Here is a 57671-nt window from a genome sequence, read left to right as displayed (position 1 = left end):
TGGTTTCCGGCGGTGTGCTGGCGACAGTGCTGCTCGTGTGGGCTTTTGCTGTCGTGGTGCTGGTGCTGTGGGCGCGTTCGCACGACACACTTCCGGGTCTGCGTCAGCGTGTGCAGCTCGAGCCGGCTTCTCGGTCTTCCTCGGCTGATGTGTCTAGTTCTGGATCTCCATCACCGGCTTCGGTTGATGTCGGGGCTGGGGATACTTCTGGAGGCGTCAAAGTGGGCGCAGAAAACGGTGTCCACATGGGCGAAGCGGGGGTTCGCTAAGTATCCGAGCATGCCCCGGCTTGCACTAGCCAGACTGGTCGGTCTAATGTTGCCTGCAATACTGCATAGACCGTCCGGTCTATAAAAATTAGCAACTAATTCGTTCAGGGCTGATCCAAACAACTCTGATTCGGTCAACGAGAACAAAACGAAAGTGATTCGGTAGATTCCCCATGAGCTCTCCTACGAAAACCGCCGAGCGTCCAGCTTCCGCAGCGGCTACCCGACGTAAGAAGCGCGCACCGAAGCCACAGGGGCAGTGGCTTATCGACGGCCGCGAGCCACTTAACGACGACGAGCGCATTAAGAAAGAAGATGCTGGCATCGCCGTTAAGCAGCGTGTTATCGACATCTACTCCAAGCAGGGGTTTGACTCCATCCCCGCGGAGGACCTAGCGCCTCGCTTTAAGTGGATTGGCCTCTACACCCAGCGCAAGCAGGGGCTTAGCGGTGAGCACACCGGCGTGAAGACCAACGCCGAGCTGCAGGACAAGTACTTTATGCTCCGCGTCCGCCTCGACGGTGGCCAGACCACCACCGAGGGCATTCGCACCATCGGCGAGATTTCCCGCGACTTCGCCCGCGACACTGCGGACTTCTCCGACCGCCAGAACGTCCAGCTGCACTGGATTCGCGTCGAAGATATGCCGGAGATCTGGGACCGCCTTGAGCGAGTTGGTCTCGACACCAACTTTGGCTGCGGCGACGTTCCCCGCGTTATTCTAGGCAGCCCGGTTGCCGGTGTTGCGGCCGATGAAATTGTCGACGGCACCAACGCCATCCGCCGCATCAAGGAGGAGTACCTCTCCGGCGACGAGTTCTCCAACCTACCGCGTAAGTTTAAGTCGGCAGTTTCCGGTTCCCCGCGTCTCGATGTCACCCACGAGGTCCAGGACGTTGCCTTCGTCGGTGTCAATCATCCAGAGCACGGCCCCGGTTTCGACGTTTGGGTCGGTGGTGGTCTCTCCACCAACCCGATGCTCGCCCAGCGTCTCGGCGCCTGGATCCCAGAGGACGAGGTTCCCGAGGTATGGGCGGGCGTGTGCCGCATCTTCCGGGACTACGGCTACCGTCGCCTGCGCAATCGTGCGCGTCTGAAGTTCCTCGTTGCCGAATGGGGCGCGGAGAAGTTCCGCCAGGTACTCGAAGACGACTACCTCAACCGCAAGCTTATCGACGGCCCCGCACCCGAACCTTTCGAGGGCGACCGGGACCACATCGGCGTGCACAAGCAGGCCGACGGTCTCAACTACGTCGGTGTTAAGCCCGCTGTTGGCCGTGTTCCGGGCTCTGACCTGGTCAAGCTCGCCGACATCGCCGAGCGCCACGGTGTTTCCCGCGTCCGCACCACCGTGATGAAGGAGCTCATTCTCCTCGACGTCGCCGACGACCAGGTCGACTCCCTGCTCGCAGAACTCGACGAAATTGGCCTGTCTGCCAAGCCTTCTGCTTTCCGACGGGGCATCCTGGCCTGCACCGGCCTAGAGTTCTGCAAGCTCGCACTTGTCACCACGCGCCAGCGCGCAATTGATTTGGTGGGCGACTTGGAGGAACGCCTCGGTGACCTCGACGTCCCAATCACCATTGCGCTCAATGGCTGCCCGAATGCCTGCGCCCGCACGCAGATTGCCGACATCGGACTCAAGGGGCAGATTGTCACCGACGACGAGGGCAACCGTGTCGAGGGTTTCCAGGTTCACCTCGGTGGTTCGCTGGGGCTCGATGCCAACTTCGGCCGCAAGGTTCGCGGACACAAGGTCACCTCGGCAGAACTGGGTGACTACATCGAGCGCGTCGTCAATCACTTCAAGGAGCAGCGCCACGAGGGTGAACAGTTCCGCGAGTGGATTGTCCGCGCTGATGAGGAGGACCTGAAGTGAGTGAATCTCCCAATGGGGTTCGGTCGCAGGGGCCGTCGTCAAGCGAAAAAGACGAGACGCCAGCGCGACTGGGAATCGGTGGCCGAAGCGCACACCCCAATCCGAACCGGGGTGCGGTGATGCATTGCCCTTACTGCGGCGGTGATGATCTGTGGCCCGACCTGGAAACCGATTACGCCTGGCAATGCCGCGAATGCTGCCGGGTATTCACAGTGAAACTGCACGGACATATCGATAGAAAGGTGGCGTCATGAGCACGGGACTGAAAACCGCTGAGGTCATTAAGACTCAGGAGGCGCTCGCGCGTGAAGACGCGCTGGACAACCCGGAAACTGCTCGCCGTCTGATTGAGCTCGCACTGGAGTGGGGCTCCAAGCTGGAGACCGCCACTGCTGGGGAAGTACTGGAATGGGGTGCGGAGCACCTGCACACGCCACTGGCTGTGACCCTGTCGATGCAGGACACAGTGTTGGCGGAACTGGCTGCTCGGCACGCGCCGGAGGCAGATCTGATTTTCCTGGATACCGGTTACCACTTCCCGGAGACCCTCGACGTGGCAGAGCAGGTCGCACAGCGTTACGACAACCGACTGCTGTCGATTGAGCCGAAGCGCACCCGCGCCGAGCAGGACGCCGAAGAGGGCGTTGATCTGTACAAGACCGACCCGACGCGATGCTGCGCATTGCGGAAGGTCGAGCCGCTGTCTGCCGTGAAGCGCCCCTACGAGGGCTGGGTCACAGGTCTGAAGCGCGTCGACGCGCCGACCCGCGCACACACGCCGGTACTGGAGATCGACAAGACTGGTCGCATCAAGCTCAACCCGCTGGCCACCTGGACAGATGAGGATGTTGCCCAGTACATCGAGGACAATGACCTCATTGTTCATCCGCTGACGCAACAGGGGTTCCCGTCGATTGGCTGCGCGACATGCACCGCGCGAGTGGCAGAGGGCGCGGATCCGCGCTCGGGTCGCTGGGAGGGCTCCGAGAAGACTGAGTGCGGATTGCACCTCTAGTTCGAGCGGCTAGCAGACAGCTACTTGCCGCCAGCCACTAGTCGCCCGCCGATAACCGATATCAGCTAAAACAGCGCAGTTACAACAGCCAACACAGCCCCAACAGAAAGAACCCCCATGACTAGCTCAACCACCGTTTCCGTACAAAACCGCCTCGACCCGCGGCTTGCCGAGCTGGAAGCCGAGGCCATCGACATTATTCGCCAGACCGCCGGTCAGTTCGACCGTCCGGCACTACTTTTCTCCGGCGGAAAGGATTCCGTCGTCGTGCTCGAGCTGGCCAAGCGCGCCTTCGCACCGGCGGGTATCCCGCTGGAGCTGCTCCACGTCGACACCGGCCACAACTTCCCCGAAGTTATTGAATTCCGCGACAAGATTGCCGCTCAGCCGGGCATCAAGCTGCACGTAGCCAAGGTCCAAGACTGGATCGACAGCGGCGTGCTCACCGAGCGTGCCGACGGCACCCGCAACCCCTTGCAGACAGTGCCGCTGGTGGAGACCATTGCCAACCGTGGTTACGATGCCGTTCTCGGTGGCGCCCGCCGCGATGAGGAGAAGGCCCGCGCAAAGGAGCGCGTGTTCTCCGTCCGCGACTGCTTCGGCGGTTGGGATCCACGCCGTCAGCGCCCTGAGCTGTGGGGGCTCTACAACGGTCGCCACGCCGCCGGAGAGAACGTCCGCGTTTTCCCGATCTCGAACTGGACCGAGGCCGACGTCTGGGCCTACATCGAAGCCCGTGACATCGAACTGCCGCCCATCTACTTCTCCCATGAGCGTGAGGTGTTCAACCGCGGCGGTATGTGGCTGGCACCGGGCGAGTGGGGTGGACCCCGCGACGGCGAGACCCTCGAGGTTCGCACTGTCCGCTACCGCACTGTCGGTGACATGAGCTGCACCGGCGCTGTCGAATCGACTGCCACCACTATTGCCGAGGTCATGGAGGAACTTCGCACATCCAAGCTCACCGAGCGCGGCGCTACCCGCGCAGATGACAAGTTGTCCGAATCCTCCATGGAAGACCGTAAGAAGGAAGGTTACTTCTGATGAGCCAGCCAAATTCCCCAGCTACCCTGATTTCCGCTGACCGCGCCACTCGCGCTCGTCGCACTCTTCGCCTGTGCACCGCTGGCTCCGTCGACGACGGTAAGTCCACCTTCGTCGGTCGCCTGCTGCACGACACGAAGAATATCCTCGCTGACCAGTACGAGGCCGTCGTCGCCTCCTCACAGGCGCGCGGTCAGGAAAACCCTGACCTGTCGCTGCTGGTCGACGGTCTGCGGGCCGAGCGCGAGCAGGGCATCACCATCGACGTCGCCTACCGCTACTTCGCCACCGACGTCCGCTCGTTCATCCTCGCCGACTGTCCTGGTCACGAGCAGTACACCCGAAACACCATCACTGGTATGTCCACCGCCGAGGCCGTCGTTTTGCTTATCGACGCGCGCAACGGCGTCGTGACGCAGACCAAGCGTCACGCAACGGTGGCCGGTCTGCTGGGTGTTCGCCACGTAATCTTTGCTGTCAACAAGATTGACTTGCTGGACTACAGCGAAGAGGCCTTCCGCAAGATTGAGTCGGATGTGGCAGCACTAGCAGAGCGCCTGGGTCTGCAGAACACCTTCGTTGTTCCAGTGTCGGCTCTGGTCGGCGACAACATTGTCGATTCTTCTGAGCACACTCCGTGGTACGAGGGTCCGACCGTGCTGGAGCTGCTGGAAAACCTCAACATCGGTGCCGACCTGGAAACCGATGCCGAGGCTGACCTGCGCCTGCCCATCGACTATGTCATTCGCGATCACGCCACTGAATACCGTGGTTACGCCGGCCGTATCGCCGCAGGTAGCGTGCGTGTGGGCGATGTTGTCTCCGTAGACGCCAACCGTCAGGCTACGGTCACGAAGATCACTGTGGCAGCTGAGGATGTCACTGAGGCCGTGGCCGGCCAGTCGGCGGCCATCAGCCTGGATGCCGAGTTCGACCTCGCCCGTGGCGACCTCATCAGTGGCACGCGCCCGGAAGACGTGCGCCGTTTCTCCGCCGTGGCCGTCCACCTTGCAGACAAGCCGTTGGCAGTCGGTCGCGTCGTAGAGGTGCGCTACGGTGCCGCGCTGGTGCGTGGTCGTATCGCTTCCGTCGATGCGCTCATCGACATCGAAACCGGTGAGCCCACCGGTGTAGCTGATCAGCTTGCAGTCAACGACGTCGCTGAGATCACCGTCGAGGTCGCACAGCCGCTGCCGGTCGATGCCTACCGCGTCGGTGGTCGTGTCGGTGCGTTCCTGCTCATCGAGCCGGGCACCGGTGACACCCTCACCGCAGGCCTCGTGCGTGGCGCTGCCCAGTAGAGCTGCCAGGTAGAGAAACCAGAACGCACAGCTAGCGAGCCTGAGGAGACCATCGATGACCGCACTGATTCTGCTTGCGCACGGTTCGCGGCACCCCGAGACCAAACCGGTGCTCGAAGACGTGGTCGCGCTCGTGCGCGAGAAGATGCCGCTCACCCGCCTGGATGCGCCCTCTCAGATTCGCTTCGCCTGGCTGGACCTCGACGAGCCCTCGCTGGATACCGTATGTGCCGAGCTCGCCGCTGCCGGCGAGACTCAGGCGCTGGCTGTACCGCTGCTGTTCACCGATGCGTTCCACTCGCGAGTCGACGTTCCCGAGCAGGTTCGACTCTGCGATCGGCATGGTGTTGACATCACAGTGGCTGAAGGTCTCGGGCTTGGCGACGGCACGAAGCGCGCCGTCGTAAAGCGAATCATCGAAGCGGCGAAGAATGCATCTTTTTCCTGGCCGGTCGATGCGCTGGTGATGGGGGTCGGCTCCTCTGATGAGGATGCCAATGCGGCGGTGCACCAGTTTGCGGAAAAACTTGGCGGGATGCTGCCGGGACATGTGAGTGCGGCATTCGTGGTCGGGCCTGAGAAAATCAAGGGAGCCGATGCTGTGGCCGCGGCACAGGAGCGTGCGGCCAAGCGCGGTCGCGGACTCGTAGTGGTGCCGCTGTTTACCGCGCCGGGCCTATTGTGGGATCGAGTCATCGAGGCGGGCGCTGCCGACGGTGCTGGTCAGGTGGCTTTTGGTGAGCCATTGGCCGAGCTGTTGGCGCCGATTGTGTGCTGCCGCTGGGACTCGCGCGCCGCGTACACGGACGTGAAGGTAGTGGCGTAGCCGACGCTTTTTATCCGTCCTAGTTACTCGCCGTTACTCGCCCTTGGAGTGGGTGACCATCTCATCCCACTCGACATACTTCTTGCGTTCGCGGCCCTCGGCCTCGCCAGCGGCGCGTTCCGCAGCATCGAGCTTGTGCCAGCCCTCCCAGTCCAGGTAGTCGATGCCTTTGGACTCCAGCAGCTCGTTGATAGCGGACAACTCCGGCTTCGACGGGTTGAATTTCTTGCCCTCTGCGGCATCGGCCAGCAGATTGGCCACGGCCTCGTTGGCATCGCCCTTGGTATTACCAATCAGGCCGACCGGTCCGCGGCGAACCCAACCGGTGGTGTAGAGGCCAGTGATAGCCTCAGCTGCTTCATCCTCGGTGTTGTTGGATTCGATGACTCGACCACCGACGTTGGAAATGACATTCTTCACGTTGTCGAACGGGATACCCGGCAGCGCATCAGAGCGGTAGCCCACGGCGGAGTAGACAGCGCCGACCTTCCAGTCGGTGGTCTCGCCGGTCGGCCGCAGCCCGCCAGCACCGTCGTATTCCATGCGCTGAGTGCGCAAGCCTGTCACATGCTGCTGGCCGTCGGTACCCTCCTCGCTGAGGATTTCCACTGGCGACTCGAAGAAGTGAATGTAGAGCTTGTGCGGTGCGTTCTTCGGCTCACGGATGGCGTAGTTCTCCAGGATGGTGCAGACCTGGTCGGTGATCTTGGAGTTGCGACGCATAATCTCGGATGCGGAGTCGTAATCAATATCGCGCGGATCGACAACGACCTCGACGTTCGGTGAGTAGTCGAGCTCCTTGAGCTCCAGCGGGGTGAACTTGGCCTGTGCCGGGCCGCGGCGGCCGAAGACGTGGACTTCCTTGGCCTTATTTGTCTTCAGAACCTCGTAGACATTGTCCGGGATTTCTGTGACGTGCAGTTCCTCACCGGTCTTCGCCAGGATTCGGGAGACATCCAGCGCGACGTTGCCGACTCCGACGACGGCCACGGACTCCGCCGAGAGATCCCAGGTGCGCTCAAAGAGTGGATTGCCGTCGTAGAAGCCCACGAATTCGCCTGCGCCGAAGTGCTCCGGCAGGTCCGCTCCCGGCGTTGGCAGTGCGCGGTCGCCGACGGCACCGGTGGCGAAGATGACGGCGTCGTAATGCTCCTTTAATTCGTCGAGTGTGATGTCCTTGCCGAACTCAACGTTGGAAAATAGGCGCAGCTCCGGCTTTTCCATCACGCGGTGCAAGGCCATGATGATGCCCTTGATGCGTGGGTGGTCGGGGGCGACGCCGTAGCGGATTAGACCGAATGGAGCCGGCATCTTTTCAAACAGATCGACTTCCACGTCAGTACTGGATTTCATCAGTGCATCGGAAGCATAAACACCGGCCGGGCCAGAGCCAATTACGGCAACGCGGAGCGGGCGATTCATGAAGTGTGTCCTTCTTTCTCTAATGCTTTACGACGGCCACGAGGCCGCGGCGTAAGTAGCTGCCAGCGGTGACCTCGTGGGGGAAAGGAGTTATTGGTGAGCTATCGGTTTATTCGACATTCCCAATGGTAGCGCCCCCAATCGTAGCGATAACTTACGAAAAATCGAGAGGCGAGCATCACATCATCGGTGAGATGCTTTTGAAGGCATACAAAACTAAATGTGACCTTAGTCACGTCTAATGTGGGAATTTGGGCTAGTTCACTAGAAAAACCGCATAAAACCCGCGATTATGCGGGAAAATTGTTGGAATCTGCGGGGAAAAGTGTGGCTACCAGGGGTAACCAAAGAGGTTTGAGTCCGCCGTGAGATGTAAGGTGACTCACAATAAGATGAAAATAATGATTTGGGACTCAGCGGGATTAGATTCAGCAGGATTAGAAGCTCAGCATGATCTTGAGCCTCCGGCAGTCCAACGGCTCGAGCCAAGTCAACGTTTAAATAAGTCAACGATTAAGCGCAGTGCGAGAAAGGAACGTCGGTGAGCGATAAGAACGCCCAAGCGTCCACCAACAACTCCGCAGTCCTGATTACTTCAGTGGACCGCGCAGACAATCTGCAAGATGTCATTACGGCATTGTCTGAGGCACTGGGTGGGGCACGTTGCCTCCACACTGTCGGTGGGGCGCACGGCGCCACCGTGGATCAGGTTGTTGTGGATCCGGAATTCGCGCTTGACACCATCGTCAGTGCTGTTGAGGCTGACCGCGCTGCTAACGAGGGGGCGGCTGTTCTGACCGGCTCCGGCAACCTCGATTTTGACTTCCGCATTGCCACCGTCGCCGGCGCCGGTGTCATCGTTGTCGCTGGCGGCGAGGGCTGCCACACAGAGGCCGCAAAGGCTCGCGTTCGTTTGGCTCTCAGCAGTGCAGCTCAGCGTCACAGCGAGGTACTCGCAGTTGTCCTTACAGGGGAGGAGGCAGCTGAGGCTGCTAAGACTCTCGAGCTCGACGTTCCCGTTGTTGCCGTTGACGATGCTGAGGGGCTGCGCAAGGTCGTAAGCCGCGAGGTCACCGCAGTGATGACTCCACAGCGTTTCCAGTGGTGGCTATTGCAGCGCGCCAAGGCTGATAAACGCCACATTGTGCTGCCAGAGGGGGACGATGACCGCATTCTTGAAGCCGCTGATTACCTCCTGCGCGAGGACATCTGTGAGCTCACTATCCTCGGCGACCCGGATGCGATGAAGGCACGCGCCGCCGAACTGGGTTTTGACATCGACGCTGCCCATCTCTGGAACCCGCAGACCTCCGAATATGTTGAGCAGTTCGCGGAACAGTTCGCAGAGATGCGCAAGGCCAAGGGGGTCACGCTGGAGCAGGCCCGTGAGACGATGCGGGACATCTCCTACTTCGCGACGATGATGATTCACAATGGGCTTGTCGACGGCATGGTGTCCGGTGCAGCCCACACAACTGCGCACACCATTCGTCCGTCCTTGCAAATCATTAAGACCAAGCCGTCGGCTTCCACGGTGTCGTCACTGTTCCTCATGGTTATGGACAACTCGCTGTGGGGTTTTGCGGACTGTGCGGTGCTGCCGAAGCCTGCTCCGGAACAGCTGGGTGAAATCGCGGTGGTATCCGCCGAGACTGCAGCTTCCTTCGGCATCGATGCCCGCGTCGCCATGCTGAGCTACTCCACTGGAGTATCCGGCACAGGTGAGGATGTGGACCGTGTGAAGGCGGGTCTGGCCAAGGCCAAGGAGCTGGCTCCGGAGCTCGCTGTCGATGGTCCGCTGCAGTTCGATGCTGCTATTGACCCGTCTGTGGCTGCGAAGAAGATGCCGGATTCCTCCGTTGCGGGTAAGGCAACTGTTTTCGTGTTCCCGGATCTGGACGCCGGTAACATCGGTTACAAGATTGCCCAGCGCTGTGGTGGTGCATTGGCAATCGGCCCGATTCTGCAGGGCTTGAACAAGCCGGTCAACGACCTTTCCCGTGGCGCCACGGTGCCGGACATCATCAACACGGTTGCAATTACCGCTATTCAGGCTGGAGGAAACTAATTATTATGTCCCGTCACGTACTTGTTTTGAACTCCGGTTCCTCCTCTATCAAGTTTCAGCTGGTAGATCCGGAGAAGGACTCAACGCAGCCGCCGTATGTCTCCGGTCTGGTGGAGCGCATTGGTGAAGAAGACGGCATTATTAATCTGAAGTTCTCCGGACAGAAGATTGAAATCACTGAGCCGATCGCTGACCACGCCAGTGGTCTTGACCGCGCGTTCGAGCTGATGGATGAGCACGGTGTTGGTCCGGAGTCGGTGGATATTGCGGCCGTCGGTCACCGCGTCGTTCACGGTGGTCGCCTGTTCTCTGGACCGGAGCTGATTACCGACGAAATCGTCGGCATGATCCGCGACCTTATTCCGCTGGCGCCGCTGCACAACCCGGCCAATATCGTAGGCATCGAGGAGTCTCGCAAGCTGCTTTCGGACGTGCCTCACGTCGCCGTCTTCGACACTGGTTTCTTCCACACCATGCCGCCAGCTGCTGCTCTGTACCCGCTCAACGCAGAGGTCGCATCGAAGTTTGATATCCGTCGTTACGGCTTCCACGGCACCTCGCATGAGTTTGTTTCCAAGCAGGTGCCGGACCTTCTGAATAAGCCGGCAGAGGAAATCAACCAGATTACGCTGCACCTGGGTAATGGTGCGTCGTGTGCGGCTATCCGAGGTGGCCAGGCGGTGGATACCTCGATGGGGCTGACCCCGCTGGCTGGTCTGATGATGGGCACTCGTACCGGTGACATTGACCCGGGCGTCATCTTCCACCTCTACCGCAACGGCATGAGCATCGACGAGATCGACAATCTGTGCAACCGCCAGTCCGGTCTGAAGGGTGTCTCTGGTGTCAATGACTTCCGGGTTCTGCAGGAGCGCATGGATGACCACGACCCGGATGCTTGGGCTGCATACCAGATGTATGTCCACCAGCTGCGCCGCTACATTGGTTCTTACATGCTGATTCTCGGCCGCCTCGATGCCATCACCTTCACCGCAGGTGTCGGTGAGAACCATGTCGGTATTCGCCGTGATTCGATGGCTGAGCTTGAGAACTTCGGTATCAAGATTGATGACGAGCTCAACTCCCAGCCGAATGACGGCCCGCGTCTGATTTCGGCGGAGGACTCGAAGGTCAAGGTCTTCGTGGTACCGACCAATGAGGAACTGGCCATTGCTCGCTACGCAATGAGCTTCGTGGAGTAGGTTTTGAGGCAGGGGCACTGACGAGTAGGCAGGGGCTCCTGTAACCCTCCGTAATCGACGGCTGCTAGATGCCCCATCTGTTGAATCGGCAGCTGTAACTCAACAAAAATGAGCTCGCTCCCACTGCCTTCCAAACTGGAAGAATCTAGTGGGGCGAGCTCATTTTTCACCGCCGGGGCGACTGCGCCTATGCCTCAACAGGCTCAGTCACCCGGTCATCGTTTCAACGCATCAGCGCAGCTAACTACCAGATGTAGACGCCGTCGCCGACCTGCAGGGTATCGAAGTACTTCACAGCATCATCGTGGTTCAGGTGGATGCAGCCGTGGGACATCTGATTAACAGAGCCCTCGTGGAAAGCTTCGCCGTCGTTGGTGAAGTACACCGAGAACGGCATCGGACCGTTGTAAGGACGGGACCACTCATCGCGGACCTTGCGGGTAACGCTCAGGTGGCCGCGGGTGGTTTCGTAACCCGGCATACCGGAGGACATTGGCACCGGACCGTAGGTGATGTTGCCATTTTCCTGCAGCCAGGTCTTCTGGTTAGCCAGGTCAACGCATGCGCGGGCGCTCGGCGGGCACGGGTTGTTTGGCTCTGGGCGTGGTTCAGGGCGTGGCTTCTGCTCTGGCTGTGGAGCAGGGGCAGGCGCCGGCTCAGGCTGCGACGGCTCGTCCTGGCCCCCCAGCAAACCGAAAATCTCGTTGACGACGCGGGTGGCTTCGGCCTTCTGTGCAGCTGGCAACGGCAGGCTGTCGATGGCGTTCAGCAGCTGAGTTTTGACCTTGTCCGCCACCTGCTTGTTGTTTTCAGCGAACTTGAAGTTTTCATTAATCAGAGCGACGACCGAATCCGGCAGCTTCACCGAAGAGGAATCCAGTACCTCAGAGAGCTCAGGGGCAAGGTCGCCCGAATTCAGAGTCGAGATCTCCGGCAGCTTGAGGTCCCGAACACTCTGGCTAAGCGACTGCAGGTCTGGAGAAACCGGCAGGGCAACGGCAGTGCCGGCCCCAATACCAAAGGCGGTGGTGAGGGCTGCAGCGCTGATAATTACGCGCTTAGCGCTGCGGAGAGAGGATTTCGAAGAGGCAAACATAGAGGATATCTTAAACCACGAAAGGCAATTCTCTCTTTATTCACCAATTCTGGGGTGGCGCTCAGGCCCACAACAGCATGTTTGACCAGGTTCGGTAAGGAGCTGTTAGAGAGCTAACGCCAAGTCCGTGGCCGAATGAGATTTGCGATATCCACCAAGTTGTAGCGGTGTCGCGGAAACTGCGAAGAGCGTGCCAGCATCCGTAAGTCTTTTTCCAATCCTTCACGCAGGCCGGCCACGGTAAAGGGCGCATCGAAAAGACCATTGGAGCTAGCTGCATGGTCGAGGTTCGAGCTGCGCAACCAGTTCAGCGCGGACGCCATCACGGCGATGCGCAGCTGTGGCATGCGCGGTTCATTCGTCGGCAGCTCCACCAGACGACGCGCAGCACGGCGAATTCTCGATTCAGTTAACTCGGAGGGCATCCCTGAGGTGAGCATCAGAATCGTCGTCAAACGTGCCATGCGATGGTGACGGGAGTTACCGGGTACGCGGTCAAGCTGGGAGATAGCCATTTCGTGTTGGCGCTCAGAGGCCAGCTGACGAGCTAGCCCGAAGGCGGAGGATACCGTCGTCGGGTTGGCCGCCCACACGACGGCGTAGAGACGCAGGGTGTTGAAACGAATCGTCTGAGGCGACAGGGACTCGCTGGCCCAGGCGGGGGAGAAGATCTCGGGCGTATCGGCAGCGACATTATCCAGCGCGCTGCTCAAGTTCGCGGCGGCGCGGGCGACAGCGGGCTCGAGGAGAGATGCGTTGGCGATGCCCAAGCGCTGTTGAATCAACTCGAGAGTCGCTGCCAGCGCCAACTTCGGGGCGGGCTCGCCGGGCAGCATCGTCAGCACGTGGTGGAACGAGGCGAGGGCATCGTTGAATTGGTCGAGAAGCAAATAAGTCACGCCCTCGTACCAGTGGTAACGCCAATCGCGCTGCAAACGTTCAGAGACATCGCGGAGGCTGTCGCGGGCCTCATCAATTAATCCGAGGTCCAGTTTCGCACGCACGATGCCCAGTGGAATTTCCACGGAAGAGCCATACTCGGGTTCGGACAGCGCATTGGTCAGTGTTTCGATAAGTTCGTTGGGCTCTGTAAACGACGAGGCACTCAAGATGCGCGCACCCGGATCTGTCGGGTTAATCAGTGGTACAGGCAGCGCGAAGGTCACTTCTTGCGGAGTGATTTCCACGCCGCGGGTGATGCCGTCGACAAGCTGATCGGTGCGGAACACCAGGTGCTTGGTGCCGTACGTGGAACGCTGCGGCGAGAAATTCGACACCGCCTGCGGGAATTGCACGCCGTCGCGCACCGCCAGAATCTCGCGCAATACGCCGATGAGCTGCACACTCATCTCTTCGGCAGAACCGAAGCGAGCCTCCGGGTTCTCGTGGCAAGCGCGTAGTAGGAAGCGGTAGAGCGAGTAAAAACGGCGGAATAGAGGCTCTTCGACAGGTGAGGGTAGCCCCGGGTCGTAGACGCCGTTGGTCGCCGGCAACTTCAGAATCAGGGAGGCCAGCGTGCGGCCGACTGTGTAGATATCGCTGGCAATCGTCGGTCCCGTCGTGGCAATCTCCGGCGCCTGGAAACCGGGCGTGCCGTAGATATGGCCGTAGGCGCCGATGCCGGTGACCGCGCCAACGTCGATAAGCGTGACGTGGTCTTCGCTGAGCAGCACGTTGTCCGGCTTCAAATCGTTGTAGACAACGCCGCGCGAGTGCAGGTAATCCAGCGCGGGGAGCAGCTCCAGGATGTAGCCAATCGCTAGGTCACAGGGCATGACGCCGTCTGGGTAGCTCCGTCGCTGCTTGCGTAACGACGGGCCGCCGACGTACTCCATCACAATGAAGCCGGTGGCGCTGTTGGCGTCCGTCTCATCGATGAAGTTGATGATCTTCACAATTCCCGGATGCGAGATTTCCGCGAGGAACTCGCGTTCCGCCTGGACTACGGCGAAATCCTTCTCGTTTTTCGCTGCCATCATGCCCTTGAGCACGACCCAACGATCCGAGACATTGTGGTCAATCGCCAGATAGATCCAGCCGAGACCACCGTGGGCAATCGGTCCCACAATCTCGTACTGATCCGCCACGATATCGCCGGCTTTCAGGCTCGGCGCTGGCTTATTCGTCGCTCGAATCTTCTCATCACTCATTACTGCATCGCGCGGATCCTGCGTTGTGATGTACGGCAGGTGTACCATGCCGTCGGCGACAGTGCGTCCGCGGTGTGCATTCGATCGCCTCCGGCGGAAGTCCTCCAACGCTTTCCGGTGCGAGGCCATCGACGGATCTGGCGTCTGGGTGCCGGGTTGGGTCGTCGCGCTTGACGACGAGCCCCCGCGCCCCAACAATTCGGCGATATCGAACTCTTCGTCATCGTCATCATCGTCCGCAAAAGGGTCGAAGGCGACAGCGGCAGTGCCGGGCTCTTGTTCGTCGTCTTCATCGGCGAATGGGTCGAAGGCGACGGCCTGAGTGGCAGCTGCCTCTGCCTCTGCGTGAGCATCCTCCTGGGGCTCCGGCGTGTACTGGGGATGCTGGGCTTGCTCGGAGTACTGGTTTTCGTCGCTCATCGGTTTTCCACCTCGCCTTCTGGAGCAGCTTCCGGTGTGGGGGAGATTCCAAGTATGTCTTCGTCGTCGCCGTACTGTGGCGATGGCTGTGTACCGCTTGGCAGGAAGGGGCCGAACCAAGTGTCGTAGAGGGACTGCCAGGTGCCGTCGCTCGCCATACGCTCCAGGGTCGCGTTGATTTGGCGAACTAGGCCTGGGTTCCCCTTGGATACACCGGCCGCGTAGCTTTCCTCGTTCAAGCCCCGCTGGACAATGGCGGTGGCCGGATCTTGGTCGTTGATACCAGCGAGAATGGTGTCATCGGCAACGACAATCTCTGCCTGGCTGTTTTGAAGTGAAATGAGGCAATCCGACCAGTTACCGACCAACAGCAGCGTATTGTTCGGCGAGAGCCGTCGAATCAAATCCTCGGTAGTGGATCCCCGGGAAACGCAGATGCGACCGTCCTCGACGTCCTCGGGGGAAGCATCGCCACCCGGCGAAGAGACTAGAACTCCAGCTCGTGCTGTCAAATACGGTGCGGAGAACAGCACCCTTTCGCGCCGGGCATCGGTGACCGTCATAGTGCGCAAAACGACATCGACAGTGCCGTCTTCGAGTGCGGCAGTGCGTTCGTTGCTGTCGACGAACCGAAACTCGACAGCATCGGGATTGTCAAAGATGTCCCGGGCAATCTCTTGTGCCAGGGATACTTCAAACCCCGAGAGCTCTCCGCTGCTGAAGTCGCGGAAGCTGAGCAGGTTCAATGATTGGTCAACACCAACGATGATGCGGCCGCGCTGGTAAATCTCCGGGATTCGCTCTTCCGGTGTTTGGTCATCGGGGGCGAGTGTGGACAGATCTGGGGTGTTGGCTTCTGCCGCAGGCTTCCTCGAGGAGGCTTTGTCGTAGAACGCGCCCGGTGGCAGGGGGAAGTCACCGGTGGCCTCCAGGATTGTGCGCGAGTAGGGATCGTCGGCAAGCGAATCGGTCGCGCAGGCACTGACGGTGAGCCCGGCGATGGCGAGTGCACCAAGGACGGCCCTGCGCCGCCAACCGGCGAGACTGTGGAGCGACGGGGAGAACGAAACAATCATAGGTACTCCAGAAGCCGGTGTCGGAAGCCGAAAACAACCAGAACTGCCGCGATGACGGTCAGCGTAACCGTGGCGAGGGACAGTGCCGCGATAGCGCGACGGGATTGGTCGAGGTTCTCACGGGCGGTCAGGCGGGACTCGGCGATGGAATTCTGTAGCGACTCATCGACCTGGTTGAACGCAGTCGCCGACGAGCTGGCATTATCCACATCGGTCGCGATGCGAACCGCACCGGCGTAGTCGCCTGAACTCAAGTGCTCCATCATCAGGTTGTGGCCGGACTCCCAGCTGTAGATACCGTGGATGGCGGCTCTGACATCGTCGTCCGGCGCGTTGGCGTCCACTCTTTCCAGCTCGCCGACCAGGGTGCGCACCGACTGCGAGAAGGACTCCGCATCCGCGGGCTGACGGCGCACTAAGCCGAGGGTTTCGCTGGCGCGTAGCTGCTGGGCATCAATGCGTACTTGGGTTAGGGCATGAACGTCCGGGCGCTGCTCTCCGAAGAGGGAGTTAGACTGCCACGGCTGAGTGGTGGCGATTCCCACACCGACAAGTGCGATGGCCATCAGCATGGTTGCACCAAACAGGCCGACGTTGAATAGTCGACCGGTGCGGCGAGTCAGCCACCACTGTGTGATTAGCAGCATCAAAATTGCCGCTGCCAGGCCTGACATCGGGAAAAGAGGTGGTTTCGATAGTTCGCGCTGCTCCTCATTAGTGGTGGTACTGGTGCGTTCGTAGAGCGATTTTGCAGCTGGCAGAATCTGGACCTGCATCAAGTTTGAGGCAGAGGCGAGGTACGCGACACTGACGGGGTTGCCCTGGCGCGCATTCGCGCGAGCTGTCTCGACCATGCCGGTGTAGACCGGCAACAGTCGCTGTACAGTCGCGACATCCTTCATCTCTGGATCATCGACGTTTTCAATGCCTGTAGCTGCGCGGGTAGCGGACATGGATGCTTGTGCGATGACATCGTCGAAGTTGCTGACCAAGTCCTGGCTGCTGTTGAGCGTGCCGCGGGAAAAAGCGGTGTTGGCCGACGCATCGGCAATCGTCAGCGAGGCATAGAGATTCTGCGAGGCATTGGCCATCGGCTCGCTCAGCTGCGAAATGCGGGTGAGCTGCTGCTGGCGTTGCGAGGTTGTTTGCCACATGGATAGGCCGGCGGCCAGGATTGCGACGATGAGGATGAGGGCGACTATGGTCAATCGGCCCGGCGACGTTATCAAAAATGACGCTGACCGGCGCACATACGTGGCCGACGGGCCGAGCTTGTCGTAGAGGCGCTCACCGAGAAAACGTGTCAATCTCCGGTTGCGCGGGCCAATCTCCAGGGCATCCACGCGCAAGTCTGTATCGCGCGGAGAGTCTGCTAGGGCTGTTGGGGTTGTGGCCGTTGCTGGGGCATTAGCCGAGGACTCTGTAGTTTCCAGAGCAGTTGATGGTGCCGCACTCTCGGTAGCCGGGGTGGTGTCGGGAGTATCTTTCGATTCTTTTGCCGCCTGAGCCGCAGTGTGTATGTCTAAGCTTTCGCCACCGGGAGTGGTGCGACCGCTGAAACGAGTTCGGCGTGGAGCACGATTCTTGCGGTGGAATGGGTTTCGGTTTTTGTCGTGGGCACGGGAATGAGGCGCACTTGAAGTGGTTTCACCCATGTGCACGTGTCCTTCCGACGTGACCGAAGTCGCCTGCGACGATCTCTCCGCTCAGAGCAACGTTAGTTCCTTGCAAATCTTAGTCGCTCGGGCTTGTGACGGAAAACACAAGGGTATCTGGCGTAGGGTGGAGACATGCTTCAGGATGGAAATGGTTGGGCAGCCGGCCCCAACGGTACGCGCTGCTGGGGACGCTTCGGAGCTGCAGGGCTGCTGATTGTGAGCCCTCAGCGCACGGTGCTTATGCAGTATCGAGCTGACTGGACATCGTTCCCCCTAACGTGGGGTGTTCCTGGTGGGGCTTGTGATTCTCATGAGACTCCTGAGGCGACCGCGCTGCGTGAAACGGCTGAGGAAACTGGGCTGCTGGAGCATCAGCTTCGCATCCTCGACACGCAGGTCACCACCGGGCCCTTCCCGGCCGATCCGGACCGCCCCGAGCTCGCCGGCGGCTGGAAGTACCACACGGTCTACGCACTAGCTGCCGAAGAGCTGGAGACGAATCCGAACGAAGAGTCTCTAGAGCTGCGCTGGATTCCGCTTGACGACGTCGACAGCCTCAATCTGCTGCCGCCTTTCGTGGAATCGTGGCCCCGGGTGCGCGCGCACCTCGAGAAATTGTTGGAGGCCCTTGGCTAGGTGGCTAAGGTCTGAGGTTAACACCGACCATTGAGGCTGCACGCTGAGATTTGGCACACCAAAGCCGCTCCCCGGCGCGACTTTTAAGTCGGGAGAGCGGCTTGTCTACTTGTTGCTTACTTGGAGTCGGCAACTGCTGCTGCGCCAGCAGCCAGCGCGGTGACGGTCAGGACGGACGGCCATGCGCCAATCTTCTTAGCCAGCGGGTGTGAGAGGCCGAAAGCGCCGAGGTAGGCGGCCACCAGACCAGTGGCTCCCAGGGCGCCGGTCTTTGCGTTCCAGGTGCGTGCTGCATATGCGCCGGCGGCGCCCAAGATGACGCCACCGAGCGGGCGAATGCCTGTTTCGCGAGCGGTGAGCCAGCCGCCGATGAGGCCGGTGGCCACCAATGGAGCGGTCTTTACGTCTTTTGCCTTCTTCAAAGTAATAGCCATGAGCATCATCGTACCTAGTAAGAAGGGTTTAGCGGCGCGCTTTTAGAACGGCTCCTGGCGGCGCTGGTGCTCCTCAACATAGCTTTCCGAGTGCTCCGCCAGCTTCAGCAGCGAAGGCAGTGCCTTAATTAGCGCACGCACGTCCTTTTGCGACATTGTCCGCACAATTTCGTACACCAGCGCACCCCAGTGGTCGATAAGCTGCTCCAGCAGGGTTTCGCCATCGCTGGAGACATAGAGGTTCTGCGCACGGCGATCCTTTGCATTGTTCTCGCGTTCAATCAGCCCGTTGTCGAGTAGGCGGCGGACTGTTGCCGAAACGTTGGACGGGCGCAGGAAACGCAGGCGTGCAATGTCGGATACGCCGCAGCCCGGGTGGGTCGAAATAAAGTGCAGTACTTCCATTTCCGACTGGGAAATGTCCATCCTGGCATTCGGGCGCTCACCGAGGCGGCGAGTCGACGCAAGGAAGTCATACAGGCCGATGGAAATCTTCTGCACGCTTTCGCGCAGGGATTCATCGGACTCAGTTGAGTCATCCGCGGTGGGGAAGCCGCTCGCTGGCTCCGGGGTAGTGGTGCGCTGAGGGGAGCGTGCAGAAGTCATGATCTTCCTTCCCGACGTAATGAATTGATGTTCTGAATAAACACCTTATATCGTCGAAATAACTTTCTGTGGTGAAAATTTGTAGATTGAACAAAAAGTTAGACTCATAAGTGTTGTGCGGGTGCTTTATCGCCCATTTCTGCCCCTGATTTTAGGGGCTGGCAGCAAAGACTCCGCTTTACGACGGCCCCAGCGACACCCCCTAGTAGGAACTAGGCCTACGCGCTTTTCCGCCCGTTTATCTACACTTCGTAATCCACAATCACCGGAGCATGGTCGGATGCGCCTTTGCCCTGACGCTCTTCGATGTCGATGAATCCGGCGGACGCCTTTGCCGCGAGGTCGGGGGAGGCGAGCTGGAAGTCGATGCGCATGCCCTCATCCTTGAAAAAGCGGCCAGCCTTGTAATCCCAGTAGGTCCACTGGTTTGGAGTGAATTGGCGAGTTACTTCCTTCATACCCGCCTGCTCCAGCGCATAGAAAGCTGCGCGTTCAGGTGGTGTGACATGTGTTTTCCCCGCGAAGGCTGCCATTGACCAGACATCGCCGTCGGTCGGGGCGATGTTGAAGTCGCCGCCCATCATGAAGGTGGCCTCCGGGTCGTCGTCAAGCGTGGCGATGATGTGCTGACGGAGCCGCTCCAAAAATTCGAGCTTGTACTCGAAGTGCGGGTCGGTGATGTCGCGGCCGTTCGGGATGTAGAGGCTGTTGATGCGCACGCCACCGCAGGTAGCAGCGATATGGCGGGCCTCCAATGCGGGAGTTGCGTCGGGGTCCTTGTTGAAACCGGGCTGACCGGGGAACCCTGCCTGGATGTCCTCAAGGCCGACGCGGGAGATGATGGCAACGCCATTCCACTGATTCAGGCCGTGGTGGGCGACTTGGTATCCCAGCTCTTCAAAAGCAGCGGTGGGAAATTGGTCGTCCCTGCACTTGGTTTCCTGGACGGCCAGGACATCAATGTCATTCCGGCGCAGCATTTCCACCATTCGGTCGAGGCGGGTTCGAGCCGAATTGACGTTCCAGACACAGATTCGCATATCAACGATTGTAAAAGGGGATTGTAAAAGGGGAACGAAACGGCGGCCTCATGCGTTGAATAAAGCAGTGACAAAATAGGCGGACAAAAGCGGACTAGGTGGGCGGAAGCCCGGTAGGAAAGGGAGTTTCGAGGTTGGCTAACTGGGACGATCGCCGTTACGGCGGCGAGTACAGTCCGGCGGATTACCTGAGTAGTAGCGGCAGGAATGCTTATCGGGAGCACGACGCATATGCGGCGTACGGTGCGGCAATGCCGTATCAGGAAGTGCCATATCCGGTAGCAAACATTCCGGTCGGCTATGAAAGCGGGTACCCCGCTAGCTACGGGGTGTCTTCCTTCGGTGAGCTCAGCACTAACCCCAAAGTTGCACCGCTGACCGCTCAAATGGCAGTACACCTGGGCTTCGACCCCAATCTGGCCAATGCCCCTGTGGTGCGTCGTGGTGGTGCGCTGCTGGTGGATTCTGTCATCTACACTGCGTTGATTGCCTCTATTGCAGTTCTCGCTAGCATCGCGGGGACATCCGACAGCGGCGTAATGGTGATGCTGATCAGCCTCTTCCTCGGTCCCGGTGGTTTTTACCTCTACCGCGTGGCGGGAGACTCCATCTTCGACGGTTCTCCGGGTAAGCACGCCATGGGCATGAAAATTGAAGGTGCACACGGGATGCCAGTTTCAGCCCGCGATGGTTTTGTGCGCAATGCCTGGATTCTGCCGTCGATGATTCCGGTCGCCGGTTGGTTTGTCTCTGCGGGCCTGGCTGGCTGGATTGCGATGGCTGCCTCACGCGATCCGCTGGGGAGAGGTCGTCATGAACTCTCGGTTCGCACTCGAGTGGTGGAAAAGCCGGAGACGCGCGAGCGGCAGCGCGGACAGCGCCGCATGGACAATCGCATGGGCAGCAAAGAGCAGCAGGGCAACCAGCTGAAGCGGACTAAACGGGTTAAGCGCGGGAAGTAGGGCGATTAGGGCGAGCAGGGCAGGGCCGAAACGTAAGCCCCCGGCCCCTAAGCCCCTGTCAACTCCGCATATCGGTGCCGGTGGTGCTCGGTAAAACCGAGCGTCCGGTACAGCGCAATGCCAGCCTCATTCGAGCCCAATACCTGCAGATATGCAGAATCTGCCCCGTGCTGCGCACCCCAGTGCATCATCTGAATTCCCAGTAGGGTGCCTAGCCCTCGGCGGCGCATATCGGCTGCGACTTCCACGGCAGAGAATCCGAGCCACACGCGGCCGTCCTCCGATTCGGTCAGCGTGCCGCGTGTAATAGCTACTGTGCGCATACCCTCAGACGCACTGTCATCAGGGACTTGGAGCCGGCCGAAACACATGCGGCCATCAATTTCATTGCGCAGGAACTGCAGCGCATGCTCGGGCAGCGTAGTGCCGCGGAAGTGGTAGAGCTCCAGCCAATCGTCGTCAGGCTGATCAGCGATGTCCACCTGCACGTCTGCCAGCTCGGCGCTGTTCGTTTCAGTTGCCAATTCAACGGGCGGCAAGTCCCCATCGAGGGAGCGCGTCATAACCACAATGTCCGGCCCGACCGTCCACTCTGACCCAGCGACCAGTGCCTGTGCAGGCTTGGCGATCCGATCCGGAACCGCAATCCGCACCGGCAAATCGTGGGAATCGTAAAACGACTTAATCTTCTCCAGCGGCACCGGCTGAGTGCTGGCTCCGGGCTCGAGCGGCAGCGCGGAGTTGGAACGCTCTGTAATACCATCGCCCGCACGCAGCAGCCAGCCCGACTCCACCACGTGCGCGATACCCGGGAAGGCCTTCGCTGTCGCAGTTTCCACGGCGCGAATGTCCGAATTGCGCACCGGATGATCCGGCAGGGCCTTCACAATCAAAATGTGCTTATCGCTAAAGTCCACCGCTGCCACGGACTCGTCGGCACGCACGCCAGCACGAACCTGTGGACGCACGACGAACGGATCCATGCTGAGCACATGCCCAATGACGTCCGTAGTCTTCTTGCCGCTGGCCAGCGCCTCTTCATCGGTTAGCGCGCGCCGCACAATGACACGACGTCCCACCGCTACCTCACCGACACCCCAACGGGAAATCGGTAGCTTCTGGGCTGCATTTTCGCTTGCCGACGACTCCAATTGCCTATCCGTCACGATTTAATCCTCGTGGCCGAACGGATCCGGATCCACGCCCGGCATCCAGGTCAGGCCGCCCTCGGTCCAACCGGCGCGCTTGATTTCCTTCTTGGCCATGCGCTTCCAACGGCCCGTGAGGCAGTCGGTGTAGAGGAACCCATCCAGGTGGCCGACTTCGTGCTGCATGCAGCGGGCGAAGAAACCGGTGGCCTCGATGCGGACCTCTTCGCCGTTTTCATCCAGGCCGGTGACAACAGCCTTCTCCGCACGGTTGGTGGGGAAGGACAGGCCGGGCACAGAGAGGCAACCTTCGTCATCGGAGCCGTCGTCGTTAGGCATAGTCTTCGGGATTTCACTGGTGGTCAGCACCGGATTGATGACGCAGCCGCGGTGCCAGACATCGTCGTCATCGGGGCAGTTGTAGACGAACAGACGCTTGCCGACACCCACCTGGTTGGCAGCCAGCCCCACACCGTGGGCGCGGTCCATGGTTTCGTACATGTCCTCGATGAGCTCACGCAGCTCGGAGATGTCCTCGGTCACCGGCTGGGTAGGAGTGTGGAGAACGGGGTCTCCGGCAATCACAATGGGACGGATAGTCATGTCGCTGATTCTACTCGGCGTCCATCTTTTCTAAATCGCCTGGTGATGTCAGGGGTCTTGGAGACGTTGGGCGATGTCGGAAGTGGTATGTAGGGCTGGGTGGCTGAGCCTTACTATGTATCTTCACTAAGTATCTGCATAAGCAGTGTCGTGCAGAATAGAAAATCAGGGCGACTGAGAAGGAAAGCGGGGTGCAGAAAAATGGTGAGCAAGAAGCCCATAGGCGGCAGCCACGAACCTGAGACTGAGTTGCGGCCTGACTCATCCGAGCATCCCGGACTCGCGGGCGATACCGGCGGCATTGAGCCCATTTTGGCGCAGAAAATGCTGGATTTTGAGAAGGAATGGCTGAAAGTTGCCCGCCGTGGGCCGCGTATGGCCGGTGCGCGGCAGGAGGCAATTCGGCGTCGCTTTGCCGAGGACTTCGGCAACAACACAATCCGTTACCACCAGGTACTTTCGCGACTTCTCGATTCTCCGGCAGCCGAAGCGGCCGAACCCGTGTTGGTTCATCGGCTGCGCGCCGTGCGGGACAACCAAGACGCATAAGGTTCAAGTTTCACTTCACGGTTCGGCGGCAGAACATATAGGATGTGGGATGTGTCTGACCAACTAAACCCTCAGAATTCGCCGCGTCCGGGCCGTCATCGACTCGATGACGACTTCGACGACTTCGATGAGTACAGCGATTACGCGGAGGCTCCCGCCGCTGGCGGCGCCCATGCGTACTCCGAGCCGTCGGATGCTCAACACACAGCGCTCAGATCTGCGGCTCCGGCCGCTGGCGCAGCTGCTGCTGGTGCCACCGCCGCCTCTACCGGTGCCAGCGCTGGGACTGCTAGCAATTCCGCAGCTGCTGATGGTGTTGATGACGGCGACATCGGCGACGGTGCCGGTGATGGCCGCTACATGCGCGTTCTCGCTATCGTGCTGCTCGCTATCGGCGTGTGCCTGGTCGCCTACGGTGCCTATGCACTCAGCACACGTGGCGACGATGCCGAGAACACCGGCCAGAATGACACCTCGGCATCCGCTCCGGTTGACTCTGGTGCGCCTGCTGACTCGGCCAACGGCAGTGATCCGGCAAAGGATGGTGCTGCTGGAGATGGTGACGGCGAGGTTCCGCCGCCGCCACCGGCAAATGAGCCAGGCAAACCGGTTCCTCCCGCTGAGAATCCGCCGGCACAGGATGAGGCCAACGAAGCGCCCCAGATTGACCGCAAGACTGTCAAGGTCAGTGTCCTGAATAACTCTGAGGTCGTGGGCCTCGCCGATGACCTGTCCAAGCAGATGGGCGAGCAGGGCTGGGGCGCCGGCGAGACCGGCAATGCTCCTGAAGAGAAGATGGGTGTGTGGGAGAAGACCACCGTCTACTTCGACCCGAGGAACGAAGAGGAAAAGGCCGCCGCTGAGCAGATCGCGCATGACAACGGTTGGGAAGCCGCACCTCGCGATGACCGCCTCCGGGACGCTCCGGCGGGAATCGTCGTGGTCGCCACTGACCCGGCTCACTAGACTCCCGGCCCACCAGGCTTTGGTCTCTCACTAAGGTTTGCGGCCTAAGCGTCAAAACCTGCCGCCGTGGTGCGAAGCCCCATAGCTTTCCAAGTCCCGCGTAAGCCACACATTTCATGGCCTACGCGGGGCTTTTGCATATTTTGCAGTCTCAAACAGATCACGGCTGAAAAAGGGGTACTAGTATTCTGCTAGTAGCCAGTGAGGTCTGTGAGGTTTTTATGTTCGCCGTAAAGCGTCGTCGTGTTGCTGTCGCCACCGCGTTGGGTTGTGCTGCAACACTGTTGGTGTCCTGCTCGGGGGTTGAATCCAGCAGCGACAAGGACGGGAACGCAGGCGCGTCGACAAGCACTGCGCCAGTGAGCGTAGATCCGGCTGCACCGAAGCTGACCGAGCGAGTCAGCGCCTATAACTTCATCCGAACAAACGACGACGGATCAATGAAAATGCTGGCAACTGTACAGGTCATGAGCGCCAAGGGATGGATGGGCCTTTCCGACGAAAAAGGTCAGTTCACTACCTTGGATAAGGGCAAGTACACAGTGCAGGCGCGTGGTGCATCTGGCTGCCGTGGCATCGGCAGCCCCGCAACCGAAGGGTTGGGTGTCATCGGCGAAGTGCACGTCGATGACAAACGGAATGCAGATGTCTGGAACGTTCCGTCCAAGGTGGATGAAGACAGTTTCACCACAGTTGCGCTTGTCGATTCCAACGGTGACCTTGCCTCGTGCGCAAAAACCGTCACCTGGACGGAGCCAACTGAGGAAAACGACTCCTAGTGTGAAAAAATAGCGGTATGACTGAGCAGTTTTCCGGATCGGCGCAGCCATCTCTGGGAGTGGAATGGGAAGTGGCGTTCGTTGACCGACGAACGCGCGACACCGCTCCCGCTGCCGCCGAGGTGCTCGACATCATCGATGCGGAGCATCCCGGACATGGGCTCCAGCGCGAGTTCCTCGCCAACACAGTGGAGCTCGTCACCGGTGTGCACATGAACGTGCCCGATGCCGTAGCGGAGCTCCAAAGCCAGCTGGACATGGTTCTCGATGCCGCTGACCGCGTTGGGGTGGATGTGTGGTCATCGGGCTCGCATCCGTTCGCCCGCGGTACTGCTCAGCAGGTCAGCGCCAAGGGGCACTACTCCGAAATTATCAACCGCACTCAGTGGTGGGGGAACCAGATGATTATCTGGGGAGTCCACGTCCACGTAGGCATTAAAGACTCCGAACGCGTTTGGCCGATCATTCAGGCTCTGGCAACGAAGCTGCCGCACATGTTGGCGCTGTCTGCCTCCTCACCGGCCTGGAACGGCGAGGATATGGGTTACGCTTCCAACCGAAGCCTGCTCTACCAGCAGCTTCCCACCGCGGGTCAGCCGCCGGCGATTTACACGTGGCCCGAGTGGGAGTCCTACATGCACGACCAGTCCCGCTCCGGCGTCATCAACCACACCGGCTCGATGCACTTGGACATCCGCCCGGCATCAAAGTACGGCACCATTGAGATTCGTGTCGCCGACGCCACCTCTAACCTGCAGGAACTCGCCGCTATCGTGGCATTGACGCACTGCCTGACGGTTTACTACGACCGCATGTGGGAGGCTGGCGAGGAACTACCGTCACTGCAGTCCTGGCACATCGCCGAAAACAAGTGGCGCGCCGCCCGCTACGGCATGGACGCGCTGGTCATCGTCAATCGCGATACCGACGAGCGGTGGGTTCGCGACGAACTCCGTGAACTTGTGGTTCAACTCGCCCCGCTTGCCGACGAACTGGGTTGCCGAGCCGAACTGGAATTCGTCAACAACATCGTGGAAATGGGCGCGGCATACGAGCGGCAGCGCACTGTGGCGGATGCGGCCGGGGCGCTGCCGTCCATGGCTACCGAGGACGACGTACGGGCGAACGAAGAGCGCATTGGCCACACCCCGTGGCGTGCCGCCGTGGATCTTGCGGTGCAGGAACTGCGCGCCGGGCATCCGATAGCGCCTGCAGATTTCCACGAGCAAGTAGACGACTAGCCGTCGTTAAGCGGTGTGTTCCTAGACAAAAATAGTGACTAGGCTTATAGCACTTTTGAGGTGCATAAACCTAGTCACTTTGTCATAAACCCAGTCAGTAACTTAAGGCCATTGTCCTCTCGTTATTCTCGGCTGTCATCGCGGGCCAGGCTGTCCTCGTCGACGAGCCTCTCCTTGAACGCCTCGTGGCCAACGCGGTTACTAACAATCGGCGATGTTCCCAGAGCAAACAGGATAATCAGGGTCAATAGAGCCAAGTCACTGCTAGTAGTTGTGTGAGCTGACGCGTGCGTGGCGACGTGTACAAGCGAGCCCGACAGCGTCAAAATTAGCCCCAGTGTTTGTGGCTTGGAGGATGCGTGCATCCGACTGATGGTGTCGCGGAAGCGTATCAATCCCACGGACGCTGCAACGCACAGTAGCATTCCGGTGAGAATGAGTGTGATGGCGATAATGTCTGCCACGAGAATCATTTGGACTCTCCCTTCGCTGTTTTTGGAGCCGTTGTCGGTGTTGCCTTAGGCGCCGCTTTCTGTGCGGTTTTCTTTGTGGCGACCTTTCCGGCTGCTTTCGTCGCACCCTTCCGGGAGCTCTTTGCGGGCTGCTTTCCGTCATCCGGAACACGGAACTTGGCGACCGCCAGCGAAGACAGGAAACCGAGCAGCGCAATGATGAGCATTGGATAGACCACCGAAGTGTCCAAGCTCCAGGCCATGAACGCAGCGAGCATGCCCTGCAACATTGCAGTCATGGACTCCAGCGCCACCAGGCGGTCCAGTGAGTTTGGTCCTGCGATCATGTGCCCGAGGGTAATCATCACCGCAATGAAATAGCCTGCAGCAGCTACGCCGAGCAGAATGTTAAAAACTTCCGGGTTCATCGGCTGCTCCTTTCTCCCCTTTTTCGCTGCTCGTTTCGCCTTGCTCGCCGCTTTTCGCACTGCTCGGCTGCTCTTCGCCAGAGCCTGGCTTAGTCGGTTGCTCATGTACATCGCGGTTCTCAAACGCGCGAATCACCCGTCGCTCGATTCGGGTCAACTGGTTGATTTGTTCAGCTACCTTGCCTGTCGACGAAGCGTCGAGAAGATGCATGGTCAGCGTCTTTTTTCGCTTATCGATGTCCACGATGATGCCGCCCGGCTGCAGATTAATTAGTGCCATTGCAGTCGTGAGCGAAATATCGTCATTGGTCCGCATGGGGACCTTGATAATGGCAGTCGGTGGCGGATCAGCTCGTCGGATGGCCAGCCAGGCGACACTGATAGAGGCCTTCACGAAGTCGATTGTCCAAGAACCGAACAGTCGCACCATGCCACCGAAGTTGATATCCAGCGCGCTGTTTGGCGGGATAGGCATGGCGAGGTTCAGCAACGTGGCTACAAGGATTCCCGAGAGCACATTGGCAAATGTCACCTCGCCCCACAGCATGACCCAAATAATCACTGTGAATAAGAAGAGCAGGATTGAAATACGTGGTGGTCGCTTTGCAGCCACCTTGGCGCGCGCTTTACTCATCAGCTTTCACCTGCTCCTTCCAGCGTGCTGGTGGGACGTTCGGTCGCTGAATCCGACTTCCATGGGCTCTTGGTGCGGCCTGGGTTTTCCAGCTGCTCCAGGCCCTTGTCATCGGCCGAGTCGATACCGAGGACCGCTGCGCGGTACTCATCAACATTCGCGACGTTGCTTGCCGCTTCGGTAGCCACATTGGACAGTGGCCCGGCCAGAACGGTAACCCCCACAGAGGCAATCACCAGCAGGGCCGTCGGCATCACCATGCCGAGTGGCATCTTGCCGACGTCGTCACGCTCTGCGATAGCAACCATCTGAGTCCTTTCCCGGAGCGCGGCTGGCTGCGCAAGCACGGTGTCGCCCTCGGGGGCATCGGAACGGTCACGCCAGAAGGCCTTCGACCAGACGAGAATCATGGTGTAGAGGGTCAGCAGGCTGGTGATAATCGAACCCGCAACCAGAATCCACGCGGTGGCGGAGCCGTCTTGGGCACCCGCCTCAATCAGCATGACCTTGCCCAGGAAGCCCGAGAACGGTGGGATACCACCGAGGTTGAGCGCGGGCACAAGGTATAGCAGCGCCAGCAGCGGCGAGGATTTGGCCAGGCCACCCAGGCTGCGCAGGGAGGACGAGCCCGCCTGGCGTTCGATAAGCCCGACCACCAGGAACAACGCCGTCTGCACCAGAATGTGGTGGACAATGTAGAAGATTGCGCCGCCGAGCCCCAGCGTATTGCCGACGGCAATACCGAAGATCATGTATCCGATGTGGGACACCAGCGTAAATGACAAGAGACGTTTGATGTCATTTTGGGCCATGGCGCCGAGAATGCCCATGAGCATTGTCGCTAGGCCGGCCCACATCAGGACGTCGTCAAGCCTGCCGTCGGGGAAGACGACACTGCGCGTGCGGATGATCGCGTAGACACCCACCTTCGTCAGCAGACCCGCGAAGACTGCGGTGACCATGGACGGTGCGGTGGGGTAGGAGTCTGGCAACCATGCCGACAGCGGGAACACCGCCGCCTTCACCGCGAAGGCAACGAGCAACACTGCGAAGATTGCGGTGCGGGTGCCATCGGGGATGTCCTCCATACGCAGAGAAATATGCGCGAAGTTCACCGTGCCGACCGCTTGATAAACCAGGCCAATCGCCAGCAGGAACACCATCGAGGACAGCATGTTGACCATCACATACGACACGCCTGCGCGAGTGCGTGACGACGAGGCCCCCAGCGTGAGCAGCACGTAGGAGGCTACGAGCAGAACCTCGAAACCGACATACATGTTGAACAGGTCGCCAGCCAGGAAGGCCATCGAGACACCCATGTTGAGCAACATGTACGTCGGAACGAAGACGGAGATCGGCTCATCTTCGTCACCATCGCTAATACCCTGGCCGATGCCGAACCACATCACGGCAAAGAGGACCAGCTGAGAGACGGTAATCATCAGCACGGCGAGGTTGTCGGCCACGAGCGTGATGCCGATTGGTGCGTCCCAGCCGCCCACCTGGACCGTGTGGATGCCGTGCGCGTAGATGAGATACACCAGTGCGCTGGCGACTCCCAGCAGGCTGCCGAGTGAAAACAGCGCGATCGCCTGCTGTGCTTTGGGAAAACGTGCCAGCAGCAGAGCAATTGCGGCGGTGGCGGCGGGGACGATGATAGGAAGCGGGATTAGCGCCAGGATTAATTGCTCAGTCGTCATCGTCGTCACCTCCTGGGGTGTTGGATGGTGGGGTAACAGGCTTTTCGAAACAGACCGGACCGAAGTTATCTCCGGCCTCTGTGGGACGACCGGTGGTGGGGTCGTCGGACTTGTCGTGATCCGGAGCAGCCGACGGGTCGCTGGCGCGACGCAGTGCCAGACTGCGGTCTTCGTGGTCATCCTGCACGTGATCGCCGATGTGGTAGCGGTGCTGGCGATAGAGCAGGGCCAGCAGGAAGGCGGTCATGCCCATAGAGATAACAATCGCGGTGAGGATGAAGGCCTGAGGCAGCGAGTCGGCCTGGGCATCGCTGACTAGCGATTCTCTATCCCAGATCGGTGGTTGCCCCGGTGCACCAGAGCCAAGCAGGATGAGCAGGTTGATACCGTTGCCCATCAGCAACAGCCCCATGAGCATCCTGGTCAACGAACGATCGAGGAACAGGTACACCCCTGTGGCGATCAGCGTGCCGACAGTAGCTAGCAGAACAAAATTGAGAATCACTGGTGAGTGTCCTTTCCTTCGGTCCTAGCTGGGGCTGTCGGTTCTGAGGCCTCCGAGGTGGCTGTGTTGGCAGTGCCTGCGGGTTTAGTGCCGGCAGGTTTAACGCCTGCGGACTTAACACCTGCGGGCTTAGCCGCCGCCAACTTGCTACGCAGCTGGCGGGACTGGCCGAGTGCGGCTCGATTCACACGACGTGAACGATCACGCTCAGCGCGAAGGTTTATCTGAGCATCGATGCCGCCGCCCAAACTGCGCAGGATGTAGACAATCGTGCCAACGACAATCATGTACACACCCAGGTCAAAGAGCATAGGGGAGACAACGGTGACGTCGCCGAGCAGCGGAATTTCCCGCGAGCCGTACCAGGAAGTCAGCGGAGCCCAACCCACGAACAGTGGCCATACGGCGCTAAGAGCCGACACCAGCAGACCGCCGCCGAGAAGTACCTCGGTAGGAATTGGCAGAGTTGCTGCCAGTTCACGATGCCCACCGATGAGATAACGCATGGTCAGTGCCAGCGCAGCCACGAGGCCACCTGCGAAGCCACCACCGACATCGTTGTGGCCGGCGAAGAAGAGGTAGATGGAAACCACCATCATGGCGGGGAAGAGCGCGCGCGATGCCACCAGAACCATGATTGGGTAGCGCAACCGCTCGGCTTCACCGGACTCATCGATGGTGTTCAACCAGCGGGTGTTGCGGCGAGCACGATTCCGCTGTGGCTTAATCTTTGAGCGCATGTGCATCGTGTGCGTGCGGAATACCAGCGAGGTAATCCCCAGCGCCACCATCACCAGCACGGTGATTTCACCGAAGGTATCCCAGGCGCGGATATCGACAAGAAGTACGTTGACCGCATTCTGGCCGTGCCCAATATCGTGAGCTAGCGGCGGAATGTCGCCGGAGATTGGCTCAGTACGACGGGAGCCCATAGCGTAGGCGGCCAACACTGGGACAGTGACACCGACTGCGATGGCCAGCCATGCACGGTGTCGTATCCACCTCGGATTTGATGCCGGTGCCCGCGGCGAGAGCGTGCGCAGCACCAACACGAAAACAATCATTGAGACCGTCTCAACCAGCAGCTGCGTCAGAGCCAAATCAGGTGCACCGTACATGGCGAAGATAATGGCCAAGCCGTAGCCGGTCACACCTACCAGGATGACACCGGAGAGCCTGTTTTTCTGTTGGGTGGCGGCCAGAGCCGCGATGATTATAATCAACGCGACCGCGCCCTGCGGTGCAGAGTCCCACAGTTCCATCCGGAGCTCATCACGCTCACCGAGCAACAAGGCACCGATGGACAGCACGATGAGGGTCAGCAAAATGACCGCCTCATTCAACGGAAGGGAACCACGCTGGGTCGCAGCAGTGGCACGGAGAGAAAGACGGCGGGCCAAGTCCAGGATGCCGTCGTAAAGCGCATCGGCACTACCGAGAGCCGGCTGTTCAAACTGTAGCTGACGCACCAGTTTGCGCTGCCAGTGCATGATGCCACCTGTGATCAGAATTGTGGCTGTCAGCGCCAGAGGAAGGGTGAAACCGTGCCAGAGAGCCAGGTGCGATTCTGCTTCCGCATTCGGGTAGGCATTGGTGAGGTAGGGCGAGATAATCGAGTCGAGGACGCGGGGAACCAGGCCGAAAACCAAACCTGCCAGCGCCAACAGCCAAGCCGGGCCAATCTGATCCCACGTCGGGGAATCCATCTCTGCCACGGCAGGGGAAGTGCCACCGCCGCTGGCGTGGGTGCTGGACTTGGTCGCAAACGCGGCGCGCAGCAGGTACAGCGAGTACGCTACGGTCAGAATCGAACCCACGACGAGGCCAATGGTGGTAAACACCGACGGCATCCCATGCAGCGGATCAGCATTGAGCGTGGCCTCCAGCGCAGCTTCCTTGGCGACGAAGCCGAAGAACGGCGGCACACCCATCATCGATGCAGCGGCGAGAATCGAAATCACCAGCAACTGCGGCGACTTTCTACCGAGCCCAGAGAGCTCACGGATATCGCGCGTACCAGTCAGCCTGTCAATTGTGCCCGCCGTCATAAACAGCGTGGCCTTGAACATGGCGTGGCCAAGAGTCAGCGCCAGGGCCGCCAGCATCGTCGCACGCGTGCCTATCGACGCTACCGTGATGATGAATCCCAACTGGCTGACAGTGCCATACGCCATGATCAGCTTGAGATCCTTCTGGCGCAGAGCCATCCAGCCGCCCATAATCATGGTCAAAAGGCCGAGCGGGATGATGATTGGTTGCCACGCGTTGGTGGCATTGAAAGTTGGCGCAAGTCGGGCGACCAGGAACACACCGGCTTTGACCATCGCTGCCGAATGCAGGAAGGAAGAAACCGGGGTAGGGGCGGCCATTGCGCCGGGCAGCCAGAAGTGGAAGGGCGCGATAGCGGATTTAGAAAGTGCGCCGATGACCAGCAGGATTGCGGCGGTGGAGATTGCTGTGGAGTTCAGCTGTGACGTGGTCAGCGCGCCAGGTGCTGTGAGGTCGGAGAAGTTCCAGAACCCAGTGGTCACTCCCATCAGGACGATACCGACCAGCATGATTAGCCCGCCCAGTGTCGTGACCAGGAGTGCCTGGCCTGCTGCGCGACGGGAGGAAGCTCGCTCGGCGTAGTAGCCCACCAGGAGGAAGGAAAGAACCGAGGTAATTTCCCAGAAGACAAACATCAGCATGATGTTGTCGCTGATGACCAGCCCGTACATAGCCGCGGCGAAGGCAACCATTTGTGCTGCGAAGGAGCCTATTCGACGACGTTTTCCGGGCGGCGGATTGACGAAGTATCCGGAGCAATACACCAGTACGAGAAAGCCGATGGTCAAAACCAGTGTGCCGAAGAGCGATTCAATAGGACCTAATCGCAGGTTTACATCCAAGTGGATAATGGGCATCCACGAAAAATGCGTGACGGCGGGTTGCGTGGTGGCGGAAGTTTCCCCGTTTCCATTCGCTAGAGCTAAGCGAACCAGATGGGCGCCGGTGTAGATAGCGCCACCTGCCAGAGGGAGGCTGAGAACGAGGAACCCGCGGGTTCCGAGCCACTTAATCGTCCATGGTGCAATCGCTGCCGTAAGGAACAGGATGCACAGGAGAGAAGTCACCATTCCATAATGAACGGAACACACCGGTTCATGCAACCCCGTTTTAGGGACTTAAGTATTCAAAACGGGGTTAACCGAGTGTGAGAAAACGGGAAATTTTTTCCGGTGTGGTGAAAATTTGGGGGTGAGGATTTGGGCATTTTTTAGGGCTTGGCAATCGACTGCCAAGCCCCAAGATTGGCGCATTTATTACTCGTGCGCTACTCGAATGTCAGCTGCGCATTAGCCATGCAAGCGGTTAGCAGCACAGACCAAAGCGGAGAGCACGGAAGCTTCCGGAGTCTGGCCAAAGCCCATGGTCCACACATGGTCATTGTTGTGACCTGCGTAGACAAAGGTAGCCGTAGCCTCGAAAATCTCGAACTGGTGGAACTCCACGATTTCAACGCGGTAACCTGCATCAGCCAGCAAGTTGGTGCAAGCCGACACCGGCCCCATAGCGGTGATTTCCTGGGTGAAGGTACGGGTACGGCCGTCCTTGTCGGTCAGCGACAAATCAGCGTTGAAGTTCCAGCGGCCCAGGGTGCCACGAGTTGCCTCGAAATTCTTGATTTGAACCGGGCCGTTCGTGGGGGAGTAAATGTCCTTGAACTTCTGCCAGTTCATGCCACGAGCTTCCTGCCTCAAGCCACGAGGCAGGCGATGTCCGAAGCGAGCCCTAAACGGATCGTCGGAATAAGTTCGCACATTTCCGTTGTCCTGGTGCTCCAACGAAGGGCGCTTGCCCGTGAAGGTCGTCGAAGTGGACATGTTCTTCTGGGTGCGAGTGGAAAACATTCTTTTCTGGTCCTTTGCTTAATTGCTTTGCTGTGAGTGGCGGACCAACCAAGTGCTTCGAGAAGTTGCGGCCAGAGACCCCGCGTGGAGGGGTCAGTCCTGTCGGCCTCCACCGGGGTTCGTAGCCTTCGCTACTCGAATAAGAATGTTCTGCTGCATGGGTCGAACCTTACTACAGAAAAAAGATGTGACACAAGTCATTCATCTAATAATCTGGCAGATTTTTTGATGTGCCCGTTAAATTCCGTTGACGGAAGCTAGGAAAACCGCCTCGCCAATAGCGATGTCGCGAATCTCGTTCGGGTCCACCGATTCGTCGGCCGAGTGAATGCGGGCCTGTGGCTCTTCCACACCGTAGAGTGCGATGTCAGCACCTGGTACGGCCTCCAGCAAAGTGGCGCACAGCGGAATCGAGGCTCCCTCGCCCATGCTTGCCGTCTCCTTGCCGTAGGCGGCCGACAGGCTGTCGGCAACCAGCTGCACAACCTTGCCCTCAACATTGGCCCGGAATGGGTTTGCTAGCTCGTCGCGCTCGACCGTCACCTTCACGCCCCACGGAGCATGCGCGCGCAGGTGATTCTCCAGTGCCTCCTGTGCTTCGGCCGGGTCGACGCCGCCTGGGATACGGAAGTTGATGTGCGCCATAGCAGTCGATGAAATTGCGTTGACAGCATTGGTCGCTGGTGGGCAGTCGATTCCGGTCACAATCACAGACGGGCGAGCCCAGGTCAGGTCAGAGACGGAAGCGTCCTCGTTGCTAATTAGGTCCACGCCGTCGAGTACACCTGCGTCGGTGCGGAAAGTCTCTGGCGCGTAGTCCAGCCCCTCCCAGCGCTGCGAGCAGTCCAGGCCGTCAATAGAGGTAAAGCCATTTTCATCGCGCAGGCTGTCGAGCATACGAATCAACGCCGCCAGTGCATCCGGAGCTGCGCCGCCGAACATGCCCGAGTGCACCGGCTGCTCCAGCGCATCGACGCGAACTTCCACATCGGCGGTGCCGCGCAGGGTGGTCACGAGTGTCGGCTGGCCAACCTCGGCATTGCCGACATCCGCAATGAGGATGACGTCGGCGTCGAAAAGCTCCGGCTGCGTGGCGATGAGGTTGTTCAGGCCCGCCGATCCGCGCTCCTCGGAACCTTCCACGATGAGCTTGATGTTTGGCATGTCGACGTGGCCCGCAAGAGCGTCGTCGCGCAGCGCGCGCAGCGCAGCCAGGTGCATGACCACGTTGCCCTTGCAGTCGGCAGTACCGCGTCCGTACCAGCGACCGTCGCGCTCATCGAGCGTCCACGGATCCGCGGTCCAAGCGGATTCGTCGCCCGCCGGCTGGACGTCGTAATGGGAGTAGAGCAGTACGGTCTTCGCGCTTTCCGACGACCCGGGGATGAAACCCGACAGTGCAATCGAACCGTCGATGGTGTGATGCGCCTCTAGCTCGATACCCAGCTCTGCGTACATGTCAGTAACCGCCTGGGCTGCGTCGATGCAGGCCTGCTTGGTTTCTTCGGTGCCGTGTACGGATGGGAAAGCGACCAGCTCGGTCAGCTGAGTGCGGATGGTCTCGCGTTGGCTGGAGATGTGGTCTCGCAGGGTGCCCGTGAGTTCCTTATTAATAATGCTCATGTGCGACAGTGTAGGCGCACAACCATGATGGCGTTGGAAGTGGCATAAGGAGTGACGCCAGGAGTGACAATGCTTAACCTTGCACTCGATGGGGTTGAGTGCTAGAAAAGTGAATTAGCACTTGCTCTAATTGAGTGCTAATAAAAACAACTTCACACCTTGTGTATGCGTGTGCTGAAACAAGTGTTGAAAAGTCGTTAAAAAGTACAGTGTTGACTCCGGTGATGGAGAGGGCGGCGCTTCCCTCGAATCACATGCCGTCGCGGGCGCCTGGGTCAACTTCCAATGTAAGTGCCACATAAATAGACGGAGGATTCTTCAAACCTCATGGCTAAGATGATTGCATTTGACGAGGAGGCCCGCCGCGGTCTCGAAACGGGTCTGAATACCCTGGCAGACGCTGTCAAGGTCACGCTGGGCCCGAAGGGTCGCAACGTAGTCCTCGAGCGCAAGTGGGGCGCACCGCTGATCACCAATGACGGTGTCTCCATTGCACGTGAAATCGAACTTGAGGATCCTTACGAGAAGATCGGCGCTGAGCTGGTCAAGGAAGTTGCCAAGAAGACCGACGACGTCGCTGGTGACGGTACTACTACCGCTACCGTTCTGGCTCAGGCTCTGGTTTCCGAGGGTCTGCGCAACGTTGCTGCTGGCTCCAACCCGATGGGCATCAAGCGCGGCATCGAGAAGGCTGTCGCGGCTGTTACCGAGAAGCTGCTGGAGTCCGCTAAGGACATCGAGACCAAGGAGCAGATTGCTGCTACCGCTGGTATCTCCGCTGCTGACCCGGCTATCGGTGAGCTGATTGCCACCGCTATGGACAAGGTCGGCAAGGAAGGCGTCATTACCGTGGAAGAGGCCAACACCTTTGGTCTCGACCTGGAGCTGACCGAGGGTATGCGCTTCGACAAGGGCTACATCTCCGGTTACTTCGCCACCGACATGGAGCGCCAGGAGGCCGTTCTGGAGGATCCGTACATCCTCCTGGTTTCCGGCAAGATCTCCAACATCAAGGACCTGCTGCCGCTGCTGGAGAAGGTCATGCAGTCCGGCAAGCCGCTGCTGATCATTGCTGAGGACGTCGAGGGTGAGGCTCTGTCCACCCTGGTCGTCAACAAGATCCGCGGCACCTTCAAGTCTGTCGCTGTGAAGGCTCCGGGCTTCGGTGACCGTCGTAAGGCAATGCTGCAGGACATGGCTATCCTGACCGATGGCCAGGTCATCTCTGAGGAGGTCGGCCTGTCGCTCGAGACCGCTGACCTGCCGCTGCTGGGTCGCGCTCGCAAGGTCGTCGTCACCAAGGACGAGACCACCATCGTCGAGGGCGCTGGCGAACAGTCCGCTATCGAGGGCCGCGTCAACCAGATTCGCGCTGAGATCGAGAACTCCGACTCCGATTACGACAAGGAGAAGCTGCAGGAGCGCCTGGCTAAGCTCGCCGGCGGTGTCGCAGTCATCAAGGCTGGCGCCGCAACCGAGGTCGAGCTCAAGGAGCGCAAGCACCGCATCGAGGATGCCGTCCGCAACGCAAAGGCTGCTGTGGAAGAGGGCATCGTCGCTGGTGGCGGTTCCGCACTGCTGCAGGTCTCGCACGTGCTTGACGACGAGCTGGGTCTGACCGGCGACGAGGCAACCGGTGTCCGCATCGTGCGTGCGGCTCTCGCAGCTCCGCTGCGCCAGATAGCTCTGAACGCTGGTCTCGAGGCTGGCGTCGTCACCGAGAAGGTTGCTTCCCTGCCGCAGGGCGAGGGTCTGAACGCTGCTACCGGTGAGTACATCGACCTGATGGAAGCCGGCATCAACGATCCGGTGAAGGTTACCCGCTCCGCACTGCAGAACGCTGCTTCCATTGCGGCTCTGTTCCTGACCACCGAGGCTGTTGTCGCTGACAAGCCGGAACCGGCTATGCCGGCAATGCCGGGTGGCGACGAGATGGGCGGCATGGGCTTCTAAAAGAGGTCCCAACTGCTTGAGTTAGCCTTAAAAATCGCCGCTGAGGGGTGTCCCTCAGCGGCGATTTTGCTCTGTAACTTGAGAAAGTTTAAGTCCCCGAACCCACCCTCGTCGCATCAGATGCCTCAGCGCTTGGTAGTGAAAAATAACCGATGATCTGTACCCATGTACGCAATGCCGAGGACTGTCTGTTATTAATCCTGCTGCCTCAGTACAGGTGAGATCTTTAGGTGTCCCTTTAAGGCCAGAGACGGGCCGTCGCGCTCGCCGACAATCTGGATGCAACTACCGACTTATCAAAATGTGAAATTCTTCTGGTTTCGCTACCGAACCCTGCCACTTTGCTATTCGGCCGGCTTATTCGCGGCCTCGATAAGCTCGGTTGACCAGTTCGCCTGCTGAATACGGGTATCCAAGTCCCGGTATTCCTTCGATGCTTGGTCGGCTTTCTGGCGCAGCGACCGGATATCCACAGTGGCGACATAGCGAATCTCCGAAGCTGAGTATCGATCCCGCCGACCCGAGCCCTGATCGGCTGCGGAGGTGTAGAACCGCCGCCGTGTTAGCAGGTGGTCGCGCTTCGCAAGTGCGTCGCTAAGCGTTCCGTCCTCGAAGGCAGTAGCGGAATTCGTTGCGTTAATCGAGCGCACCAGCCATTCGAAGCGCGCCATCAGACGCTCGGCTTCGGCAATAAGCGCTTGCGGATCTTCATCAGGCGTATCGCCTTCCTGCACCTGCGCCACCAGCGCGAGACGGCGATTAATCTCAGCCAGCCGGTCGGAAACTTCGGATCGTGCGGCAAGAGCCTCGGATAACAACATGGCATTTATTGTACGCGCAGTGCTTATCGACGGTCGCTGCGTGCAGTCCCACCCCCTCAATTTCGGTAAGACGGAACGTTAACTGCTGGGAAATTGCAGGTAAGGGCACCCGCATGGGGGACGTGTGGTAGAGAAATTCAGTAGGATAAGGGGTATGGCTGACAAGAATGAAGAGGAATTCCACATCGTCGATTTGGCGAAGACCGAAGGTTACGTCGTCGATGATTCTGATGAGGACGATCCGGTACTGGTCACTCCAGACGGTGAGCGGGTTGATACCTGGCGCGATGGCTACCCGTACGAGGAGCGCATGACGCGCAAGGAATACGAGTCTATTAAGAGGAAGCTGCAGATTGAGCTTCTGAAGTGGCAGAACTGGACCAAGGAAACTGGTCAGAAGCACATCATCCTCTTCGAAGGCCGTGACGCCGCTGGTAAGGGCGGTACCATTAAGCGCTTTAACGAGCACCTGAATCCGCGTGGTGCTCGAACTGTGGCTCTGGAAAAGCCGTCGCCGCGTGAGTCCACCTCGTGGTACTTCCAGCGCTATATTGAGCATTTTCCGTGCGCTGGCGAAATCGTCTTCTTCGACCGTTCCTGGTACAACCGTTCGGGCGTTGAGCGCGTGATGGGCTTCTGTACCGAGTCCCAGCACGCAGAGTTCCTGCGTGAGGTTCCGATGCTGGAGAACATGATTCTGGGCTCCGGTATTTCGCTGACCAAGCTGTGGTTCTCCGTGACTCAGAAGGAGCAGCGCACTCGCTTCGCAATTCGCCAGGTTGACCCGGTACGTCAGTGGAAGCTCTCTCCGATGGACCTCGCTTCGTTGGATCGTTGGGGTGACTACACCCGCGCAAAGGAAGAGCAGTTCCGCTACACGGATACCGATGAGTCCCCGTGGATTACCATTAAGTCCAACGACAAGAAGCGTGCCCGCATCAACGCGATGCGTTACGTGCTGAGCAAGTTTGAGTACACGGAGAAGGACCACGAGCTGGTTGGTACTCCGGACCCGAAGATTGTTAAGCGTGGCCGTGACCAGATTGGTGACTAGCTCGGTGGTCCGTGACTGACAAAGTTCTTGTCTAGAAGAAACGCCCGTAGGAGTGCTCAGGCACTCGGCGGGCGTTTTCTTATGGCTGGCGGCGGCGGGGCGATGCCCTTACGGCTGACGACGGCGGGCCAGTGCAAGTTAGTGACTGAGTTTATGTCAAAAACGGCCAGAAAATTGGCCGGTAGGTTCAGGCGGTGAATGCATCACCACTTTCGACCAGGAGAAGTAGTGAAGCAAACCCGCCGAACGAAATACAGTGCCATCAAACCCATTGCGCTTCAACACATCGCCAACGGGGCATCAGCAAGCGCGGTTGGGCGCGATTTAGCGATTCCCTCACCAACTGTCAGGCGGTGGGCGCGACAAGCCGGAATTGCGATTCAGCACCAATCGCACTGCCCGAAGTTATCGATGATGGATAAGCACCGCGTGATCTACGAGATGCTTATGGCCGGCACATATAGTGTTGCCCAGATTGCCGCGCAGGCTGGGGTGTGCACAACCACGGTGTACAACCGGCGGGCTAGATTAACCACTATGAATACCCGCAGTCGGATAACACCTGGTGATGTATCTCGTGTTGGCGCTGGTCGGCGGCTAGGGCTGGCGGAACGCTTAATTATTGCCGATTGCCTGCGGGCAGGTCATTCGCACCGGCGTATCGCCCAGATAGTCTGTCGTAGTCAATCCACTATCAGTCGTGAAATCGCACGCAACAGCGTCGATGGTATCTACGATGCCTATCACGCTGATCAGGCCAGCCGCGGGCGTCTTGCTCGTCCAAAGCCGCGCAAACTCGATGACAATCGATTCTTACGCGCCCAGGTTGTCAATCTGCTCAACCGTGGCGCCTCGCCGCGTCAGGCCAGTGGCAGGTTGGCTGCACTGTGGGGTGATAATACGTCCATGACTATTAGCCACGAGTCGATTTACCAGGCCCTTTACGTACAAGGGGCAGGCAGCTTGCGCAAAGAACTTGTGTTTGAAAAGTCCTGCCGGACTACCCGGCCAGGGCGTAAACCCCGCTCGCTTCTCGCAGGGGTGCCCAAGCCACGTGGAAAACGCTGGACTCATGATGCCAATATTTCACTTCGCCCAGCCGAAGCCAATGATCGTGCGGTACCCGGTCATTGGGAAGGCGATTTGATTATTGGCGCAGATGGCACCAGTGCTTTAGCGACGTTGGTGGAACGCCGCAGCAGGTTTGTGCTGCTCGGCAGACTCGGCACTGACCATACTGCCGCCAGTGTCAATGAGGTGATGGTACGGATGATTCGTCGGCTCAAAGAGTCGATGGACACCACGATTTCGACGTTGACCTGGGACCAAGGGGTGGAGTTTGCCAAACACACGGAGTTTTCTGTCGCGGAGAATATCCAGGTGTTTTTCGCCGATCCGCATTCGCCGTGGCAGCGAGGTAGCAATGAGCGGATGAACCGGGATATCCGGTTTTATTTCCCCAAAGGCACCAACTTTACCGATGTCACCGACCAAGAGGTCGCCGAGGCGGAAGCATTGCTGAATAACCGGCCGCGGGTAGTGCTCGACGGGTTAACTCCCCGGGAGGTAATCTCTGGTGTTATCCATGATGCAATGACCGCCTGACCCTACCGGCCCGAAAGTGTCATAAACTAGGTCAGTTTCACATTTGCAGCCCGTCAGCTTTTAGTCCGTCAGGCCTTAGCCCGCCAAGTCAGTTTTTCGCCGCCAGCTTGCAGCCTTTACCCCTCAATCAACTCCTGACCCCAGTAGGAATCTGGGGTGGTGCCAGGGGCAATCCAATACACAGCGGAGCCGATGTGACGGTTCCACTCATTGAGCAAATCGCCGCGATCCAAACGGGCCTGGATTGCGCTGAACTGGTTGTCCGGGTTCTTCTGGAATGCAACCCAGACCAGGCCAACGTTCGGTCCTTCGAATGGGAAAGCTGGCTCACCGGGCTGGTCTTCGTATGCATAGGCGCGGCGACGCAGGGCGTCGTCAGGCTGGCCATCCTGCTCACGGGACAGTGCCAAGTGAGACTGGCGGTGGATGAGGTACTCGCCCTGGTCATCGACGGCGTCCATGTCCTCTTCATCGAACTCGTCGTTGCCGCCGGAAAGAGGAGCGCCGGTGTGGAAGTCACGACCGATAACGATGGAGCGTTCGTCGGTGCTGAGCTCCTCCCAATTGTTCAAGTCGAGCGCAATACGGCGAACAACCATCACGCAGGAGTTGTTAATCGCCTTGTCCTTGGAGTCGATCCACACCTGTTCGGACCATTCATCTGGAGTGGACGGGTTGACGGTGCCGTCGAGCTGACCCAGCGGGTTGCGTGGGGTAGCGCCGTGAGGCTGCGAACCCCAGGCGTAGGAAAAGCCTTTCTGGAACCACTTCACGCGAGCCCACGGAGCCGCCTTCTTTTCCAGTAGACGGGACGCGGCCGTAACGGTGACGAGGTCATCACCGCACAACTGCAGGGCGAAGTCAGACTGACCCCACTCAGGGCGGAGCATGTCATGCTGGAATGACGGGATATCGTGCAGACCAGCCGGCTTGCGCTCTGGTTTGCCGAGGACGTCGAAGATGCGCTCACCGAAACCGGCTGTGATAGTCAGGTTTGCAGTGGCTGCGACCATTTCCGGTTCCAGATACCCCTCGATGTCCTGGTCTTGGGTGAGGCGGCGGGCAACGTCGGTAAGCGAGGAGAACAGTTCCTTCAGATCTGCTGCGTCGATGCCGTCCTTCAAATCGAATGCGACGAGGCGGAGATGTGCTTGGCCGGGCTGTTCAACGCCTGACTGGACCGGGCCATCGAACGGAATCTTGGCGCCCCTCAGGGAAGGTCCGGAAGCCTGTGTCACTCGAGGTCACTCCTTGAAAAGAGGTAGAATAAATAGCTTTTATGACTACGAGCTTAATCACTTTGGTCCCAGCAGGAGAGCATCAAAGCAAAGGCTCGGGGAGGGGGCTAAGTGAATGAGATATTTGTATATTGCGATATACTTCACATCCACAGCCGCCTCGAAGGTGTTCATTAAGGAAAGTGCTGCATATCGCACGTTTTCCGCGCAAGGTGTGTTTTGAGCCTAGCGCGCATAAGGCCTTCGAGTTATGCAGGGGAATCCCGGTGCAAGTCCGGAACTGTCCCGCAACGGTAAGCATCACTGCCAGAGCTTTGGTTTATCCGACGCGTTGATAACCAATCTTGCAGTGATGACAAGTCCGAATGCCTGCCGGTTGTGCAATTTCATATCCGATGCTGATCACGACTGACGAGGAAATCACGAGATCATGGCAATTCACGCAACCCTCGCGGGCATTCCGCGGATAGGGCGTAATCGTGAGCTCAAAAGAGCTCTGGAAAACTACTGGCGCGACCCGGCGACCGGCGGCCTGCTGGCCGCGACGGCGCGCAACACTGTCAATAGCTACATTGGCGCAGCGCTGAAGGCAGGAATCGACTCGGTTCCGACAATTGGGCGCTCGTTCTACGACTCTATGCTGGATACATCGGCGCTGCTCGGAGTGCTTCCAGCCCGCTTCCAGAATGTCCCGAAAACGGACGGTTCCAACCTACCGGAATGGATCAACCACTACTTCGCCGCCGCTCGCGGTACGAAGACGCAACCGGCATCCGCAATGACCAAGTGGTTCGACACTAATTACCACTACATTGTTCCGGAGCTGTCAGCCGATACTGAATTTACCTCTGACCTCACTGACTGGTTGGATGATTCCTGCAGCTTAAACAATGGCGCCACCACCATGCTGCGCCCTCATTTGATTGGTCCTGTGACCTACTTGAGCCTGTCGCGTACCGACGATGATTCGAACCCACTTGGCCTTTTGGAAAAGTTGACCGATGCGTACGCGGAAATCATCGCTCAACTGGGGGATAAGGGCTTTGAGTGGATTCAGCTCGATGAGCCAGTATTGGTCACTGACCTCGATGAAGTGACTCTTGCTAGGACTCGCCAGGCCTACGAGAAGTTGGCCGGCGTGGCGGAGTCTGCGAATACCAAGTTGTGGGTGCAGACCTACTTTGGTGATGGTGATCAGGCGCTGGAAACCCTTTCTGGCACAGGCGTGCAGGCCATTGGTTGCGACCTGGTAGCAGGTAGCTCCGAGCTGCCGCATTGGACCGGCAAGGAACTGCTGGTTGCGGGCATTGTCGATGGTCGTAATGTGTGGCGCACCGATTTGGATGCAGCCCTGGCGACGCTGGAGAAGCTGGCAGCCCGAGGCCCCATCGCGGTGTCGACTAGCTGTTCGCTGCTACATGTCCCGTACTCCCTGGCCTCGGAAAACCCGAGCGAAGAAGATGCCGAGGTGCTGCAGTGGCTGGCCTTCGGCGATGAGAAAATCGGCGAGGTGACCCTCTTGGCGAGGGCGCTTGATGCCAAGTTGAATGACCGCCAACTCGATGCCGCGGATTTAAAGGTGTTGAGGGAGTCCCGGGCAGCACTGGCATCGAGGGCAGAGTCGAAGCGGATTGTTAAGCCTGAAGTTCGTGAAGCTTTGGCGGCAATCGAGGATAGCGACCGTAACCGTTCCCCGTTTGCGGCTCGCCAGGCGGCTCAGGCTGAGACCCTCAATCTGCCTCCGCTGCCGACCACCACAATCGGTTCCTTCCCGCAGACCAATAGCATTCGTCGTGCACGTGCGCAGCTGCGCACGGGAGAGCTCACCCCAGCTGACTACGAGTCGGCAATGCTCGCTGAAATTCGATCTGCCATTGAACAGCAGGAAGAACTGGGGCTCGATGTGCTGGTTCACGGTGAATCTGAGCGCAACGACATGGTGCAATACTTCTCGGAGCAGCTGGACGGCTACCTTGCCACCACCAATGGCTGGGTCCAAAGCTATGGTTCCCGCTGTGTGCGCCCGCCAATTCTCTACGGTGATATCACCAGGCCAGAGCCGATGACGGTGCAGTGGTACAAGGCAGCGGCAGACATGACTGACCTTCCCGTCAAGGGAATGCTCACCGGGCCGGTGACCATGTTGGCATGGTCGTTTGTCCGTGATGACCAGCCCATCGGTGACACTGCGGATAACGTTGCGCTGGTTTTGCGCGATGAGATTGCAGATCTCGTGGCCGCTGGAGCGCAAATCGTGCAGGTCGATGAGCCAGCCATTCGCGAGTTGCTGCCCCTGAATGAAGCGGACCAGCCCGCCTACCTGAAGTGGGCCGTAGGTTCCTTCCGTCTGGCTACCTCTGGTGTGGCTGACGACATTCAGATTCACACGCATATGTGCTACTCGGACTTCAATGAGCTTATCGACACCGTCGATGATCTCAACGCCGATGTCACGTCCATCGAAGCAGCTCGCAACGGTATGCAGGTGCTCGCAGCGCTGAAAGATGAGGGATACGTTCGCGGGATTGGTCCAGGTGTCTGGGACATCCACTCGCCTCGCGTGCCGACGGACGGAGAAGTCAACCAGCTCGTGGAAGATGCGCTTGAAAGCGTTGACCCCAACCTGCTGTGGATTAATCCGGACTGTGGTCTAAAGACCCGAGGTTGGGAAGAGGTTACGGCTTCACTGAAAGTATTGGTAGCCGCAGCTCAGCAGGCTCGGTTGCAGCTAGCAGAGTAAGTCGCGAACTGCATAGCCGCAAAATAAATAGTGGGTTAAGTAGCAAAAAGTGTGTCCGCTCGGCGTGTCGCCGGGTGGGCACCTTTTGCTACTTAGCCCTACTTAGCCCCAATGCGAGTTAGTGACCTCGGTTATGGCTGGCAGCGGGCCAATGGAGTTACTGACCGCGTTTATAGCAAAAATTGTCCGAAAAATGGCTTGAAAGTGTCATAAACTCTCACAGTTTCACATTTGCAGCCCGTTGTGCCTACCAGGCTCCTACCTAAGCCCCCCACTCAATCCGGGCTACTTCTTGGCCACCACTGGCTCAATTGGGTTACCTCGCCAGGAGGTGTGCGCAGGAACATGGTCACCGCGCATGACGAGAGAACCGGGTTCGACGCGGCAGCCGTCGTCAAGCACAGATGCCGGCAGTGCGACTGAGTGCGGTCCCAGCACGGAGCCGTGTCCGATGTGGACGGTGTCGAGCGTCATCACGCGGTCGGTGAACAGGTGCGTCTGAACGACACAACCACGGCCGACAGAAGCGCCCCGCTCGATTTTGACAAGGTCGGTCTCGGGCAGCCAGTACGTCTCCAGCCACACCCCGTGGCCAACGTTCGCGCCGAGCAGACGCATCGCGCGTGCGATACCGCCGGTGGCCATCGCCGGGTTCAGGTACCACGGTGCGGCAACCATTTCGACGAATGCATCCTGCAGCTCATTGAGCCAGACGAACTTGCTCCACAGTGGGTGATCACCGGGCTTGTGCTTGCCGACGCACACCCACTTGGCCACGACCGTGATGAGCAGCCCCAGCACACCAACAATCAGTAGCACGGCAGGGGAGAGCAGCCACGCGACCAGCAGGCCGAGCAGGGCAGCGCCAACGCCACCTGCAGTGACCAACTCCGCGGTGAACATGCCAAGGGCCTGCAAGATAAACAGCGTGATCGTCGCCAGCATGAGAGAGACCATCGGTGCCAGGACGCGCAGTGTCTCGACGATGCCGCGGGCGACCTTCAATCCCGTAGTCGGACGGTAGGTCTGCGCCGACTCATCGCTGGAGACAGTGCCCACACGGCGCATGCGCTCTGGCGGCGAACCCCACCAGTTGGAGCCGGACTTGGTCTTCTTCGGAGTAGAGGACAGCACGGCCACCAGTGAGTTCTTCGCCAGCTTGCGTTCCGGAAGCGTGATGCCGGAGTTGCCCAGGAAGGCGCGCTTGCCGATGCGGGAGTCGCCCACCAGCAGCCAACCGCCGCCGAGCTCGTAGCTGCCGACCATGGTGTCGTCAGCCAAGAAGGACTCGTCCTTGACGTGCAAGAACTTCGGAATACCAATCGCGGTGGAGACCTCGCTGTCGCGACCAATCTGGGCACCCAGCGCACGCAGCCACAGTGGAGTCAGCATGGAGGCGTAGATGAAGAACAAGTCATGACGAGCAGCGTCCATCAGGCGAATTGTCGCCCAGGACTGCCAACCCACGCGCGAACGCACCGGGAACACTCCCGACTTCAGGCCGATGCTGAACAGGCGCACGAGAATCAGCGTCAGCAGGGCATACACCGCAACACCGACGAAGGTGGCGGGAATAGCCCACAGCACGGCGCTGCCCAGCGTTGGCCAGAGATTCGAGGTGGTTAGCTCGGTGGTGCCGTCGATAAGTCCCGTGCCCCAACCGATGACAGCAGCCATCGCGACCGCAGCGGACAGCGGCACCAGCGTCAGTAACACCGCGGTAAGACCGTAGATAGCCACCCAGTGGCGACGCGCCGGCGGGACTTCCTCCGGGAAGCGGTGCTTGGACCGGCCGACCTTGCGAGCCGGGGAACCCGACCAGCGCGCACCAGCCTTGACCTTCTTTTCACCGGTGACGGTGGAACCCGCCTCGATGTGAGCGTCATTGCCGATACGCGCGCCGGGCAGCAGCGTTGAACGGGCACCGATGCGGGCGTGCTTGCCAATAGTGACCTCGCCGACGTGGACGACATCACCATCGACCCAGTATCCGGACAGGTCTACCTCCGGCTCGATCGAGCAGTAATCATCCAGTTTGACCAGACCCGTCACCGGCGGCAGCGCGTGCAGATTCACACCCTTACCAATGCGGGCGCCCAGCATGCGGGCGTACCACAGCACGAACGGAGCGCCCGCCACTGAGTGGGCGCCAGAGCTCTCTGCCAGACGTTCGGCCGCCCATAGCCGCAGATGTACCGAACCGCCACGCGGGTAATCACCCGGGGTGATGTTGCGCGTGAGCAGGCGTGTCGTCGCCGCGTTGATGGGCATGACCCCCAGCGGGGTCAGGAACAACACGGCCAGTACGGCCACCAACCAGCCTGGTAGCGCCAGCGGCCCGCCGATAACCCAGTTGATAATCGCAAGCCACGTTACCCAGCGCATGCCACGTGCCCACTGCAGCGGCACCATGAGTCCGACCTGCGCCCAACGGGTCTTGCGGGAGACAGGCGTCGGCTCGGGTACCTTTTCCAGGTGCGCGGTGGGGTCGCTGGTGTCGTCGGCAAGCATGTCGTCGCTGATGAAACCGCGCGCGACCAGCTCCTCGGCGAGATTGCCCAGGCGCGGGTGGTCGTAGAGATCGCGCACGGCGACCTGCGGGGCGCGCTGGCGAATGCGCGCAATGACGCTCGCCGCCGCCAGGGACGTGCCGCCCAGGGCGAAGAAGTCCGAGGCCGCGCCGGGCGCAGGTACGGACAGCACGTCTGCCCAGATATCGGACAGCCACTTCTCTACAGGGCTCAGCTTGTCGACGTCGCCCTCACCCGCACGCGCAGGCAGTGGCCACGGCAACGCCGCCTTGTCGACCTTGCCGGAGGTACGAACCGGCAGCTCATCCATGATGTGCAGGCGTGGCACCATCGCGGCTGGCATGGCATCGCGGAGAGTATCCATGCACTTGTCGTAGTCCATGGCTGCGGCGTCGCCACCGGCGCCGACGTAGCCGACCAGGATGGAATCGCCAGCACCGGTCTTCTGCACCACGACAGTCGCCTGAGTAGCGCCGGGGAGGGCAGCCAGGTGCGCCTCGACCTCGCCGAGCTCAATTCGCCGACCGCCGATTTTCACCTGATCGTCGACGCGGCCGGTGAAGTACAGTCCGTCTTCGTCCATGATGACGTGGTCGCCGGTGCGGTACGCACGCTCCCAACCGAGGGCTGGCAGCGGTGCGTACTTCTCGGCGTCCTTCTCCGGATCCAGGTAGCGTGCGAGTCCCACGCCGCCGATGACCAGCTCGCCCTTGGTGCCCGGTGGGACGGGGTTGCCCTCCTCGTCGATGACGGTGAGGTCCCAGCCGTCCAGAGGAAAACCAATGGTCACGGGCTTGCCGGGCTTCAGCTCAATGCCGGAGGCCACGACGGTGGCCTCGGTGGGGCCGTAGGTGTTCCACATCTCGCGCTCTGGGGTGGACAGGCGCTCGACCAGCTCTTGCGGGCAGGCCTCGCCGCCGACGATGAGCAGGCGCACGCTGTCGAGCGCCTCGGCGGGCCACAGGCCGGCCAGTGTCGGAACTGTGGAAACAGCGGTGATGTGGCGGGAAATCAGCCATGGGCCCAGGTCCACGCCGGAGCGCACCAGCGAACGCGGGGCCGGCACCAGGCAGGCACCATTTCGCCAGGCCAGCCACATTTCCTCACAGGAGGCGTCGAAGGCGACGGATAAGCCGGCGAGAACGCGGTCATCCGGGCCGAGCGGTCCTTCCGGGTGGTTGGCCAAGAACCAGCGGGCCTCCGCATCGACAAAAGCGGCGGCGCTGCGGTGGGTGACCGCCACGCCCTTGGGCTTGCCGGTGGAGCCAGAGGTGAAAATAATCCAGCAGTCGTCGTCAGGAGTGGGCTCCTGCGAGATGATCTCGCGTGCGCTCGGCGGTGTCGGTTCCGTCTCTTCCTCGTCGGAGTCGGCATCGGAGTCCAGCGGGCGGGGGCGATTACGTGCCGTGGAGCCAGCCAAATGCAGGCCTTCAGCATCGAAGTAACCGGCGATACCGGCCTCGCCGAAGACCATTTCTGCACGCTCGTCGGGGTCGTCCGCATCCACCGGAACGTAGGCGGCACCGGCTGCCATGATGGACAAAATTGCCAGGTAGAGCTCGCGGCTTCCCGACGGCATCCGCACACCAATGCGGTCGCCGCGACGGATGCCCTGTTCGTAGAGCCACGTAGCTGTGGAATCAATCTCGTTAATCAACTCCGCATACGTGACGACAACCTCGCCGTCATCGATGGCCTCAGCCTCGGGGAACCTTCGCGCGGTCGCCCGGACAATGTCAATGAGTGTGCGCTCAAGCGGCTGTTCCGTAGCGCGTAGGAACTTCGCTTCAGTGGTTGTCACTTGAGAGCCCCCTTCTTATTCTTCTTGCGCTTTTTCTTCTTCGATTTCTTACGTTTAGGACGCGGGGCATCGCTTGACGACGTCGCCTGCGTCTTATTCTCCGCCATGTCCTTGGTGTCTGTCTCAGTGGCCGTGACCTCTGGGGTAGCGGTCTCGGGGTTCTTCGCGCCGGCATCGGTTTCGGGGCTTGCAGCGGAGTCGTCGGCAAGCGATGCGAGCAACGCGCGTACCTCGGGTGCGCATTCGGCGACGGCGGCGCGCTCGGCTCTGCGGAGTGAGCGTCGCAGAGATGCGCGGGTGGTGTTGCCCGTTTCCGTCAGCGCGATGAGCTGGCGGCGACGATCCTTGGAGTCTCGGGTGCGCTCGACTAGATTTGCCGACTCCAGAGAGTCAATCAGGCGAACCATGTCAGAGCGGTCCATGCCGAGCAGCGCGCTCAGCTCGGTTTGAGCCATGTCGCCGCCATCGGCGATGACCTCCAGAACCCAATAACCGCGGATGGAAATCGACTCAATCTGAGTGCGGCCAAGAGCCGCGTTGACGCTGGCGCGGACAGCCGCATCGAGCTGTGCCAGGCACCAGGACGCGGATTTGCGCAGGGCGGCCGGTGCGACGGCGGGTTCGCTTGCGGAGCCGGGCTTGCACTTGGACTTAGCGCTGGCCTTGGTTTTGGCTTTCGCTCCCTTGCGGGCCTTCTTCGCCTTGGTGCTGCTCTGTGCGTCGACAGCAGGCACCTTCGCGTCTACGTCGGGTGCCACACCACCGCTGGTGTCGGCTGAGTCCGCCGAGGAAAGTACGGATGAATCAGACATACTTCCCATACTAGACAATCTGGGGAACCATCAATAATGGGACATGGCCAACTAATAATGCCCATGTTTGCCTGCGGATTGTTAGAAGGTCGGTGCTTTGGGGTGGGTAAATAAATGAAAAACTGCCCTGCAGGTAGGCAGGGCAGTTGTAGTTGATTTAGTTGGCCTTCTCCATTGGGCGGCCGAAGTGCTCCCAGTCGATCATGCCGCCGGTGATGACGATGGTGTCGATACCGTTCTTCTCCAACCAGGAAGAAACCTGAGCGGCGCGTCCACCGGAACGGCACATCAGGTAAATGTCGGAATCCAAATCCAGCTCGCCGTAGCGGGACGGAATCTCTTCCATAGGGATGTGAACGGCGCCGGTGGCGTGGCCGTCATCCCACTCCATCTGTGAGCGGACGTCAATGATCTGTGCGTCTTCGGGTACTTCGGATACGTTTACGGTTTCCATAGTGCGCACTATACGCAATCTGGCCTTATCGCCGGAAGCACAAAGGCCGCCGGAGGAAAACTCCGACGGCCGTAGCGCTGAATCACAGGAATTGCGTCAAAGGTGTGAGCCCCAGGAAGGGGGATTGGCTAGCGCAATTCTTACTTGTGGCTCTTACTTGTGGCGCTCGATAGCCTCAGCCAGGATGCGCTCAGCCTCAGCCTTGTCGCCCCAGCCCGAACCGGAAACTTCCTTGCCCGGCTCCAGGTCCTTGTAGTGGACGAAGAAGTGCTCAATCTCGTCCTTGGTGAACTGGGAAACATCGTCGATGTCCTGGTAGTGGTCGAAGCGGACATCATCCAGGACGCACAGCAGCTTGTCGTCGCCGCCGGCCTCGTCGGTCATCTTGAAAACGCCGAGCGGACGAGCCTTGACAATAACGCCCGGGAAAACCGGCTCCGGCAGGATCACGAGAGCGTCCAACGGGTCGCCATCCTCGCCGAGGGTCTCATCGATGAAGCCGTAGTCGGCCGGGTAGGCCATTGGGGTGAACAGGTAGCGGTCGAGGTAGACCTTGCCGGTCTCGTGGTCGACTTCGTACTTGTTGCGCTGACCCTTCGGGATCTCAATAGTGACCTCAACGCTCACGGCGATGACTCCTTATAATCGGTGTACACTTCTCTGACGGCTATCTTATGCGAAACCCGCTCAAAACCGTTTATTTGTGCACCTTAAGTGAGGTTTTGTTTCCAGGAAGAAGGTGTTTGTGACCGTGGGCAGTACCGACTCTGACAGCTCCAAAACCGCCGCTAAGGGCACGGAAAAATCGCCCAGTTCCGTAAAATCCGGCAAATCCAAGAAGTCGCGCGGACTGAAAATCGGCGGTGCCATCGCCGGTGTTGTCGTTATCGCAGCGGGCAGCGGCGCAGCGGTTGTCATCAATAACAATCGTCAGATTGCTGTCGATGCACCGCCCGCGGTCAGTCATGTCTCTGCTCCTGTGACGGCGGCGCAGTCTTCGCTTGACGACGGCGCTCTGGCCCAAAAAGTCAGCGCCATCATGGACGCTGCTGCGGCCGATCCAGCCTTCGGTGAGCTGCATGGAATTGTTAGCGATGCTACGACCGGCCAGAAGCTGTGGGGGATCAATGACACCGCGGTGGCCATGCCGGCGTCCAGCATGAAGATTCTCACTGCGTCTGCCGCACTGTTGGACTTAGGTGAAGATCATCGGGTTTCCACCCGTGTCTCCCGGGTCACGGGCACTAATGACATCGTTTTGCACGGCGGGGGTGACCCCACCTTAAGCAAGGACGGGGAAGGGTTCTTCCAGGACTCGGCTTCAATCGCTGAGTTGGCGAAAAAGATTTCCGTGGTCATTCCGGAGGGGGTCGGCAAGGTTTATCTCGACAACTCTCTATTCACCGAGAGTTTCCACGAGACCTGGGAGCGTGCGGGGCTGGAGGACGGCTACATCGCACCGGTGGAGTCGGTGATGATGGACGCCGGTCGTATCGATCCGACGAATGAAGAATCGCAGCGCAGCGCCACGCCCGCCGCGGATGCCGCTGATGCACTGGCCCAGGCGCTTGGTGCGGAAAACGGAGGCAGCCTGAGGGATGCGGCCAAGGATGGTCAGTCACTGCCTCTGGATCCAGACCCCGTCGCGCTCGTGCAGTCGGCCCCGCTGGTTACCCGTGTGCACGAGATGATGAACTACAGTGACAACGTGCTCGCCGAGTCCATTGCCCGTGAGGTGGCTATCTCTCGCGGCCTGCCGCCGACCTTTGAGGGGGCCGCACGTGCCGTGCGTGACGCTCTCTCGGAGCACGGTTTTCCTCTCGATGGCGCGGTGCTGTCGGACTCCAGCGGCCTGAGCACGGATAACCGTATTTCTCCGCAGCATCTCTCCGAGGTGCTCAATTCGGCCGCGGGTCCGGTGGAATCGGCCGAGCAGGGGGGACTGGCGGAGTCGCAGGAGTCGTCGGAAAGCACTGCGTTGCGGTTGCGCCCACTGTTGGATAGCTTGCCAGTGGCGGCGGTGTCCGGCACTCTGGCGACGCGCTTTGCTGGTCAGTCCGGGGCGGGCATCGTCCGTGCGAAGACAGGCACGCTGAATAAAGCCTCGGCGTTGGCGGGATATGTGGTGACGAAGTCGGGACAGGTACTGACGTTCGCACTGATTTCCAACGAGGCGAGCCTGTTGCCGGCAAGAGCTGCGTCCGATAAGGCAGCGAGCGCCCTTGCGGATATCTAAACTGAGATTCATTTGCCACTGAAAATAATTTGAGGAGATGAATCCGCAATGGCCTCTCACACTTCCGCGATTAGGAACTTGCCAACCGTTCACGAGATTGCCGCACAGGTTCGCGAGGGAAAGCTAAGCCCGGTGGACAGCGTGCAGCGCAGTCTCGACGCTATCGCCAGACTGGATGGAGGGATTCATGCCTTCCGTGAAGTGTGGACGGATAGGGCTCTGCAGGCTGCGCGGGAACTCGAGCAAAGCGAGAAACTCTCGGAGTTGCCGCTCGCAGGTGTGCCATTTGCGCTGAAGGAAAACACCGCTCTAGAGAACCCGTTTGTCCAGCAGTTGACTAGCGCCGGTGCAATCGCGGTGGGAACTACGGTGAATCCGCAGTTCTGTACGTGGGGGACGACGACGCTGCCGGGACTGGCCGTCGACAATCCGATTCTGCCGGGGCACACTCCCGGTGGGTCCTCCGGTGGATCCGCAGCGGCTGTCGCCGCTGGGATGGTTCCGTTTGCGCAGGGCAACGACGGCATGGGGTCACTTCGTATCCCTGCAGCGTGCTGCGGGCTATCGACTCTGAAGGCGACCCCGGGAACAATGCCGGGGCGCGTGGGCGGCAATGACTGGTACGGAATGTCTGTCCAAGGGGTGCTCACAGTCAATAACGATGACTTGCGCCTGATCACCAAGATCCTCACAAATGGCATAGTGGATGCGGAGGACCCGGCGAAGACCCTGCCTGAAAACTTCGCAGTCAGCGTGGACACCACTGCGCCCGTATTCGGTTTGAAGGCTGCACCGGAGTACGTCGATGCGGCGCAACAGGCGGCGAGAGTATTCGCGGACAAGGGCTTTGCCGTCTCGGAAAAGAACATGCCGTACCCGCTGAACCCACTGCCGATGCTCGCGCGCTGGACTGCGGGGGTGGCGGATCAGCTTCGCGACGAGCCGCGCCCTGATCACCTGGAGTGGCGCAATCGAGTCCACGCCGGCATTGGTCGCTTGCTGCGTTTCACAATCAATGGCCGCCAAGTGGCACGCGATGGCGCTCGCATCGAGCGTGAGCTACCGGGTGACACCATCTTGATTACCCCGGCTCTGGCCAAGAACCCACCGCGAATCCGCGCGTGGCATCGCATGCCCTGGATTGTGAACCTGCTGTCCAATCTGCGTTTCACTCCCTACGTCTCGACGTGGAATTACCTGGGATTCCCGGCTGGCATCGTTGTGGAACCGACCTCTGGGTTGCCGGTGCAACTGATTGCGCGCCCGACCCAGGAGCGAATTCTGCTTACCGCGATGGAAACCATCGCAAGTGGTGGGCGCGTTGGCTAGACCTTTTTGGCCGGACCGCAGCCCTCATTTCCTCATCATTCGGCAAGCTGTCCGCGCGATAGTGCAGCAGGTGGGGCAGGAATTGGGCAGCGGTGTCGTCATTGGGCTTTCCGGTGGTGCGGATTCGCTGGCCCTGACCGCCGGGGCCTGTGCGGAAGCTCTCGGGCCCAAGGGTGCGCTGGCCGGCCGCAAAGTCCACGCCGTCGTAGTTAATCATCAGCTTCAGCAGGGCTCTGCAAAAGTTGCCGAGCGCGCCGCCCACATTGCTCGGGGGATGGGGGCTACGGCCGAGGTTATCGCGGTCGATATCAACAACAATTCCGACCGTGGTCCCGAATATGAGGCGCGTTTGGCACGACACGCAGTGCTACGGGAGGTCGCCCAATCTCGAGGTGCGGCGCTGATGCTCGCCCACACCTTGGACGACCAGGCGGAAACAGTTTTGCTGCGGCTGGCCAGGGGAGGCGGTCCGCAAGCGCTGTCCGCCATCCGCGACAACCTCACGTGGTCTGACGGGACTCGGATTCTGCGCCCGCTGCTCGGTGTGCGACGCTCAGATACTCAGCTCTGCTGCGAAGAGCTGGGCTTGAAGGTGTGGCACGACCCGCACAACCATGACGACCATTACGCCCGCGTCCGGGTTCGAAAGACGATTTTGCCGCTGCTGGAGCAGGAGCTGGGTCCGGGAGTTGCGGAAAATCTCGCTAAGACTGCGGCGATTGCAGCAGTCGACAATGACTTTTTGGACGCTCACGCCGAGTCAGCTCTGCATGCGCTGCTGGGGGAGGAAGAGGCGTTGGCAAGCGGGAGTCTGTCTGTGCGAGGGGTGGCTGAGCTCGACGACGCCATCGCGGTGCGCGTCCTCGCACGTTGGTTGAGGCAGGCGGGTGCGGAGCCCAGCAGTAAACAGATCGGCATGGTGTTGGCGCTCGTGCACCGCTATCACGGCCAGGGCGAAGTGCCGGTGACCCGTGGTCGCGATGGTGCTGACAGAAATGCCAGGTTGGTCGTTGAGCGAAAAGATGGCACTCTACAATTGGTAATGAATCGTCCCGCGGTGCCTTAAGAAGGGTGCCGCAATCCAACTTCCGGCGGCTGAGAACAATCGGTTGCCATAGCTCTGAACTTGCACTGGGGCAGTTACGCTCCATCGACACGCCGCCATAGAAGTGCGGAAAGGAAATGCGATGCATGATGTGAAGGATTTCAACGTCCCCGCAAACCCCTACGGCGATGAGGTAGAGGCAGTTCTCATTGGCGAAGAGGAGCTGCATGCTCGCATTGACGAGATGGCGCATCGTGTGAATGAGAAGTACAAGGATGCCGACAGCGATCTGATTCTGGTCGCAGTGCTCAAGGGTGCGGTGTTCTTCCTGACTGACTTTGCTCGTCAGCTCAGCATTCCCAGCCAGATGGAGTTCATGGCGGTTTCCAGTTACGGAAACTCCACCTCGTCGTCAGGCGTGGTGCGTATTTTGAAGGACCTGGATCGAGATATTGAGGGACGCGATGTTGTGATCGTCGAGGACATCATTGACTCCGGCCTGACCCTGTCCTGGTTGATGAAGAACCTGCGCAACCGTAATCCGCGCTCCCTGGAGGTCATTACGCTGCTGCGTAAGCCGGAGGCTGTGCGCACCAGCCTGGATGTTGCGGATGTTGGCTTCGACATTCCGAACGAGTTCGTCATCGGTTACGGCCTGGATTACGCCGAACGTTACCGCGATTTGCCGTACGTCGGCACGCTTCACCCGCGCGTTTACCAGGGCTAGGTCTGTCTTCGGCGCTATTGCACAGTGCCGATGCTTGACGACGGGCATTGCGCGCGTACCTCCGGCAGTTCTAGCTGTCTTCTAGCGATGAAAAGTAGGAGTTGGAAACTTTTTTCGGTTGCGATGCGTTATGCCTACTGTGGGGTCAGGTGCCATGAGCCCTGGCCCCACGTTGTGTCATTGATGTGTCTTCGAGAAGAACTCGTTGATGCGTACAATTAATAAAAGCAACTAATAGATGTAGAGAGCGAAAAGCGAACCCACTGTATGGACAAGAAAAAGGTGTTCCGGTTTGCCACCGTTGCCGGCATCATCCTGATTATCCTCTTTGCTATTACTCAGCTGGCGGATGATTCCCGGGAATACCGCGAGGTGGATACGTCCGTTGCCCTGACCCAGTTGGATAAGGGCAATGTCACGGAAGCTCAGATCGACGATCGCGAACAGCGAATTCGCCTCACCCTGAAGAAGGGCGTGGAGGTCGAGGGCACTGAGGACGTCACGAAGGTGATGACCAAGTACCCAGCGCGTGCGACCGACCAAGTCTTTGACAAGGTCACCGCCGCCGAGGGCATGGAGAAGTTCGATACCAAGGTCACGCAGGATTCCTTCCTGATGTCCACCTTGGGCTTCCTGCTGCCGATGGTGATCTTCTTCTTCGTCATCATGTACTTCTTCAGCCGCATGCAAGGCGGCAAGAACGGCATGTTCGGCTTTGGTGGCAACCGCGCCAAGCTGCTGAACAAGGAGACCCCGACCAACACGTTCGAGGATGTTGCTGGTGCCGATGAGGCCGTCCAGGAGCTCGACGAGATTAGGGATTTCCTGCAGCACCCAGCTCGCTACGAGGAGCTCGGCGCGAAGATTCCGCGTGGTGTTTTGCTCTACGGTCCTCCAGGTACCGGTAAGACCTTGCTGGCCCGCGCCGTCGCTGGTGAGGCAGGAGTGCCTTTCTACACCATCTCGGGTTCGGACTTCGTTGAAATGTTCGTCGGTGTCGGTGCCTCTCGTGTCCGTGACCTGTTTAATCAGGCCAAGGAAAACAGCCCGTGCATTATCTTCATCGACGAGATCGACGCCGTCGGCCGCCAGCGTGGTGCCGGCATGGGCGGTGGTCATGATGAGCGTGAGCAAACCCTGAACCAGCTGCTGGTGGAGATGGATGGTTTTGGTGATCGTCAGGGTGTGATCATCATGGCTGCGACCAACCGTCCGGATATTCTCGACCCGGCGCTGCTGCGTCCGGGCCGTTTTGACCGACAGATTCCGGTGGGCGCACCAGACCTGAAGGGCCGCGAGGCAATTCTGAAGGTCCACGCCCGGAACAAGCCGCTTGGACCGGATGCGGATCTGACGTCGCTGGCGAAGCGCACCGCCGGTATGAGCGGTGCTGATCTGCAGAACGTGCTGAATGAAGCTGCGCTGCTGACCGCTCGCGTCAACGGCAACATCATTACTGCGGATGCGCTGGAAGAGGCAGTCGACCGAGTTATCGGCGGTCCGCGCCGTACCTCCAAGGTGATTTCCGAGCAGGAGAAGAAGGTCACCGCCTACCACGAGGGTGGCCACACCCTGGCTGCGTGGGCGCTGAAGGACATTGAGCGTGTTTACAAGGTCACCATCTTGGCTCGCGGTCGCACTGGTGGACATGCGCTGACCGTCCCCGAGGACGACAAGGGCATGTATAACCTGCCAG

General features: G+C 59.7%; 47 protein-coding genes and 1 riboswitch (2 of these 48 cut by a window edge). Of the genes, 23 read left to right on the top strand and 24 right to left on the bottom strand.

Features of this window, described 5'->3' with window-relative positions:
- The 6 genes from HMPREF1206_RS00955 to HMPREF1206_RS00930 form a co-directional block, all read left to right on the top strand.
- Window positions 1-269 carry the final stretch of a sulfite exporter TauE/SafE family protein gene (locus HMPREF1206_RS00955; protein ID WP_016421534.1) on the top strand. The gene continues 757 nt to the left of window position 1, outside the view, so 269 of the gene's 1026 nt are visible here — the last part of the coding sequence; the start codon falls outside the window, past its left edge; it ends in the stop codon at window positions 267-269.
- A 173-nt stretch (window positions 270-442) separates the two neighbouring features.
- Complete coding sequence (locus HMPREF1206_RS00950; RefSeq protein ID WP_016421533.1) at window positions 443-2149, top strand: nitrite/sulfite reductase; 1707 nt, start codon at window positions 443-445, stop codon at window positions 2147-2149.
- 250 nt (window positions 2150-2399) lie between these two features.
- On the top strand, window positions 2400-3164 hold the full coding sequence (locus HMPREF1206_RS00945) for a phosphoadenylyl-sulfate reductase (protein ID WP_016421531.1): 765 nt from the start codon (window positions 2400-2402) through the stop codon (window positions 3162-3164).
- 117 nt (window positions 3165-3281) lie between these two features.
- Window positions 3282-4208, top strand: a complete 927-nt coding sequence (cysD, locus tag HMPREF1206_RS00940) for a sulfate adenylyltransferase subunit CysD (RefSeq protein ID WP_016421530.1) — start codon at window positions 3282-3284, stop codon at window positions 4206-4208.
- Window positions 4208-5509, top strand: coding sequence for a sulfate adenylyltransferase subunit 1 (locus tag HMPREF1206_RS00935; protein WP_016421529.1), 1302 nt, complete (start codon window positions 4208-4210; stop codon window positions 5507-5509). The genes cysD and HMPREF1206_RS00935 overlap by 1 nt, the downstream gene beginning before the upstream one ends.
- 55 nt (window positions 5510-5564) lie before the next feature.
- Window positions 5565-6335: a sirohydrochlorin chelatase gene (locus tag HMPREF1206_RS00930; protein ID WP_016421528.1), complete on the top strand. Its 771-nt coding sequence runs from the start codon at window positions 5565-5567 to the stop codon at window positions 6333-6335.
- A gap of 33 nt (window positions 6336-6368) precedes the next feature.
- Here HMPREF1206_RS00930 and HMPREF1206_RS00925 read toward each other — a convergent pair whose 3' ends face one another.
- Window positions 6369-7757 carry an FAD-dependent oxidoreductase gene (locus HMPREF1206_RS00925; RefSeq protein ID WP_016421527.1) on the bottom strand — a complete coding sequence of 463 codons (1389 nt, stop codon included), beginning with the start codon at window positions 7755-7757 and terminating at the stop codon, window positions 6369-6371.
- 541 nt (window positions 7758-8298) lie between these two features.
- On the opposite strand from HMPREF1206_RS00925, the gene pta reads away from it, so the two are divergent.
- Together pta and HMPREF1206_RS00915 are read left to right on the top strand one after the other, a co-directional pair.
- Window positions 8299-9825 carry a phosphate acetyltransferase gene (gene pta / locus HMPREF1206_RS00920; protein WP_016421526.1) on the top strand — a complete coding sequence of 509 codons (1527 nt, stop codon included), beginning with the start codon at window positions 8299-8301 and terminating at the stop codon, window positions 9823-9825.
- Window positions 9826-9830: 5 nt separating this feature from the next.
- The gene (locus HMPREF1206_RS00915; RefSeq protein WP_016421525.1) at window positions 9831-11027 is read left to right on the top strand and encodes an acetate kinase; all 1197 of its coding nucleotides are present in this window, start codon (window positions 9831-9833) and stop codon (window positions 11025-11027) included.
- A gap of 244 nt (window positions 11028-11271) precedes the next feature.
- Here HMPREF1206_RS00915 and HMPREF1206_RS00910 read toward each other — a convergent pair whose 3' ends face one another.
- From HMPREF1206_RS00910 to HMPREF1206_RS00895, 4 genes are all read right to left on the bottom strand, one after another.
- Entirely contained in the window at window positions 11272-12123 is an 852-nt protein-coding gene (locus HMPREF1206_RS00910; RefSeq protein WP_016421524.1) for a L,D-transpeptidase, read from the bottom strand.
- A 113-nt stretch (window positions 12124-12236) separates the two neighbouring features.
- On the bottom strand, window positions 12237-14693 hold the full coding sequence (locus HMPREF1206_RS00905; protein ID WP_016421523.1) for a serine/threonine protein kinase: 2457 nt from the start codon (window positions 14691-14693) through the stop codon (window positions 12237-12239).
- Window positions 14690-15769, bottom strand: a complete 1080-nt coding sequence (locus HMPREF1206_RS00900; RefSeq protein ID WP_016421522.1) for a glutamate ABC transporter substrate-binding protein — start codon at window positions 15767-15769, stop codon at window positions 14690-14692. The genes HMPREF1206_RS00905 and HMPREF1206_RS00900 overlap by 4 nt, the downstream gene beginning before the upstream one ends.
- Complete coding sequence (locus HMPREF1206_RS00895; protein WP_016421521.1) at window positions 15766-17424, bottom strand: hypothetical protein; 1659 nt, start codon at window positions 17422-17424, stop codon at window positions 15766-15768. The genes HMPREF1206_RS00900 and HMPREF1206_RS00895 overlap by 4 nt, the downstream gene beginning before the upstream one ends.
- Before the next feature lie 135 nt (window positions 17425-17559).
- On the opposite strand from HMPREF1206_RS00895, the gene HMPREF1206_RS00890 reads away from it, so the two are divergent.
- On the top strand, window positions 17560-18063 hold the full coding sequence (locus HMPREF1206_RS00890) for an NUDIX hydrolase (protein ID WP_016421520.1): 504 nt from the start codon (window positions 17560-17562) through the stop codon (window positions 18061-18063).
- A 116-nt stretch (window positions 18064-18179) separates the two neighbouring features.
- Here HMPREF1206_RS00890 and HMPREF1206_RS00885 read toward each other — a convergent pair whose 3' ends face one another.
- The 3 genes from HMPREF1206_RS00885 to HMPREF1206_RS00875 all read right to left on the bottom strand — a co-directional run bounded on the left by HMPREF1206_RS00885 (window position 18180) and on the right by HMPREF1206_RS00875 (window position 20143).
- Window positions 18180-18497 (bottom strand): hypothetical protein, encoded by a 318-nt coding sequence (locus HMPREF1206_RS00885; protein ID WP_172620224.1) that lies wholly within the window; start codon window positions 18495-18497, stop codon window positions 18180-18182.
- Between the two features lie 42 nt (window positions 18498-18539).
- Window positions 18540-19103 carry a MarR family winged helix-turn-helix transcriptional regulator gene (locus tag HMPREF1206_RS00880; protein ID WP_016421518.1) on the bottom strand — a complete coding sequence of 188 codons (564 nt, stop codon included), beginning with the start codon at window positions 19101-19103 and terminating at the stop codon, window positions 18540-18542.
- A 242-nt stretch (window positions 19104-19345) separates the two neighbouring features.
- Window positions 19346-20143: an exodeoxyribonuclease III gene (locus tag HMPREF1206_RS00875; RefSeq protein ID WP_016421517.1), complete on the bottom strand. Its 798-nt coding sequence runs from the start codon at window positions 20141-20143 to the stop codon at window positions 19346-19348.
- A 134-nt stretch (window positions 20144-20277) separates the two neighbouring features.
- Here HMPREF1206_RS00875 and HMPREF1206_RS00870 point away from each other — a divergent pair, with 134 nt between their 5' ends.
- Window positions 20278-21105: an RDD family protein gene (locus HMPREF1206_RS00870; protein ID WP_222867636.1), complete on the top strand. Its 828-nt coding sequence runs from the start codon at window positions 20278-20280 to the stop codon at window positions 21103-21105.
- Window positions 21106-21152: 47 nt separating this feature from the next.
- Here HMPREF1206_RS00870 and HMPREF1206_RS00865 read toward each other — a convergent pair whose 3' ends face one another.
- Window positions 21153-22271 (bottom strand): GNAT family N-acetyltransferase, encoded by a 1119-nt coding sequence (locus HMPREF1206_RS00865; protein WP_016421515.1) that lies wholly within the window; start codon window positions 22269-22271, stop codon window positions 21153-21155.
- 3 nt (window positions 22272-22274) lie between these two features.
- Window positions 22275-22856 carry a peptide deformylase gene (locus HMPREF1206_RS00860; RefSeq protein WP_016421514.1) on the bottom strand — a complete coding sequence of 194 codons (582 nt, stop codon included), beginning with the start codon at window positions 22854-22856 and terminating at the stop codon, window positions 22275-22277.
- A gap of 201 nt (window positions 22857-23057) precedes the next feature.
- On the opposite strand from HMPREF1206_RS00860, the gene HMPREF1206_RS00855 reads away from it, so the two are divergent.
- The 4 genes from HMPREF1206_RS00855 to HMPREF1206_RS00840 all read left to right on the top strand — a co-directional run bounded on the left by HMPREF1206_RS00855 (window position 23058) and on the right by HMPREF1206_RS00840 (window position 26391).
- Window positions 23058-23405, top strand: a complete 348-nt coding sequence (locus HMPREF1206_RS00855) for a DUF3263 domain-containing protein (RefSeq protein ID WP_016421513.1) — start codon at window positions 23058-23060, stop codon at window positions 23403-23405.
- A 51-nt stretch (window positions 23406-23456) separates the two neighbouring features.
- A complete protein-coding gene (locus tag HMPREF1206_RS00850; protein WP_016421512.1) occupies window positions 23457-24371 on the top strand; it encodes a LytR C-terminal domain-containing protein in 915 nt (304 codons plus the stop codon).
- A gap of 221 nt (window positions 24372-24592) precedes the next feature.
- Entirely contained in the window at window positions 24593-25150 is a 558-nt protein-coding gene (locus tag HMPREF1206_RS00845) for a hypothetical protein (protein WP_016421511.1), read from the top strand.
- Between the two features lie 17 nt (window positions 25151-25167).
- Window positions 25168-26391: a glutamate--cysteine ligase gene (locus tag HMPREF1206_RS00840; RefSeq protein WP_016421510.1), complete on the top strand. Its 1224-nt coding sequence runs from the start codon at window positions 25168-25170 to the stop codon at window positions 26389-26391.
- 122 nt (window positions 26392-26513) lie between these two features.
- Here HMPREF1206_RS00840 and HMPREF1206_RS00835 read toward each other — a convergent pair whose 3' ends face one another.
- From HMPREF1206_RS00835 to HMPREF1206_RS00800, 8 genes are all read right to left on the bottom strand, one after another.
- Window positions 26514-26864 carry a monovalent cation/H(+) antiporter subunit G gene (locus HMPREF1206_RS00835; protein ID WP_016421509.1) on the bottom strand — a complete coding sequence of 117 codons (351 nt, stop codon included), beginning with the start codon at window positions 26862-26864 and terminating at the stop codon, window positions 26514-26516.
- Window positions 26861-27271: a monovalent cation/H+ antiporter complex subunit F gene (locus HMPREF1206_RS00830; protein WP_016421508.1), complete on the bottom strand. Its 411-nt coding sequence runs from the start codon at window positions 27269-27271 to the stop codon at window positions 26861-26863. The genes HMPREF1206_RS00835 and HMPREF1206_RS00830 overlap by 4 nt, the downstream gene beginning before the upstream one ends.
- Window positions 27252-27905, bottom strand: a complete 654-nt coding sequence (locus HMPREF1206_RS00825) for a Na+/H+ antiporter subunit E (protein WP_016421507.1) — start codon at window positions 27903-27905, stop codon at window positions 27252-27254. The genes HMPREF1206_RS00830 and HMPREF1206_RS00825 overlap by 20 nt, the downstream gene beginning before the upstream one ends.
- Entirely contained in the window at window positions 27905-29608 is a 1704-nt protein-coding gene (locus HMPREF1206_RS00820) for a Na+/H+ antiporter subunit D (RefSeq protein WP_016421506.1), read from the bottom strand. The genes HMPREF1206_RS00825 and HMPREF1206_RS00820 overlap by 1 nt, the downstream gene beginning before the upstream one ends.
- Window positions 29598-30113, bottom strand: a complete 516-nt coding sequence (locus HMPREF1206_RS00815) for a Na(+)/H(+) antiporter subunit C (protein ID WP_016421505.1) — start codon at window positions 30111-30113, stop codon at window positions 29598-29600. The genes HMPREF1206_RS00820 and HMPREF1206_RS00815 overlap by 11 nt, the downstream gene beginning before the upstream one ends.
- Entirely contained in the window at window positions 30110-33232 is a 3123-nt protein-coding gene (locus HMPREF1206_RS00810) for a Na+/H+ antiporter subunit A (protein ID WP_016421504.1), read from the bottom strand. Before HMPREF1206_RS00810 ends, HMPREF1206_RS00815 begins: the two co-directional genes overlap by 4 nt.
- Window positions 33233-33451: 219 nt before the next feature.
- Entirely contained in the window at window positions 33452-34006 is a 555-nt protein-coding gene (locus tag HMPREF1206_RS00805; RefSeq protein WP_016421503.1) for a hypothetical protein, read from the bottom strand.
- 237 nt (window positions 34007-34243) lie between these two features.
- On the bottom strand, window positions 34244-35629 hold the full coding sequence (locus HMPREF1206_RS00800) for a dipeptidase (protein WP_016421502.1): 1386 nt from the start codon (window positions 35627-35629) through the stop codon (window positions 34244-34246).
- Window positions 35630-35956: 327 nt separating this feature from the next.
- Here HMPREF1206_RS00800 and groL point away from each other — a divergent pair, with 327 nt between their 5' ends.
- Complete coding sequence (gene groL, locus HMPREF1206_RS00795) at window positions 35957-37582, top strand: chaperonin GroEL (RefSeq protein WP_016421501.1); 1626 nt, start codon at window positions 35957-35959, stop codon at window positions 37580-37582.
- 344 nt (window positions 37583-37926) lie between these two features.
- Here the strand turns inward: groL and HMPREF1206_RS00790 are convergent, their stop codons facing one another.
- Window positions 37927-38403, bottom strand: coding sequence for a DIP1984 family protein (locus HMPREF1206_RS00790; RefSeq protein ID WP_016421500.1), 477 nt, complete (start codon window positions 38401-38403; stop codon window positions 37927-37929).
- Between the two features lie 154 nt (window positions 38404-38557).
- Here HMPREF1206_RS00790 and ppk2 point away from each other — a divergent pair, with 154 nt between their 5' ends.
- Together ppk2 and HMPREF1206_RS10855 are read left to right on the top strand one after the other, a co-directional pair.
- Window positions 38558-39457, top strand: coding sequence for a polyphosphate kinase 2 (ppk2, locus tag HMPREF1206_RS00785; RefSeq protein ID WP_005510168.1), 900 nt, complete (start codon window positions 38558-38560; stop codon window positions 39455-39457).
- A gap of 411 nt (window positions 39458-39868) precedes the next feature.
- On the top strand, window positions 39869-41062 hold the full coding sequence (locus HMPREF1206_RS10855) for an IS30 family transposase (protein WP_231367154.1): 1194 nt from the start codon (window positions 39869-39871) through the stop codon (window positions 41060-41062).
- Between the two features lie 116 nt (window positions 41063-41178).
- Here HMPREF1206_RS10855 and HMPREF1206_RS00775 read toward each other — a convergent pair whose 3' ends face one another.
- Window positions 41179-42300, bottom strand: a complete 1122-nt coding sequence (locus HMPREF1206_RS00775; RefSeq protein ID WP_016421498.1) for a Dyp-type peroxidase — start codon at window positions 42298-42300, stop codon at window positions 41179-41181.
- Between the two features lie 209 nt (window positions 42301-42509).
- Window positions 42510-42692: riboswitch (cobalamin riboswitch) on the top strand.
- A gap of 38 nt (window positions 42693-42730) precedes the next feature.
- Between HMPREF1206_RS00775 and metE the strand changes: the two genes are divergently transcribed.
- A complete protein-coding gene (gene metE / locus HMPREF1206_RS00770; RefSeq protein WP_016421497.1) occupies window positions 42731-45040 on the top strand; it encodes a 5-methyltetrahydropteroyltriglutamate--homocysteine S-methyltransferase in 2310 nt (769 codons plus the stop codon).
- 285 nt (window positions 45041-45325) lie between these two features.
- Here metE and HMPREF1206_RS00765 read toward each other — a convergent pair whose 3' ends face one another.
- The 4 genes from HMPREF1206_RS00765 to HMPREF1206_RS00750 form a co-directional block, all read right to left on the bottom strand.
- Window positions 45326-49372 carry a Pls/PosA family non-ribosomal peptide synthetase gene (locus HMPREF1206_RS00765; protein WP_016421496.1) on the bottom strand — a complete coding sequence of 1349 codons (4047 nt, stop codon included), beginning with the start codon at window positions 49370-49372 and terminating at the stop codon, window positions 45326-45328.
- Window positions 49369-50184 (bottom strand): MarR family winged helix-turn-helix transcriptional regulator, encoded by an 816-nt coding sequence (locus tag HMPREF1206_RS10755; protein ID WP_016421495.1) that lies wholly within the window; start codon window positions 50182-50184, stop codon window positions 49369-49371. Before HMPREF1206_RS10755 ends, HMPREF1206_RS00765 begins: the two co-directional genes overlap by 4 nt.
- A 157-nt stretch (window positions 50185-50341) precedes the next feature.
- Window positions 50342-50638, bottom strand: a complete 297-nt coding sequence (locus HMPREF1206_RS00755) for a rhodanese-like domain-containing protein (RefSeq protein WP_016421494.1) — start codon at window positions 50636-50638, stop codon at window positions 50342-50344.
- Between the two features lie 153 nt (window positions 50639-50791).
- On the bottom strand, window positions 50792-51265 hold the full coding sequence (locus HMPREF1206_RS00750) for an inorganic diphosphatase (RefSeq protein WP_005510088.1): 474 nt from the start codon (window positions 51263-51265) through the stop codon (window positions 50792-50794).
- Window positions 51266-51389: 124 nt separating this feature from the next.
- Between HMPREF1206_RS00750 and dacB the strand changes: the two genes are divergently transcribed.
- The 5 genes from dacB to ftsH form a co-directional block, all read left to right on the top strand.
- Window positions 51390-52874 carry a D-alanyl-D-alanine carboxypeptidase/D-alanyl-D-alanine-endopeptidase gene (gene dacB, locus HMPREF1206_RS00745; RefSeq protein ID WP_224784057.1) on the top strand — a complete coding sequence of 495 codons (1485 nt, stop codon included), beginning with the start codon at window positions 51390-51392 and terminating at the stop codon, window positions 52872-52874.
- Window positions 52875-52922: 48 nt separating this feature from the next.
- Window positions 52923-54203, top strand: a complete 1281-nt coding sequence (locus HMPREF1206_RS00740; protein ID WP_016421492.1) for an amidase family protein — start codon at window positions 52923-52925, stop codon at window positions 54201-54203.
- Window positions 54196-55269, top strand: coding sequence for a tRNA lysidine(34) synthetase TilS (gene tilS / locus HMPREF1206_RS00735; protein WP_224784056.1), 1074 nt, complete (start codon window positions 54196-54198; stop codon window positions 55267-55269). The genes HMPREF1206_RS00740 and tilS overlap by 8 nt, the downstream gene beginning before the upstream one ends.
- Window positions 55270-55390: 121 nt before the next feature.
- Window positions 55391-55975 carry a hypoxanthine phosphoribosyltransferase gene (gene hpt / locus HMPREF1206_RS00730; RefSeq protein WP_016421490.1) on the top strand — a complete coding sequence of 195 codons (585 nt, stop codon included), beginning with the start codon at window positions 55391-55393 and terminating at the stop codon, window positions 55973-55975.
- Between the two features lie 267 nt (window positions 55976-56242).
- Window positions 56243-57671, top strand: the 5' portion of a protein-coding gene (ftsH, locus tag HMPREF1206_RS00725) for an ATP-dependent zinc metalloprotease FtsH (RefSeq protein ID WP_042388233.1). Its footprint extends 1250 nt past the window's final position; the window shows 1429 of its 2679 coding nt (coding positions 1-1429); it begins with the start codon at window positions 56243-56245; the stop codon falls past the right edge of the window.

It is taken from the genome of Corynebacterium sp. HFH0082, assembly GCF_000411235.1.
GTDB classification, from domain to species: domain Bacteria; phylum Actinomycetota; class Actinomycetes; order Mycobacteriales; family Mycobacteriaceae; genus Corynebacterium; species Corynebacterium jeikeium_D.
Note: the sequence above shows the minus strand (reverse complement) of the source record. Positions and strands in the feature narration are given on the sequence as shown.

What these genes read in the sequence shown, in the direction of transcription:
- HMPREF1206_RS00950 (WP_016421533.1), top strand. Translation starts at nt 443, where the DNA reads ATGAGCTCTCCTACGAAAACCGCCGAGCGTCCAGCTTCCGCAGCGGCT.
- HMPREF1206_RS00945 (WP_016421531.1), top strand. Translation starts at nt 2,400, where the DNA reads ATGAGCACGGGACTGAAAACCGCTGAGGTCATTAAGACTCAGGAGGCG.
- cysD (WP_016421530.1), top strand. Translation starts at nt 3,282, where the DNA reads ATGACTAGCTCAACCACCGTTTCCGTACAAAACCGCCTCGACCCGCGG.
- HMPREF1206_RS00935 (WP_016421529.1), top strand. Translation starts at nt 4,208, where the DNA reads ATGAGCCAGCCAAATTCCCCAGCTACCCTGATTTCCGCTGACCGCGCC.
- HMPREF1206_RS00930 (WP_016421528.1), top strand. Translation starts at nt 5,565, where the DNA reads ATGACCGCACTGATTCTGCTTGCGCACGGTTCGCGGCACCCCGAGACC.
- HMPREF1206_RS00925 (WP_016421527.1), bottom strand. Translation starts at nt 7,757, where the DNA reads ATGAATCGCCCGCTCCGCGTTGCCGTAATTGGCTCTGGCCCGGCCGGT.
- HMPREF1206_RS00915 (WP_016421525.1), top strand. Translation starts at nt 9,831, where the DNA reads ATGTCCCGTCACGTACTTGTTTTGAACTCCGGTTCCTCCTCTATCAAG.
- HMPREF1206_RS00910 (WP_016421524.1), bottom strand. Translation starts at nt 12,123, where the DNA reads ATGTTTGCCTCTTCGAAATCCTCTCTCCGCAGCGCTAAGCGCGTAATT.
- HMPREF1206_RS00905 (WP_016421523.1), bottom strand. Translation starts at nt 14,693, where the DNA reads ATGAGCGACGAAAACCAGTACTCCGAGCAAGCCCAGCATCCCCAGTAC.
- HMPREF1206_RS00900 (WP_016421522.1), bottom strand. Translation starts at nt 15,769, where the DNA reads ATGATTGTTTCGTTCTCCCCGTCGCTCCACAGTCTCGCCGGTTGGCGG.
- HMPREF1206_RS00895 (WP_016421521.1), bottom strand. Translation starts at nt 17,424, where the DNA reads ATGGGTGAAACCACTTCAAGTGCGCCTCATTCCCGTGCCCACGACAAA.
- HMPREF1206_RS00890 (WP_016421520.1), top strand. Translation starts at nt 17,560, where the DNA reads ATGCTTCAGGATGGAAATGGTTGGGCAGCCGGCCCCAACGGTACGCGC.
- HMPREF1206_RS00885 (WP_172620224.1), bottom strand. Translation starts at nt 18,497, where the DNA reads ATGGCTATTACTTTGAAGAAGGCAAAAGACGTAAAGACCGCTCCATTG.
- HMPREF1206_RS00880 (WP_016421518.1), bottom strand. Translation starts at nt 19,103, where the DNA reads ATGACTTCTGCACGCTCCCCTCAGCGCACCACTACCCCGGAGCCAGCG.
- HMPREF1206_RS00875 (WP_016421517.1), bottom strand. Translation starts at nt 20,143, where the DNA reads ATGCGAATCTGTGTCTGGAACGTCAATTCGGCTCGAACCCGCCTCGAC.
- HMPREF1206_RS00860 (WP_016421514.1), bottom strand. Translation starts at nt 22,856, where the DNA reads ATGACTATCCGTCCCATTGTGATTGCCGGAGACCCCGTTCTCCACACT.
- HMPREF1206_RS00855 (WP_016421513.1), top strand. Translation starts at nt 23,058, where the DNA reads ATGGTGAGCAAGAAGCCCATAGGCGGCAGCCACGAACCTGAGACTGAG.
- HMPREF1206_RS00845 (WP_016421511.1), top strand. Translation starts at nt 24,593, where the DNA reads ATGTTCGCCGTAAAGCGTCGTCGTGTTGCTGTCGCCACCGCGTTGGGT.
- HMPREF1206_RS00840 (WP_016421510.1), top strand. Translation starts at nt 25,168, where the DNA reads ATGACTGAGCAGTTTTCCGGATCGGCGCAGCCATCTCTGGGAGTGGAA.
- HMPREF1206_RS00835 (WP_016421509.1), bottom strand. Translation starts at nt 26,864, where the DNA reads ATGATTCTCGTGGCAGACATTATCGCCATCACACTCATTCTCACCGGA.
- HMPREF1206_RS00830 (WP_016421508.1), bottom strand. Translation starts at nt 27,271, where the DNA reads ATGAACCCGGAAGTTTTTAACATTCTGCTCGGCGTAGCTGCTGCAGGC.
- HMPREF1206_RS00825 (WP_016421507.1), bottom strand. Translation starts at nt 27,905, where the DNA reads ATGAGTAAAGCGCGCGCCAAGGTGGCTGCAAAGCGACCACCACGTATT.
- HMPREF1206_RS00820 (WP_016421506.1), bottom strand. Translation starts at nt 29,608, where the DNA reads ATGACGACTGAGCAATTAATCCTGGCGCTAATCCCGCTTCCTATCATC.
- HMPREF1206_RS00810 (WP_016421504.1), bottom strand. Translation starts at nt 33,232, where the DNA reads ATGGTGACTTCTCTCCTGTGCATCCTGTTCCTTACGGCAGCGATTGCA.
- HMPREF1206_RS00805 (WP_016421503.1), bottom strand. Translation starts at nt 34,006, where the DNA reads ATGTTTTCCACTCGCACCCAGAAGAACATGTCCACTTCGACGACCTTC.
- HMPREF1206_RS00800 (WP_016421502.1), bottom strand. Translation starts at nt 35,629, where the DNA reads ATGAGCATTATTAATAAGGAACTCACGGGCACCCTGCGAGACCACATC.
- groL (WP_016421501.1), top strand. Translation starts at nt 35,957, where the DNA reads ATGGCTAAGATGATTGCATTTGACGAGGAGGCCCGCCGCGGTCTCGAA.
- HMPREF1206_RS00790 (WP_016421500.1), bottom strand. Translation starts at nt 38,403, where the DNA reads ATGTTGTTATCCGAGGCTCTTGCCGCACGATCCGAAGTTTCCGACCGG.
- ppk2 (WP_005510168.1), top strand. Translation starts at nt 38,558, where the DNA reads ATGGCTGACAAGAATGAAGAGGAATTCCACATCGTCGATTTGGCGAAG.
- HMPREF1206_RS10855 (WP_231367154.1), top strand. Translation starts at nt 39,869, where the DNA reads ATGATGGATAAGCACCGCGTGATCTACGAGATGCTTATGGCCGGCACA.
- metE (WP_016421497.1), top strand. Translation starts at nt 42,731, where the DNA reads ATGGCAATTCACGCAACCCTCGCGGGCATTCCGCGGATAGGGCGTAAT.
- HMPREF1206_RS10755 (WP_016421495.1), bottom strand. Translation starts at nt 50,184, where the DNA reads ATGTCTGATTCATCCGTACTTTCCTCGGCGGACTCAGCCGACACCAGC.
- HMPREF1206_RS00755 (WP_016421494.1), bottom strand. Translation starts at nt 50,638, where the DNA reads ATGGAAACCGTAAACGTATCCGAAGTACCCGAAGACGCACAGATCATT.
- HMPREF1206_RS00740 (WP_016421492.1), top strand. Translation starts at nt 52,923, where the DNA reads ATGGCCTCTCACACTTCCGCGATTAGGAACTTGCCAACCGTTCACGAG.
- hpt (WP_016421490.1), top strand. Translation starts at nt 55,391, where the DNA reads ATGCATGATGTGAAGGATTTCAACGTCCCCGCAAACCCCTACGGCGAT.